This window comes from Pedobacter sp. (genome assembly GCF_039594775.1).
Lineage (GTDB): Bacteria > Bacteroidota > Bacteroidia > Sphingobacteriales > Sphingobacteriaceae > Pedobacter.
Genome location: NZ_JBCNMT010000004.1, coordinates 1 through 57,671 on the forward strand (window position 1 = coordinate 1; position 57,671 = coordinate 57,671).

Below are 57,671 nucleotides of genomic sequence, written 5' to 3' on the forward strand. Positions count from 1 at the left end.
AATGGTTCAAAAGCCAAAATATTCTCAAATGTATAAGGTGGTAAAAAAAATTAGCGTGGGTAATAAAAAACTAAAATGCTCTTAGATGTCTAAGGTGGTAAAAAAAATTAAATAACTAAGGAATTAAAGCATGTGGTTATCAAAACTATTTCTTCTGTACCTTCTTATTCTCCCTCAATACCGCCTCTTTATCTAAACGCTGCTTCTCCTTCTCTGCCTCCTTTTTCTTTTTTTCACGACGATACTTGCCCGATATTTTTTGAAGCAATTCGGTGAAGGTGTCAAACTGCTGATTATAAATCAATCCAATAGAAGTAATGTTTTGATAAGGGTTAATGCCAGGGTTTGCAAAAATACTCTGTATGGTAGGAGGTTTGTTCGCTATTTTACCCACTAAGCTGCCATCTTTCTTGATCAGTCCTAAAATCTCCACCTCACGGCCTACTTCGTTTCTAAATCCAATGGAATTATCAATAGAACTTTTACTGATATCGGTAATGCCCGCATTTACAATAATCCTGTCGTTAAAGAATTTGAAAGAAGCACTTGCTTCGTTGAACGAGCGGATGTTAATATCTACGAAGTTAAGGTTTAAACTTGATAGTACATTATTCAATTGGTTGAAAATCAAGTCTGTTGCGGTACCGGTTCCAACAGATCCAAGTTGCTGACTTAGATTTGTAGAGCCAGTTCCAGGGGCAAATCTGCGCTGTATAATTAAACTAAGCGATTGCGTATTAAGATTGTTTCCGTCATTAAAGTACGATTGTAGCTCTTCCTTGATTGCAGGATTAGCTGGGAAAAAGATATCCAGTTTGATGTCTGGTTTCATCAGCAGTCCTGTTAGGCCCATTTCTACCTCCGTTTGTGCCGTTTGCGTAGCGTTGCTACTACCATCACGGTTTGCGGCGCGATATAAGTCCCCAAGTGCAGCTCTAAGCGTATAAATGGCCTTTAGATTGATTTGAGCATTTACAGGATTTCCCGTCCATCTAATGGTTCCTCCCTGTCTAATATCAAATCGTTTATTAATTACCTCTCTAGCAGTAAAGTCAAAAACACCACTTTCGATAATATAGTCTCCCTTCATCTCAAAATCGCCTACCTTGGTAATGTTTAGCTCTAAGTCAGCATTTCCGGTACCGCTAAGTTTGCCTAATATGGTATAAATGTTAACAGTAGTACTAGGATCAACCGATAACTTAAAACTCATGCTAAGCCCTTCAAAGCCGCTAAGCTTTTTAATGACCTTGGTGGTATCTTTACTTACAAAAGTGATGAAATCCTTGTCGGTAATCGTTTCAGAGCTGTTCAGTGGAAGATTAAATACGGTTCCCTTTTCAGTTTTTGCATTAATGTCAATAAACATATCATTAGTAGGGCCCCTAAATGAGAACTTTCCGGTGCCGTAGGCCTTACCAAAATAAATGGCATTGTCTTTTGAAGTGGTATTTAGCGCCATTAAGCCATTGGCCTCTAACTCTACTTGTATGTTCGGGTTATCAATATTTTTAAGGTCAACCGTGCCGTTGGCCGTTCCCGTATGTCCTTCAAGATCTTTCAGAACGAGTTCTTTTAGGCCTATGGTACTATTCTCAACACTAACCCGGTCATCAATAATATAGGTAGTTTTAAGATAGTTTACCGTAAGTTGTGCCTTATCCAATTCAATATCTCCGTTAATTAGAGGCTGGTCAAAAGACCCTTTAACGGTTAAATCGGCAGATACTTTACCTTTTAAGTTAGATACCAGTTTGTTTACAAAAGGAGTGAGGATAGCTAGCTCACTTTCATCAAGTTTTACTTTGAGGTCAATTTGCATCTGTTCAATATCAAGCTTGCCCGTGATGTTGAAAGTTTCTCTGTCGGCAGCATTGATTTTTGTATACACGTTTACCAACTTAGAAGTACTATTGAACGAAGAAGTGTCCGTTAAACTACCGATATAAGTATTGTTGAAGCTTAAAGAATCAATATGCAAACTGTCGGTGATTTGAGGCGATTTCAGTACACTGCGTACTTTGGTTTTCCCATTGGCAATACCTGCAAAGTTAATGCCCATTCCCTTAACAAAGGGATTAATAGTTTTAAGATTAAAATTTTCCAACACTACAAAAAGTGCATCGGTTGGATCGTTTGAAATTATACCATCAATTTTTAAATCCTGCTTGCCATTGTTCAATGAGAAGTTCTCTATTTTCGTTTTTCCACCATTAAAGCCTATCTGTACCTTATCCTCTATGTTCCAATCCTCTCTATTGATTTTAAGGTTGGAAGGCAAAATACTAATGTTGGCGGTATCGGGCGAAAACTCAATTAAGCCGTTGAGGTCAAGTTGATTGGCATCGTCAGCATTAGAAAGCTTAACGTTCAGAGAAAGGCTATCATTCTTTAGGATATTCGAAATGTTAATATTTTTAATATAAAGGCTATCATTAAGGTCAATCCTGTCAGAAGAAATAATCGCTGTAAGCTGTTGGGGCGAAGTATTTTGATCAATAATAATGTTATTGGCCACAACCCCTTTGTATTTCAGCCGTCGGACAATTCCACTTAATGTGGCTTTATTGTTCTTCGAATCAAAAGAACCTACCAATAGCGATTCCTGGTCAATCTCTAAACCTGGGGAAACCAGTTCTGCAATAGGTTCAAAATCTTTGATTTTCAATCTAAAATCGAAAACTTGTGCTTTATAGTTGAAAATTTGTGTTTTAAGTGAAGGGATGTAGGTTTTTCCAATCGTTTTAAAGTAAGAAACAATAGTCGCCAAATCGTATTGGCCTTTTATTCCGGCTTCCAAAATATCAGAAGAGATGTTCAAGCTCCTGTCCATGCCAATCCCTCTGGCACTAAGAAATACCGAATCTACCTTATATATTCCTCTCAGGTTGTTAAGTGTGATTTCCTGTAATAGCAATCGGCCTTGAATATTGTCGAGGTTGGTTCCCGAAAAATTGGTGCTAAAAATGGCGTCTACTTTTAGCGAGTCCTTATAAAGTTTTAAGGTTTTTAGTTTGGCATTTCTAATATTTGCCTTAAAGTTGAAAACAGGTAATGTAGGATTTAGATTTACCCCGCCATCAAAATCTAACTGAACATTTTTATCGTTGATTTTCAGGTTGCCGTCAAAAAACTTCTTTTGGAAGGTACCATTGATATTGATGTTTCTGTACCTGTAGCCTTTAAAGTCAAGATAGCTGATCTGGCCCTTCAGTTCCTCGTTCAGTTCTTTTATCTCGGTACCACGACCTTTAATGTAAAGCTCCGACGTAATTCTACCCAAAAGTTTCTCGCCAATCAAATCTCCAATGTGAAAATCGTAGGTTTTTACATTTCCCGTATAAGAAGGAATACCCTTCTTGTCAATTTTCATGTTTACATCCGATTGTAAGCGTCCTAATTTGGTTTTAAACTCCCCATAAGCCACAAAATCATTTTGGAAACCCGTAAAGTGTCCATTAAAGTTAATGTTGCCAAACTTGTTCACGATTTCAGGGATAGATTTTACGCGTTTACCGGTAAGGTCTGTCAATATTTCATCTAGGTCCTTTTTATTGGTGCCCGCCAGTTCGATTTTCATATCCAAAAAGGTTTCATCCCAGTTTGGAAGACCTTGTAAACTGAAATCTCCCTTAACATAGGTGGCCCGTCCAGCCTTTACGGAAAGTTTTTTTGCTCGCAGATTATTTACCAGCCCGGTAATTTGACCATCTACTTCAACATCCAGTTTCATTTTCTTGAGCGCTGGAGCAAAGTAGGCAACATCGCTAGATGAAATATGGCTGTTTTTGAAGTTGGCCTTCATTCTCACCTTATTTTCATAGTCCTTAAAATCTTTAAAGCTTTTGAATTTCATCTGATAATAATCGGTAAGACGCGTTTTACTCGTTACCAACATCAGGTCCTTGAGTTCAATAGCATTGCTGTCAACCGTAGTAAAAGCACTTAAATTTTTAAGGTAGAAGCCACTTTTTTCTTTTAAGGTTAGGTTTTTAATATTTGCCTGAAGAATGTGGTCTTTGGTATTCAGCCCCTCAAAGATGCCGTTCATTTCCCTCACGTCAATATCATCGAAGTTGATGCCTTCCTCTATTTCATTGCGCTTGAGGTTTTTGTATTTGAAATGGAGGTTGTTAATGATGATACGACTAAAAAGGATTTCGAATTTCTTTTTCTTAGAAGGCTTTTTAGGAGCAGGACTATCAAAATAATCAATAATAAAATCGAGGTTAGAGCTACCATCCTTATGGTCCTTTAAAAAGAAGGTGCCATTGTTGATTTGCACGGTATTGATGTCCAAAATCCTTTGCTTGAGCGAAAATCGATCAATGTCCACCAAAAATTTGGGGAAATTGGCCAAAGTGTCTTTTTGTAGGTCTAGAACCAGTAAATCCTCCAGTACAACCGACTTAAAAGGTCTCACATAAAGACCGCCAATACTCACCGTAGTTTTTAATTCTTTAGAAAGATAATCGGCTGCTTTTTTAGCTACATAGGTTTGTACAGGCTTAAACTGTAGAGAAAAAAGAACGCCCGCAATCAAAATAATGATCGAAGCGATAATCCAAAGAAGTATTTTTAATAGTTTTTTGATAATTTTGTAGCTTAAAATATCTTATCAGTGCCTGTCATCCTAGCTATAGAGTCATCCTGCGACGAAACTTCGGTTGCCATTTGTGATAATGGCAAAATTACTGCCAATGTTATTGCAAACCAAACAATTCATGAAAATTATGGAGGTGTAATTCCTGAGTTGGCTTCCAGGGTACATCAACAAAATATTGTACCTGCCGTACAGCAGGCTTTGGCTATTGCCAAAATAGAAAAGAAACAACTTGATGGAGTAGCTTTTACACAGGGGCCAGGATTGTTGGGTTCACTGTTGGTGGGTGTTTCTTTCGCTAAATCCTTTGCTTTGGCCCTAGATCTTCCGCTAATTTCGGTAAATCATATGCAGGCCCATATTTTGGCCCATTTCATAGATGAACCGATGCCAAAATTCCCCTTTTTGTGTTTGACGGTCTCAGGCGGTCACACTCAAATCGTATTGGTAAAGGATTATTTTGACATGGAAATAGTAGGGGAGACTTTGGATGATGCGGCGGGAGAAGCCTTCGATAAAACTGCTAAGATTTTGAACCTTCCTTATCCGGGAGGACCATTAATTGATAAATATGCCAAACAAGGTAACCCTAAAGCCTATCAATTCCCCGAACCACAAATTCAGGGCTTAAACTATAGTTTCAGTGGTTTTAAAACTGCAATTCTCTATTTTATCAGAGATAACCAAAAGGTAAATCCCAATTTTGTGGAGGAGCACCTGGCCGATATATGCGCATCCGTACAACACAGTATTGTCAATATACTACTTAATAAGCTCAAAAAGGCAGCTAAACAGTATCATTGTAATCAAATTGCAATTGCAGGCGGAGTTTCGGCAAACTCTGGTTTAAGAGATACGCTAATGAGCTTACAGGGCAGTTTAGGTTGGGAGGTGTTTATCCCTAAATTTGAATATTGTACAGATAATGCTGCTATGATTGCTATTGCAGGTTATCATAAGTTTTTACAGAATGATTTTGTTGGTCAGGAAGTAGCACCAATGGCCAGAATGAATTTTTAATTTTAGAATTATGCAGACAGAAAGTTTTATCTTTTTTGGTTTATTGGCAATACCTCTTATTATCTTTTTAATTTGGACCATTAAACAAGACAAGAAGAAAAATTATTTAGGATTGGTGTTGTTGTTGGTAGGAGCAATTGTTGCTGCATATACCATTGTTAGGCTTGATTCTTCATTCGTAAAAGAAAAAGGTTTACAGGCAGCACCAAAACCTTCAAGTTTTAAATAGCTATAACGTATAGCAAATGTATAAAGGACTGTTATTTCCTTTCTTACTTTCGCTTTTTTATCACTCGGTAAATGCTCAGACCGATTGGACATTAAAAAGAGCTAAAGACGGTATCAGTATTTATACCAAAACAGTGTCCTCTTCTGGCTTAAAAGGCATAAGGGTAAAATGCAGCTTGCCAGCCAAGCTTTCGCAAATGGTTGCCTTAATTATGGATGTAGATGCGGGAGAAGAGTGGGTTTACGGTACTAAATCAAGTGTTTTGCTTAGAAAAGTTTCCCCTTCAGAGCTGTACTACTATTCAGAAGTTGATATACCTTGGCCGTTGAGCAATCGTGATTTTATTGCTCATTTAATCGTAAGCCAAGACCCTCGAACAAAAGTAGTGACCATTAATGGTCCTACCGAAGCTACTTACCTTCCCGTAAAGAAAAATATAGTGCGGGTAAATCATTCCAATGGTAAGTGGATTTTAACGCCAACAAAAAATAATTCAATACAGATAGATTATACCTTAGAAGTAGATCCTGGAGGAACTATTCCTGTTTGGTTGGTGAATCTTTTTGCCACCAGCGGCCCAACAGAAACCTTTAAGAAAATGAAAACTCAAATTCAAAAGCCTCAATATGTAAATGCTAATTTGAGCTTTATTGATAACGATTAGACGGTTGAAATAGATTGTTGTGATAGTTGGAAAACGTTCAAATATGGTTTAAGTTCTTAAGCCTACTCAAGCCCTCATCGTTTTACGAAAATCGACCGTTGTCTGTTCGGCCAATAATAATTTGCTTAGCTAATTCCTCTGATGGAACAGGGCACCAGCCTTTAATGGTACGATACTTTAGATTGCTCCGAAAAACTCGTAATAAGCGCCAGTATCTTCCAATAAAAAAGGCCACCATTATTTAAAATGATGGCCTTTTGTTTATGTTTTAACTAACTCCTAGTTGTTCTCTTCCAATTGTTCTCCGGTTACTTCTTCTCTAATACGAGCCTCTATTTCGTCAGCCAATTCAGGGTTGTCCAATAACAACTGTTTTACGGCATCTCTACCTTGCCCTAATTTGGTGTCACCATAAGAGAACCAAGAACCAGCTTTTTTCACAATACCGAAATCTACACCAAGGTCAATGATTTCACCAGTTTTAGAAATACCTTCTCCAAACATAATGTCAAATTCAGCCAAACGGAAAGGAGGAGCTACTTTATTTTTAACGATTTTTACTTTTACGCGGTTACCAGAAACCTCATCGGAATCTTTAATTTGAGAAGTTCTGCGAATATCTAAACGTACAGAAGCGTAGAATTTTAAGGCATTACCACCTGTTGTGGTCTCAGGATTGCCGAACATCACCCCAATTTTTTCACGTAACTGGTTAATGAAGATACAGCAACATCCTGTTTTTGCAATAGTTCCAGTTAATTTACGTAAAGCCTGACTCATTAAACGAGCTTGTAAGCCCATTCTGCTATCGCCCATTTCACCTTCAATCTCCGCTTTTGGAACTAAAGCAGCAACCGAGTCAATTACAATTACATCAATGGCGCCGGAACGGATCAGGTTATCTGCAATTTCCAGTGCCTGCTCACCATTGTCAGGTTGCGAAATCAATAGGTTGTCAGTATCTACTCCTAATTTTTTAGCATAAAATTTATCAAAGGCATGCTCCGCATCAATAATGGCTGCAATACCTCCTTTTTTCTGAGCTTCGGCAATAATATGTGTAGCCAAGGTAGTCTTACCAGAAGATTCAGGCCCATATATTTCAATAATACGGCCTTTAGGAACACCACCTACACCTAAGGCAATATCTAAGCTGATAGAACCAGTTGAGATAGCCTCCATACTTTCTACGGCTTGGTCACCAAGTTTCATGATAGAACCTTTACCGTATGATTTTTCAAGTTTATCTAAAGTAAGCTGTAGCGCTTTTAATTTGTCTGTGTTTGGATTCATGTCTTTAAAATTCAGGGAATAAATATAATAATACGTTTCGGCAAATATTTAATTATGTTTAACTAATAATTTTAGCAAACATATCGAAATGTTTTAATTAAATGCAAATAATTTTATAAATATTTTTTTGATTTTCAGGTTTTGCTCACTTTTTTAGCTTTCTGAAGCTTTTCGTAATATTGGCAGAAATAGGAGATTTCGCAAACATCACATTTAGGATTACGGGCTACACAAACATATCTGCCATGCAAAATTAACCAGTGGTGCGCTACTGCAATAGTATGTTCCGGTAAATTTTTAACTAAATCCCTTTCTACAGCCAAAGGAGTTTTGCCCTTCGTGAGTCCTAAACGATTGGCTACCCTAAATACATGGGTATCTACTGCCATAGCAGGAGCATCGTAAACTACAGAAGCAATTACATTGGCCGTTTTACGACCAACGCCAGGCATTTTTTGCAACTGGTTAACATCCGAAGGTACTTCATTGTTAAAATCGTTAATCAACATATTGGCCATGCCTACCAAATGTTTGGCTTTATTGTTCGGATAACTTACACTTCTAATATAGTCAAACACAATATCTGGTGTCGTTTCGGCAAGTGCTTTCGCATTGGGAAAGCGTTGGAAGAGCGCAGGAGTTACTTGATTGATCCGCTTGTCGGTACATTGTGCCGATAAAATTACAGCCACCAATAATTGGTAGGGATTGTTGTAATGAAGTTCAGTTTCGGCATGTGGTTGCTTGGTCGAAAAATGCTCCACAAAATGCTGGTAACGTTCTTTTTTTAGCATGAACAAAATTACGATTTAGGAATCAAGAATTACGATTACTCTTCGCGTTCTTTGTGTAACTCTTTACTTCTTTGCGTTAATAAACTTTAACTGCAAAGGTTTTTTAAGTATTCTCAAAGGCCACAAAATGGAGATGGTACATAAAAACCTGTAACGTATAACCTGTACAACTAATATCCGCTTAATATTTAAAATTCCTAACTTTACGGCAATGGCTCGAAAATCAACAAAGCAAAAAGGAAAGAAGCCGCTGTTTAAGCGCATTGCTATCATAGTAGGTAAGTTGCTGCTATGGTTCTTCATCTTCTCGGTAATTTGGGTTGTCGCCTACCGTTTTATCAATCCACCTATTACCTTTTTAATGGTACAGCGTAATTGGGAGCGTAAAGCAGATGAAAAGCCTGCGAAAATCAAGAAAGAATGGGTGAAATTTGAAGAGATTTCGGATAATATGAAACGTGCCGCAGTTTCTGCCGAAGACCAGCTTTTCTTAAAACACATGGGCTTTGATATCAAAGCTATTGAAAAAGCCTATGAAAGCAATCTCAAAAAAGGCAAAAAGAAAATCAAAGGGGGGAGTACCATTTCACAACAGACAGCCAAAAATGTATTTTTATGGCCCGGCAGGTCTTACGTTAGAAAAGTTTTTGAAGCCTATTTTACCCTGTTGATAGAAGTATTATGGAGCAAGGAAAGAATTTTGGAAGTGTATTTGAACGTGATTGAAATGGGTGATGGTATTTACGGGGCCGAAGCCGCTTCCCAAAAATATTATGGTCACTCTTGTAGAAAAATGAGCCGTTCAGAGGCCGCATTACTCGCCGCTTGTTTCCCTAACCCATTACGCTGGAACCCCAACAAAGCCACCCAGTACATCAGACATAGGCAATACCTCATTATGAGGAATATGCGTAGACTGGGCCCTTTGGATTTTTAATTTCTAAATCAAATAGAAAATTTTTAAATTGGTTTAGTTAAATCGCTCTCACTAAGGAGAAAGTAAGTACCCTATTATTTCGCTTGGCTACCTGTTATGAAAGGAACGACTTCGAATTATTTTCTTACCGCCCATAAATTTTGGAAAACAGTAGTAAATAAAGAAACTGCAGCCGACCCTGTTAAACTTCAGCAGCAGATAGAAATGCACCAGCGTCTCCTTAACGTGTTTCAGGCTGGGGCGTACTATTACTTGATTTTTAATATGTACACAGGTAACGCTGATTTTATTAGCAGTGGCGTTAAGCAAGTTTTGGGTTATGAACCAGAAGAGATGTCTGTAGAATTTATGATGGATAAGATACATCCTGATGATAAGTCATTTTTTCTGAATTTTGAGTATAAAGTAGTTGAATTTTTCAAGTCTCTACCTTTTGAAAAGATTCCCTTTTACAAAGTGCAATACGATTTGAGGATGAAGGCTAGCTGTGGTACTTACAGAAGGATGTTACATCAAGCTGTACAGATAGATTATGATGAGCATAATTATTATCGTACCCTATGTTTCGAGACTGATATTTCACACATAAAACTAGAGGGTGAGCCTTGCTTTTCAATCATTGGTCTCGACGGTGAACCATCTTATTACAATATCCAAAACACCCCAAGTTTTACAAAGTCTTACGATATTTTTACTAAACGCGAAAGAGATATCTTAAAAGGAATAATTGAAGGAAAATCTAGCAAAATATTAGCAGAAGAATTATTTATTAGCCTTCATACAGTTAATGCTCATCGAAAAAATATCCTTTCCAAAGCCAATGTGAAAACCCCTCTAGATCTTGTTCGTAAAGCCATTAAAGAAGGCTGGATCTAATCATAAAATAGCTATTACTAGTTATTTTTTCGCTTACATATGGTATTTAGCTTTGTAATAGCCAAGTATGGTTGTTACCATGAAATCGAAATGATTATTGATAAACAACACTATTTGGTGACACGGAATTAGTGTGATTTAATAATTGGTTTTCTATTTTCAAATAGCTGGTCATGATAAATAAAATGCTGAAAGTTAGTTTGTTTGTTTGCTGTTTGACCGCATGTCTTATTAATGTATGCAATGCCCAGAGTGTTGGGACTGAGTTGGAAAACGAGAGTATCTATAATTCAAACGGATTAAGAATATACTACAGTATTATATATATGGGATCGGGAGAATGTGGCGTAAAATATAAGGTAACCATTTTTATAGAGAATAAAGGAAGTGATAGAATAAATGTAGGAGGAAGCTTAGTTGATGTGAGTAATGGTTTTTCTCCTTGGGAAAGTAATTATAACCAATGTAGTTTTCAAGGACAGATATTGTTCGGGTCATATCCCAATTATGAAAAGTGGAAGATAATTGAGCCAGAATTTATGGATAAAAATAGCCATATGATATATATGAAAGCTAGTTCGAAAACTTTGCCTAAAGTGAGCTGGAGCATTGTGCCCAGAGTGGTGAGAGATTAAATAACGAGTGTCGCCGAAAATCGGATATTGAACAGAGTAGGTAGAAAAAAAAAATCAGATATGAAAAAGCAAGTAGTAAGTTTAATGGTTATAGTAACCATTGCTATTGGTCTTATGAGTTTTGTGGCAAACCATGCAGATAAAAAGTATGGTGGTACGGCCAGTGTAACTGTTGAAGTAGATTTTGCTGGTACTTTGGGTGCAACACACCAAGATATAGCCTATTATAGAACCCAAGGTATTAAAGATGGACAACGTAGAACTGTGGAAGTGTCTGTTCTTTGTGATTATACTACGGAAGCCGATGCACAAAGAGCTTTACAAACCGAAATTTCCTACAAAAAGAAAGTTTATGAGAAAGCAACATCGAGTATTAAATACGATGTGTCAAGTTGCAACAAATAATTTCTCAGGGGGCAATTGATTCAATTTTAAAACATTAAGCACCATGAAAAAAGTAATATTATTTTTTGCATTCGGCTTGTTTTGGTTTAGTGCAAATGCACAAATACTCACTTATTTTATTAATAAGCAGTGTAAAAATACTTGGGATAATACAATGAATGCGTGGAGCGGTTGGTCTAAATGGGAGGAAACAAAAACGGGGAGGTCAAGCTATTCTATTAAGGTTTCGGCTAATGCCGTTCAATATAATTACAGTTATTTTTCTTGGAATGAGAAACAAGATAAATACTATACAAGTGAAGAAACAACCACATACACCTTTTTAACAGATATAACGGGCACTGCATATCCGTTAAATAAAAATGTTCGCATCACACGTGTACTTAGCTATTCAGACAAAGATGATCATGATAAAATAAATACCTATAACTACACTGGTGTAGGCTCGGTTTATTCAAAGTTAACTTTGGCGCAATTATTAAGTGGCAACGCCAGTGGGGAACTCTATTTGTACAGAGACTTGGGAACCGCTGGGAAAGAGTATTATGGTACGTTGATAAATGCAAAGACGGCTACAGTTTTACAGCAAGAAAAGGAAGAAAAGGAACAGGCTGAACAAGATAGGTTAGACGAAATAGCCGAAGCTAAGGCCGAAAAGAAAAAAAAGGAGCAGGAAACCTATAAAAATTTAGGCAAAGCAATTGGAATCCTACTTAAAAAGAAAAATTAAATCGATGCTGACTTTTACTCCCTATCCTTCTTCTTATTCCACCTGATCTTAATTTCACCATTCTCGTCTACGGCTTTAAGATGTAATACAATACCCTTCATACGGGCCAGTTCACGCTCCTCCTTATCCACAATGTCGGCACTTTTCTTGGGGTCTCTCAGTGGGATGTCTAATGCAATGTTAGTCCCACTGTTAAACCCATATACCCCCTTTACATCAAAATTGAGAGCTGTTGAGTTGATTTTCATTGGGCTAATATCTACCTTGTCGCCACGTAGCGTAAGCGTACCATTTAGCTTTTCTAGTTGTACATTAGATAAATTGCGACTCCTAAAAATAAACTTGCCAACCTTTTCCAAAGGCTCAAATCCTACCAAAGCAGCCTTGTCCAAGGTAAAATTAACCTTGCCAAACATCGACTTAGGAACCATGTTTCCCTTAGAGGTTACATTGCCCGAAGCATTCACATTGGCCGAAAGAAAGCCCTTTAAATTTTTATTCGTAACCGATTGCTGCCCAAAATTATCAAACGCATAAAAGAACTCCTTCACGCTAACCTTGGCAATATTGGCATTAAACCTCATACTGTTTACCGCACCCATTTGCTCTATTTTTCCGCTCACGTTAACCTGCCCGCCCGCATGCTGTACCCCAATTTTATTAAAATAAACTCCATTCCCAATTAAAGAAATATCAGCATTTACCCTATGGGCCACAAACTTTTGGTAAACAGCACGGTCCACTTTCAATTTGAGGTGCATTTTTGACATCTCAAGCGCCGTACTTAACTGTTCCGAAGCCTCCTTAATCGCATTTTTGGTCGAAGCCTTTTTCCTTTTTGCCTTGCGGGGACCTAAAAGCGGTAAAAACTCGCTAAGGTATAGGTGTAGGCTGCTTAAATTAACGTTAACCTCTATCTTTTCAGGGTCAGTATAATAGAAATTCAGGAAATTTTCAATAGAACAGTTCATGTTCAGAATACTACGGCCCAACTGAAACCTGCTATTGGTAATGTTAAGGTCCTTTTGGTTAAAATTAAGGTCTAACGAACTATTCACAAGTTTTAAGTTACGTGGCAAATAAGAAATGTCTGCATTTTTAATCATAACCTTGCCATGAATTACCGGTTTGGTGAACAAGAAATTGTCAATATCCGCTTGGCAGAACAATCGCAGGTCAGCCGTACCTTTTTCAAACTTAAAACTTTCCTCTTCAAAAGAGTTATTGAGCTTTGCCAGTTCAAAAGAAGAAGTAACCAAACCCTGGGCCAAAGGCTTTTCCAGATTGGAAACCGTAAAGGTATCTACCCTAATAGGAGCATTGTAGTAATTGGCCTTCAAACCATAAAACCGGATGATTGAATTCGGATCGCCAATGGGTCTGCTGGCCGTGTCCCGGTTAGAGAAAAAGCCAATAAAAGAGCAATCCGTCAAATCGCCTGAAGGAATAGAAACCTTATTGTCCTTTACCGTCATTTTCGCATTGATCAACGGGTCCTTGTGCGACTTGTCGCCATCATCAATAATACTGCCCGTAACATCTATCGGTTTTTCTATCCCAAACTTTAAAAGTTTCGAAGAAATATTGGGAGCCAATAGCCCAGCAATGTTAGGATACAAAATATGATCGGCCTTAATGGCAATAGAAAATGCAGATTTATTTTCTGCAATATTAATATTGGCCCCAATATGGAAAATATCATCGCCAATTTTGAGCGGTTTCTGATCGATAATGATTACTTCGCCCTGATCATCATAATGGGCACGCATATTCCCCGAAAGACTTTTGTCTTTTAAAAAGCTTCCCTTTCTGGTATTAAAAGCAAAGCTTCTCACTTGGGTTTTTAGCTTAAAGTCGCCATCCCAGCGGTTTGCCGGATATTTGATCTTACCCTTCAGTTCATCCACAAAAAAGCTAAAAAGCTTAAAACGCTTTTGATTATCGATCACCAGGTCAACTTTATTAAGATCAATGATCCTTATTTGTAGCGCATTGGAACTTCCTTCACTTTCGGCTGCTTTTTTCTGGTCTTTGGTACGAAACATGCTCGTATTACTATAGCCGTTCGAATCAGTATAGAGATACATGCTCGCATTGTTAATGGCCACCTTTCGGATATTGATCGTACCCACAAGTAACGACAAGGCATTAAGCGTTACATCAATATCCTTTGCCTTCAAAAGATCGTGCTTGTGCACATGCCAAAGACTATCCTGCAGCGAAACATTTTTGAGTGAAACAGAAACACCCGGGAACCCTTTCAGTAAGGTAGTTTCCATATGCGAAACCCTAACCTTACCATTCACCTTGGTGTTAACTTGGTCAAGTATTTTAGCTAAAATAGCTTTGTTATTTTTATTGATATAGTAGGCAGCACCTACCCAAATCAAAACCAGCAGGAGTAACAATCCGCCTATTACTTTTAGGGATATTTTTAGCCAACGCTTCATAAATAGTATTTGTTACAAGATAACAAATATTTATGGCAGTTGTTTTTTTGACTCGGTAACCATGGACTAGAGGTTAGTGACTGATAACTAGTGGCTAACGGTTAGTGTTTAGTGAACAAGTAGCACAGGTCACTCATTCTTCGTCATTTCGAGCGCAGTAGAGAATTGGAAATCAACAAAGTAAGAATATTATAACGAGTTGAAAATAATTAGAAAAGCAATATTGGTGCAGCTAGGTAAGTGAAGTCCCGCTTTACGTTTCAATCTTTTTGCTCCTGCTTTTGTGCTATCATTCCGAGGAACAAGGAATCTATCTCTTTATGTAATATCGCTGCGCTCTGGATAATAAAAGTAAATAGCAAAAAGGATTTCTCTTCAATCGGGTTTAAAAGGCAATGCTGTAGAATTTTGGCAGTGATAGCTAATCCCTTGCCACCAACTATTAGTACCAAACTAACTACCTAACTGTTCAGCGAAAATATTTTTATGCCAACTGTTTTGCAAAGGAACTTCCCATTTCTGCTCAAAATCATCTAAAGTCTGTACCAAATTGTTAAATACAATGGTATCTAAGCCTATTTTTTTTATGCTGATCAACGTCTCGAAATCTTCCTTGGTTACCACATGAACATTGTCATCAATTTTGTAGGCCATATTAAAACGATCAAAAAGATCCAGTCCAAATTTGCTTTCAATTTCCTTGATGATTCTTACAGAAGCGTCAATTGAGCAGCCAGTGGCATTAGCAACTTCCTGATCTACCACAAGCACAATAAAATAGTTGTGATACAGTTCGGCCTTTGCTTTCAACTGATGGCCATGAGCGGTCCATTGGTCAACGAAGTTGTTCAAGATATCCTGTATTTCCGTCGCTTCCTGGTCGGTAAATCTTCGATTGCTTTGGTAGATCCAAACTTTAGATTGTGGAGAAAAAATCATAACTCAAAAATATCAAAATAATTAACTTACCTACTTTAAAACGGAACTCTCATGCAAAAGTTTACATTCGACTTAAAAAAGTTCGTTTTCTTTTTGTTTGGCCTAGCTTTTTTGTTGTTCTCTGCATTTTCCGCAGCGGAGGATAATCGTGCGTTTATCCATCAATGGTTGAATAAATACTATAACAAAGATGGGCAAACCGAAGCCCTAAAACGTTACGAATTGAACATTACTAACACTGGTTTTTGCAGATATAGGAAGGTTTATGTAAGCGGAAAGGAAGAGTTTTTTGCCTTTAACCTATCTAGGTTCAAATCTATGGACTACTATGGCAATACCAACAGCGGCGAGCTTTGGCTGCGGACCAAAAATGACGATGTGATTGTACAGACACGTAATGATAGGCAAGGGGCCATCGACTCCATGTCTACCTATCTGGTCATACCTGTAAAAAATATTGACGAAGAGCAGCTGAACGAACTGGCCAGTAAATTTAGGCAGTTATCCCAAACAGGTTTGGCAGCTAATAATTAACCTTGGATCGTTGTAGCTTGGGTCATTACCAACTTGATTGGTAATAGTAATGCTTTAATATTTTCAGGCTTACGAAGTTTCTTAAGTCTAATTTAACTTACAAGCCGTTAGCCCTAGCGGTAATCTCGGCAATATCCAATACTTTAACTTCTTGTTCTTTATCTTTCAGTTTTACACCGTCATTTAGCATGGTCATACAAAACGGACAACCAGCAGCAATAAACTGAGGTTCGGTAGCCAAAGCCTCCTCGATACGCTCAATGTTCACGTCTTTATTTCCCTTTTCAGGCTCCTTAAACATTTGCGCTCCCCCGGCACCACAACAAAGGCCATTCGCCTTGCAGCGTTTCATCTCAACCAATTGAGCATCCAAAACTTCTAACGCTTTTCGTGGGGCTTCGTAAACACCATTCCCCCGTCCCAAATAACAAGGGTCATGATAGGTGATTTTCTTTCCTTTAAAGCTTTCGCCACCTTCGGCCTTTAGTTTACCTTCGTTGATAAGGTCTTGTATCAACTGCGAGTGGTGGATTACTTCGTAAGTACCGCCCAATCCAGGATATTCGTTTTTAATTGTATTGAAACAATGAGGGCAGCCTGTTACAATTTTTTTGATGTTGTAGGCATTAAGTACCTCAATATTCGTCATGGCTTGCATTTGGAACAAAAACTCGTTCCCGGCCCTTTTGGCGGGATCACCAGTACAGCTTTCCTCAGTGCCCAAAACCGCATACTTAAGTCCAACATGATGTAGGATTTTACAGATATCGCGGGTAATTTTCTGAGCCCTTTCGTCGTAACTTCCGGCACAACCTACCCAAAACAATATTTCTGGCTCTTCACCTGCGGCCATTAATTCGGCCATGGTTGGTACTTTGAATTCCATTTTTTTAGTATTTCGTAGTTAGTAATTAGTATTTAAACAACCGTCGACTTTACCGTTTACTATACTTAGTCTTTGTCTTTAATCTTGTCTTTTATCCTTACTCCTTAATTTCCTTCGGTCCAATTAAATCTATCGGCAGGCGAGTATTTCCACGGAGCACCATTGTTTTCCACGTTGCCCAACATTGCATTAATACTAGCTGGAGCTACCGACTCTTCCATTACCGCATATCTTCTCAGTTCCACAATAATGCCTAATGGGTCAATATTTACAGGGCAGGCCTCCGTACAAGCATTACAGCTAGTGCAGGCCCAAATTTCTTCCCTTGTAATGTAGTCATCCAACAATGATTTGCCATCCTGATGATCTGCGCCATGTTTGTCAATATTTTTACCCACTTCTTCCATGCGGTCGCGAGTATCCATCATGATTTTACGTGGCGAAAGCAGTTTACCAGTAATATTTGCAGGACATACCGAGGTACATCTGCCGCACTCCGTACAAGTATAAGCATTCAATAAATTCACCCAAGTAAGGTCCTGAATGTCTTTGGCGCCAAATTTCCCTGGAGCAGTTTCGGCAGGTACAAACGAAGGATCAAGCATGGCCTTAACCTCGTTGGTTACACTGTCCATATTGGTAAATTCCCCTTTTGGATTCAAATTTGAAAAATAGGTGTTAGGGAAGGCCAACATAATATGAAAGTGCTTTGAATAAGGTAGGTAGTTTAAAAAACCGAAAATACCTACAATATGAAACCACCAACAAAAACGCTCAATAAAAATTAAAGTGTTAATGTTATCCGGAAGTATACCTTGCAATAACGTACTCACAGGAAAAGTACCCGCCTGTTGGTAATGAGCTGCACCCAAAGCCTGTAATTTGGCATCGGCAGCATTCATCAGTAAAAAGGCGGACATCAATAAAATCTCGGTAATTAAAATATAATTGGCATCCGATTTTGGCCAGCTTTTCATTTCCACTCCCGAAAAGCGTTTTAGCTTTACCACATTTCTTCTAATGAGAAAAATAGCACAGGCTAACCAAACTCCAGCAGCCAAAAGCTCAAAACTTCCAATGAGAAAATTATAAAGGCCACCTATACCAGCAAATACGCGATGGGTGCCAAATACGCCATCAGTCACAATCTCTAAAACTTCAATGTTGATGATCACAAAGCCTAAGTAAACCACCAAATGTAAAAGAAAGGGTATGGGTCTTACGGCCATTTTGGTTTGGCCAAAAGCTACTTTCAGCATGGTCATTAAGCGTTCCTGAGGTTTGTCGCTGCGGTTGGCAGCTCTACCCAGTTTAATGTTCCTGATAACCTTGCGAGCGTTGTACGCAAAAAGAGCAGAGCCCGCAACAACCAATAAGACGAATATTATTTGTGCAACCATAGTTTAGTAGGGTAATGGTACAACGAAGTTAAAATATTTCGATTTAAAACATATTATTATGCATGCATAATTTTTAAAATTTAGAATGGTTATGAATTAAGTAGAACTTTAATTGTAAATTAATTGGTTGGTTTTTAAGAAGAAAGGCTGTTTAGGTAAAATTAATTGATATTTTTTTGCAAAATAATTTTGCCTTTCAAAAAAAGAAACTACATTTGCATTCCCAAACGGAGGTGCCTTAGCTCAGTTGGTAGAGCAAAGGACTGAAAATCCTTGTGTCGCTGGTTCGATCCCAGCAGGCACCACTTCCTAAAGCCCCGCAGCAATGCGGGGCTTTTTTGTTTTTAAGCTTTTTATCGGAACGATGTCGGTAAAATTTAATTTTCATTTTGCTTTTCAAAAAAGAAGTTACATTTGCAATCCCAAAACGAGAGGTGCCTTAGCTCAGTTGGTAGAGCAAAGGACTGAAAATCCTTGTGTCGCTGGTTCGATCCCAGCAGGCACCACAAACGTCCTTCATCATATCATGGAGGGCATTTTTTATTTTTAGTCTGTTTTTAGTCTTCGTTTAAAGCAAATGGAGGCCTGCTTTGGTTCGAGCCTTGTTGGGGTAACTATACTGGGTAGCTGAAATTCAGTTTGATTTATCTCTATTTTTTTGATTTATATTTCTGTTTGTCAGTTAGATATGTTTATTTGTTTCACGCGATTTGGCGGTTCGATGTTTTAAGCTTTCAAAAGTGAATTATCTTACCTGTTTGTCAACTCCTGCAAATATCCTACTGTGATTCTCACAGGCCCTTGTAGTCCAGACTCTAACAGCGGGGAATGCTCATCATAATGTTTCCATGTGCTGAAAGTGATTCTGCCTCCACTAGGTTTAGTTTGTCCTTTGGTATACCATTCCGGGAGTTTTTTTATCCCACCGGCCCCTCCGATGGCCAGCTTGCTGTCATTTGCCGGCACTGCATATTCATTCTCTTCTGGTAGTTGTTCATCTCCGATCAGTCGGTTGGGCCATAGGTTGGTAACCTTTACGCTCAGCCGATTGATACCATTCTTGATTGCTTTGGTGATATCAAGGCAATACGGTTGCGTCCAGACCACAGGAAACGATATTCCGTTCAAGTTAGCCTCAGCTAAAACTTCAACTCGTCCCAGATCTAAAATAATCAAGTGTGGATAATCAGGTGCAGTAAAGGAGAATTCATGGAGGTATTCGGCTGTGCCGGAAAAGTAGCGCACGCCAGGATCTTCATGTTGCTGTAAGGGCAGGAGGTATGGCATTTTAATATGGTCTGGCGCACCAGAATTTGTAGGAAACTTTACCAGCCAGTTCGCTTTTAGTTCCAAGGGCTTTTCAGGTAGCTGTGACACTTGAAATTTTTGTTTCTGGCCCAGTTGGTTTGTTAAACTATAGATGCCATTCTTCCACAGCCATAGCATATTGCCATCGCTGTTATGCATGAAGTTTTGATCAATTTCAATAGTGGGAAGCGTTAATTTCAACTGGCTGATGGCATCGAGCCTGATGGCGTAGTCTGTCAGTTTGATATCGCAGATTTCACCATTGTAATAACTGGCAAGATCATCCTGATAGGCCTCACAAATGGACGGATGGACGATTTTTTCCGAGCGGTTTCCGGTTTTAATCGCTTTGTTGTTCAAGTATACCGTAGGAGTATTATGCTCGTAAACAATCGTTAATCTTGACCACCCAGCTATAGGGATTCCCACGAAAAGCACAGCTTCGATAAAACTGCCTGAACGCTCGAATAGGGCAATGCCATTCCTTCCAACGGTAAATCCGCTACAGGCGTGCCCCTGTCCATAGTAAAGCTCTCCAGCGGCGGGATATACCGCGTAGTTGGCCGTTCTGCGGTCCCCATAGAAACCGTCTTCCCTAAGGGAAATGTCGGTCTCGGGTTTGACAAGACAGGTGACCGTAAAATTACTATGGGTTGTTGGGTATAAACCGCGTGACTTGGGCCAGCTTTTGCTGACATCCAAGATTCGTTTCCCATTGAAATCTAAAGATAGATAGCCCGTTGCAGATGGCTTTTTGGTGAATATGATAAATACCGAACCAGAAGGTTGAAGTTTTAACGGTAACCGTACGGTGCCATCTTTTCGTTCAAAAAAGGTTAAGCTGATCGTTTTTCCCGTTAAGGGATCCCAAAGTTCGGGAGACTGTAGGGACGTCCTGAAATGGCAGACAATATCTTCGGTCCGACGCCTTCTGTTGGCGACAAAGTAGATATCCCGATCCTTCTCGCTTCGGTGGATAAAGTTGATAGCGGCATCGGCATGATCCGAAGTATATTCGAAGTCAGGAGCCAAGCCAAGTTTGGACAGAATGCTGTTCATCTCTGGTTCTTGGAAGACCTTTCCATTAAGCTGTTTTTCGCTTTTTCCACAGAGCTTATCCGCCAATCGTTCAAACTTCCCTTCGGCAGAGCGATCTTTGATGCCGAAACTTTGCTGGGGTTTTTCGCCAATGAGTATAAGTCCTTGGTCCACAAATGATGCTAGTCTCTCCAGTACGGCGAGTGATAAAATTTCAGTACTGGGAAGGACAAGTACGCGGTAGCTGATGCCGTGGCCATTGTGGAGCCTGCCATTTTCCATGCGGCATTCTTTGAGGATACACTCCGTGTTGATCAGGTCATAGTCGTATCCCGCAGGCGGCGCCCACTTGGTCTGTTCGGGATTAATGGTGCGACCTGGAACTTCCTGGCCCACGTAGTAGGCGATATCGGCTACAAAATGACCAGTTCTGAGCAGGTATTGGCATCTGGTAAGGTAGCGTATCCACTCCCCGGATTTTGCAAACCAGGTGTTGGTCCTGTCAAAGTGGATTCCCCATGGCCCCATCGTCATTCCAGGCAGGGCGTTAGGATGTGGTTGGTGGGCATAGCGATGGAAAATGATACGGGTTAGTCCCTTGGTAAACATGAAATCGCCCAAACTCTTCATCGAAAAAGGGTACTGCTGCCACTTGCCAGAGCCTGGTTCTGCTGTAAAAGCCTCGGCGCCCACGATAGATTGTCCCTTGGAGTGGGCAATCGAGGCGGCCACCTTCATCGTCCTGTCTAAAACACTGTTGTTGTATAACATGGTATGTCCCGCCCAAAACTCACCCATGCTGATGTCAACTGCCCGGCCAATTTTCATTTCTTCGAAGTTGCCGCCTTCGTAAGGTTCTGTGTAGGAGACGATGTTGTTGGCATGGCAAAGTTCCGTAAAACGGCCGTAATAGTTGTCTGCCATTACATCGCCCTGTGCCTGTCGGAAATCCCTTAAGAAGCGTTCGGTAGTTGCCGCATCATCTATGATCCTCCCAGTCAGTGCCGGTAGGAAAGGTAATAGGCTATATGTTTTACGTTGTTCAAATTCCTGCGGAAAGCTGGCCGACCAGTTCTGCAGTCCGAGTTCATAGCTATCTATCAACAGACCTATCTTTCCGTCCTCCAGTGAGCGCATTAAAGGCAGTATCGACTTGAACATTCGGTCCCAATGATAATCAAAAGCCGATTTTGTAAATTTGTCGCAATCCAATCCGGTTCCTGTAGTGGGAGCTGATTTGTTAATCCGTCCAACCGGTGTATGTCCGACTCTTAAAATGGTCCAATCCCCAGAGGGAACAACCCAGTCGAGCTTCCCATCTTCCTTTAGCAGGACGCTCAAATCGATAATCGAGGAGGCGACAATAGCGTCTTCATCTGAAAAGCCCGTCGTGGCAGATGTTGGTATGGCTTTACTTCCTGGAAAGTTAGCTTTTGTCAACCAGTTATCAAGTCTGGCAGTTCCGGAAAGTAAAAGTGATGATATCTTTAGAACTCCCTGGAAGGTTAATCTGTATCGAGAAGCATGTTGCTTGGTAAAACTGGCCGTCAGGTAACTGGGGTAGGAATTGGGATTTCCCGGATTCGCGTCGGTAAGTACTCGTACGGTTTCATATGTATCTCCATCTTTGCTTTGTTGCAGAACGACTTTGCCATTTCCTGAGGAAAGCATCGTTAACGATGCCAATGGGTAAGGATCCTGGAAAATGAAATCGATTACCCCTTGCGAATCTGTTTTCCCAAATGATTGCGGCCGATTGAAATAACCATTGGCACTAATCTGTGCCGTATCGATAATTTCTCCGTTTACCCTAAGCTCTTTTAACTGTACCGTCCATGGTGTCTTTTCACTTTTAGGCGATGGGAAGGCAATAATGGCCGAGTCCTTATAAAAATCCAGTATTTTGGGAGGTTCCGCCAGTACATCGTTGAATCTTTTTCCTCCTTTGACCGTAGTTTCGCTCCAGGTCAACTGTTGCATGGAGAGATCTGGCGTAATCCAGGGACCTCCGCTCGAAGACCAGCCCGGGCAATTATGCATGGCGAATTCTAGTCCTAGACGTTTGCATTCTTTGATGGTATGCTTCATCAGATCCAGCCATTCGTCGCTCAGATAGGAAATCGGCCCCTTTGGAATCCCCGTACCAACTTCAAACATCTGAAAGCCACCGAGTCCAATATTGCTCATCGCTTCCAAATCTAGGGTAATACCTTCTTTGGAGATATTGCCGTTCATCCAGTGCCACCAGGTGTGGGGAGCATAGTCGGTTCCCGGATTAGCAAAAGAAGGCTTTGCTATCGTCGAATTGACATGTAATTGGGACAGCACGGCAGAAGGGGTAATCCATGTCACCAGCCCTGCAACCGCTGTTTTCTTCAGAAAAGATCGACGCTTCATATATATCGTACTTTATAAAATGGTTTCGGTTAGTCTACTACTCAATCGACATTGTCACGAATCTCAAATATAACTTAGCATGCTCGTATTGATTAATAATATTTTATCACTTTATAGTACGGTTCCAACGAATCGGCGCTGTAAACTTCATTATTTGTTTGGCATTTGGCAGAATCCTTTCAGCGCCATTATGCTGAAGCCAAGTGTCGTATTCGTATTATATTTCGCTAGTAACGTATTAGTTGTCAACTATTTTTCGGGTTTAAATTTGGTTAATTAATTGAATTTGGTCGAAATGATCTTCTCGCCAGCTCACTATAGAGGCCTATGTACTGGGTCGGTAAAGAAGCACTATTAGGCCTAACCTTAACCAAATATGTATGAAACGAAATTTACAAAAAATGCTTCTTGCATTGGCAATGACCGTTGGCATTGCTTTCACTGCAGGAGCGCAAACCTTGCTGTCGCTGAATAAGCCGGCGTCGGCATCCTCAACAGAAGGGTCTTATTCTGCCGCAAACGCGGTTGATAACAGTACAACTACCTTCTGGTCTTCGACCTCAAGTGGTTACATTCAAACACTTACGGTAGATCTTGGAAGCGTGCGGGACATTGACCACGTGGTTATTCAATTTGCCGATGGAAGGTATGCCGTTACTTTTGACATTCAGGGTTCCACAAATGGTACCACCTGGACGACGATAAAGACGATTCCCCCTACGAACACACTTTCTTTGCTCACGATAAACGAAACCTACGGTTGGTACAGATATATTAGGTTTAATGGACGTGGCAGAGCAAATACGGCGGGTTATCGGATTTCCGATTTCAAGGTATATGGTGACGGCGATCCGACCAGTACCCAACAGTCGGACATGAATACTGTTTTCGGTCGGCTATACAATCAATATGCACAACAGGAAACGCAGGATCTTAGCTTTTTCCTCACCACTATGACCGCAAATGGGCAGTGGCCTGGCGTAAATTATACTGGGGACAACTGGACCAGACATACGCTATGGCTAAACAGGTTGGCACAAGCCTACCGTAACCCCTCTAATGTTTTGTATAACCATCCTGATGTACCGGCGAAGTTTATGCTGGCGATGAGGCATTTCATCAACGCGAAATACGTATCATCTAACTGGCACGATAACGAAGTTCGATCGCCGAATAATGTGGTTGCGGCCTTATTGTTGATGAAAGGAGCCATACCTGCCGATTCTTTGATGACTTATGCGGCAACTGTAGTCGATCAAACAGATAATCCTGATCATCGAGGGGCTAACCGATCGTGGGTCTCTACTACAATGGTTCGAAAAGGATTGGTGATGAACAGCTACAAAACGGTTGTGAAAGGATACCAGAGTACGGTGGCTGGGTTAAATATTGCCAATATGAGCCTAGCAGAGGGCATCCGGATTGATAGCAGTTTTCACCAGCATCGAACACAAATCCAAACAGGCAGCTATGGAATGATATTCGTTGACGATGAGATTAAGTATCTCAATATTGCCGCAGGCACCAGTTTCAATTCAGTTTATACCACAACGCATAAAAATAACCTAAGGGGAGTGATGTTGGGAGGGCTTCGCAACCTCAGCTACCGCAATACGATGGACTTTGATATCGTCGGCAGATCGGTAAGCGGTCCCAATAGTCTTTTAAATAAAATCTCCCCAGGATTATTGGATACACAGGCGGTAAATGATCCGGCAAATAATGCATCTTATCAGGCCTGGAAGGCCCATTTGGCCGGAGCAGCTTTCCCATTTTCAAGAGCAAAACATTTCTGGTTATCCAACATGGTAGTCAGTCGCGGGGCTAATTTCTATATGTCGGCAAAGATTGCTTCCTCACGTAATACAGGTGCAGAAGCGATCAAGGATTCGAATCTAAAAGGCTGGAATTTGCCTTTCGGTGCGACCAATATCATGGTTACTGGCAACGAATATCATAATATCTTTCCGAGCTGGAATTGGTCGCGTGTTCCTGGAACCACTTCTGAAATGAGCGAGGCAGCGGCTTCCACAACTTTTGGAACGGTAGATGGATATGTCACTGCCTCCAATACCTATGGCGGAGGCCTTTCAGTCAACGAGGTAGGGATTACTGCATTCAAGCAGGATAACAAACGGGGAGTTACGGCAAATAAGGCATATTTCTTTATGGAAAACATGATGGTGTGTGTGGGTAACAGTATTACGGCATCAAAATCGAACGAAATTGTCACTACAATCAACCAGACCAAGCTGGACGGCGGAATTACCATTAGGGACGATGGCAGTACATATACCTTTTCCGGAGATTCGCTTACGACCAATAAGCTGAACTGGGTAAACCATGGACAGGTGGGATATATGTTCCCTAACGGAGGATATTTTTCGCTTACTAATAAAGCCCAAACGGGTACATGGGCAAGCATTAGCGACGGCGGTAGTACTGCCAATGTAACTACCCAAATGTTTAACCTCTACGTGAGACACAGTCCTACGCCGACCAATCGTACGTATTATTATATTGTGGCACCTAACAAGTCTGCTGGCGATATGACAACGTTATACGCTAATCATGGCTTCGAATTGGCAAGCAACACTGCAACCGTACAAGCTATTTATCACAACGGGACCAATAAACAATATGCGGCGGTTTTTTACGGTGCCGGACAGGTGACTATGCCGGATGGATTAGTGGTAAAGTCGGATAGAAAGGCCATTGTGCAGATCAAGAAATACTCTGCAAATTACCGTATCTCAGTTTCTGATCCAGAATACACCGGCTCCGATATTAAAATTACGCTGAACCTTAATTTAAGCGGAACAGGTACGGTTTACTCGGGAGGTGAAACCACCATTACTTTTTCAACTTTTTCTGGTGATGAAAAAGGAAGGACAAGTACAGGCTTTTTTCCGATCGTGAGCGGAGGCGGGGGAATGGCAAGTATAGACGTGATCGGCAACAATTTAGTGCAGGGCGGCAATACGGAAACTTTTTCCAACGATGGAGCGCTGGTGGTTTATCCAAACCCTGCAACTTCTTCGGTCACTGTCGACGGAATTTCAAAAGATGCAAAAATTGACGTGTACAACGTTTCTGGACAGAAACAAAAATCAGTGACTGGCAATGTCGTGAAAATTGATGAACTGCCCGCTGGCGTATATTTCCTTCGTATCAATGATGGTGGGAAAACAGGGCAACAAAAATTTGTGAAACACTAGTTCAGGTAATATCTTGCAAAGGGGACCTTTCAAAAATTGAAGGTCCCCTTTTCTTATGCCTTTGATGCTAGGGTTAATACAGCTACAGGGAATTTCTCAATTTGACATAGAAAGGAACATAAAGCTGTTTTTTTTGCTGATCCAAAACTGCTTTAGCGGCCTGGATTCCCAATTGTTCAAAATCGGTAGAGATAGTGGTGATCCCATTCAGGATTAATTTTTTTAAGGGGGTTTCGTTGTAGGAAATGATGCCTATCTGTTTGCCTATTGCCAGATCTGCTTTGATTGCTTTTTCTGCCAAAATTACCAGATCATCTTCGGTGAGCGTAACAAATGCACTGCCCTCCATAATGTGCTTGTCCTCTAGCTGATGAATCACTTCGTAATTAAATGCATATTGATTGCAGAACATTCGGAAACCTTCCACAATTTCCCTGGGAAAATAACTCTGTTGAGGGAATACCAGCTTGAGCGTATTATACTTGGATAGGCATTCTAACATTTCACAGAGCGCATCATAAAGATCGTTCCTGAAATTTTGATAAACACCTGAATATTCACCAGTTAAGTTGGTTATGCATTTATCGAGCATCACCAGCTTGTTTTTATCTATCTGATTGATTATTTCTTCGGGAGATTCGCTGGAATCGGTAAAATGTGGGATGATTACGTAGTGTGTATAGCTTTCCTTTTTATCTAAGAGCAGTTTTTTGAACAAAGGAAAACTGTTGTTGTAGATGTAAAGATCTATCACAGCCTCTTCATGAAGGTTCTGTACAAAGGAATCGTAGATAATCTTTTTGTGGGCACTCAATTTATTGAACAATAAACATATCTTTAGTTTGCTGCCGAGCGAAGTATTGTTGATGAAATAACCTTTTCCCGGCACCGACTCGATTATACCGAGCTTACGTAGCTGACGATAGCCTTTTTCGGCAGTGTCCCGAGAAAGCTCTAGCTTAAAACTTAACTCATTGATCGAAGGAAGAGGGTCGTTTTTTGCGAGTATTCCCTTCTCGATGGCTAAATAAATAGAGTTGATCAGCTGCTTATATTTTGGGGTAGACGAATACTCATCGATGACAATATAGGAGTTGAGGTCTAAAGTTTTCATTATCCAAATATAAAAAAGCTACAACTATATCAGCACATAACAGTACATAACAGCTGTGCAACATGCTGTTATTAATTTTAGAAAACCAAAATATAAATTACGTATGCACGCATTTTTAGGAGTTGTTTTTCACTTTATCGGAGGGTTTGCTTCCGGTAGTTTTTACATTCCATTTAAAAAGGTCAAAGGTTGGGCATGGGAAAGCTACTGGATTGTTGGAGGCATTTTTTCGTGGTTAATCGTCCCACCTTTAGCAGCTTTTCTGACCATTCCAAATTTCTGGGAAATCATTGTGGAAGCTAGCGGAAGCACTTTAAGATTGACCTATTTTTTTGGAGTACTATGGGGCATTGGAGGACTTACCTATGGCCTCGGTGTAAGGTATTTGGGCGTCTCGCTTGGAAGTAGTATTATTTTGGGGCTTTGCATGGTGTTAGGTTCTATTTTACCATCCATCTACTTTAGTTTTTTCCCCGAAGCTGGCAAAGATACTTTCGAAATGTTCATACATACCCAGTGGGGCAGAACAGTGATGCTTGGACTTTTGGTTTGCGTGCTGGGAATAGTGATTTGTGGTAGGGCGGGGATGATGAAGGAGCGGGAAATTGACGCAGTAGCTACGGATCCCCATGGGGCAAAGGTTAAAACAGAGTATAGGTTCGGTTTAGGACTTGCCGTTGGCATTATCTCTGGAATATTGAGCGCCTGTTTTAATTTTGGTATAGAAGCTGGCAAGCCTTTGGCCGAAGTGGCCAATAGCTGGTGGAAAGCAGCAAACCCAACGGAAACTGGGAATTTTCTATTCCAGAATAATATCACCTATGTGGTGGTGCTTTGGGGAGGACTGACGACCAATTTGATTTGGTGTACGATTTTAAATGCCCGCAATCGCACCTTTGGCGACTATATCAATGTAAAAACACCATTGGTTAGCAACTATTTCTTTTCGGCATTAGCCGGAACGACTTGGTTCCTCCAGTTCTTTTTTTACGGTATGGGAGAGAGTAAAATGGGCAATGGCGCCAGTTCCTGGATATTGCATATGGCTTTTATCATACTCATTGCAAATGTATGGGGCTTACTGCTCAAGGAATGGAAGGGCGTTTCCACAAAAACGTTAACTACAGTAATCGTAGGGATACTGACCATCATCGTTTCTGTACTTATTGTGGGGTACGGCAATTCAATTAGATAATTCAATTACCATCATAATTTTTAGATAAATGTCTGTTAAAGAAAAAAGTTACAAATACGTAAGCTACCTATGGGATGAGGAAATTGCAGCCAAATTGGCTGGTGATGAGGTGGCGTTACTGATCTATCGTTCTAATCTACTGGGCGCCGATTTGCGCCTTACCAATTATGGAGGCGGAAATACGTCCTGCAAGTTGATGCAAAAAGATCCGCTTACCAATTCAGAAACTGAAGTGATGTGGGTAAAAGGTTCTGGAGGGGATCTGGGGACTTTAAAGAAAAGCGGTTTGGCGGCACTCTATGTAGATAGATTGCGTAGCCTGAAAAATATCTACAGAGGGGTGGAACATGAAGATGAAATGGTTGCACTGTTCAACCACTGCATTTTTGATCTGGATTCGAAAGCACCATCTATCGATACACCACTTCACGGGTTTCTACCGTTCAAACATATCGACCACCTGCACCCAGATGCTGCTATCGCTATTGCGGCAGCAAAGGACGGTAAAAAAATTACGCAGGAGCTTTTTGGCGGAAGCATTGGCTGGGTAGAGTGGAAAAAGCCAGGGTTTGAATTAGGTCTGCAGTTGAAAAAATGTTTAGATGAAAATCCGGGAATACGTGGCATCATGTTAGGTTCCCATGGTCTTTTCACTTGGGGAGATACCGCCTATGAAAGCTACGTAAATACGCTGGAGGTCATTGAAAAATGCTCGGAGTATTTAAACGAAAATTATGGGAAGAAGAGACCAGTTTTTGGTGGGCAATGGATTGAAAGTCTTCCTTCGAAGGAGCGTAGCGGCCAAGCCGCGGCAATTGCACCTATACTTAGGGGACTATGCTCGTCAAGTCAATCTATGATCGGTCATTTTACAGACGACAGTAGAGTTTTGGAGTTCATCAATTCCAAAGATCTGTCGCGTTTGGCACCTATGGGGACAAGCTGCCCAGATCATTTTTTGAGAACCAAGATCAGCCCGTTGGTGCTGGAACTAAACCCAAGCGCCGATCTGTCTAATGCTCAGGAAATCAGGGCTAAGCTTGAGCCTGCCTTTGAGGCTTATAGACAGATGTATACCAACTATTACGAGAAATGTAAACATCCCAATAGTCCCGCCATACGCGATACCAATCCGGTGGTGATCCTATACCCAGGTGTCGGGATGTTTACTTTTTCGAAGGACAAACAAACGGCTAGGGTAGCAGCAGAGTTTTATATCAATGCAATAAACGTAATGAAAGGCGCAGAGGCCGTTTCCGAATATACCTCTTTACCACATCAGGAAGCTTTCAACATCGAATATTGGTTATTGGAGGAAGCAAAACTACAACGTATGCCTAAACCAAAGCCATTAACGGGAAAAATTGCACTGGTGACTGGCAGTGCAGGTGGTATTGGAAAGGCTATTGCCAAGAAATTTGTTTCTGAAGGTGCAGTCGTGATCTTGAATGATATGAATGCCGAACGTTTAGCGCAAGCTGGAGAAGAATTTGAAAAACAGTTTGGTAGGGATGCCTATGCTGCTGCTCAACTAGATGTAACGAGCGCAACAGATATTAAAATGGCGTTTGAAAAAGCTGCTCTGGCTTTTGGCGGCGTCGATATTGTGGTGAATAATGCAGGCCTTTCCATTTCCAAGCCTATTGAAGGTCACACCGAAAAAGACTGGGATCTACTGTATGATGTTTTGGTGAAAGGTCAATTTTTGGTCACCCAGGCTGCCGCTGCAGTGATGAAAAAGCAGGGAACAGGGGGGGACATCGTCAATATTGTGAGCAAAAATGCATTGGTAAGTGGACCAAACAATGCTGGTTATGGTAGTGCAAAAGCCGCACAACTTCATCTGAGCAGATTAAATGCGGCCGAACTCGGTGCCGATGGTATTAGGGTTAATGTTGTCAATCCCGATGCGGTAATCAGTGATAGTAATATCTGGGCAGGCGGCTGGGCCGAAGGTAGGGCGAAAGCTTACGGTATTACTGTAGAGGAACTGCCAGCCTACTACGCAAAACGCACACTTTTAAATCAAATGATATTGCCTGAAGATATCGCGAATGCCTGCTTTACATTTGTAGGTGGGCTGATGCATAAATCTACGGGTAATGTACTGAACGTGGATGGTGGAGTAGCGATGGCCTTCGTAAGATAAGTTTAGAAATTTTTAGTTTGGCGCTACATAAAGGGGATAGGTTTGCAGTAGTACCGTCCCCTTGGTAGCCTATTTTATACCAAATATAATTCCGATGAAGATTGAACACAAAGATATTGCCGTACACAACGAGACATTATGGACAGTACACCAACGTAAATTAGCACTACTAAAGGAAGATTGGGGAGGGATCTTCATAGAAAAAGCGATAGCCAAGCTGATGGCATTTCAAATCGCAATTCCAAGTTGGGCATTGGGTACAGGCGGTACCCGTTTTGGAAGGTTTGCCATATCCGGTGGGGAACCTAGAACATTGGAAGAAAAAATAGAAGATGTAGGTCTGCTACATCGACTGAATGGTGCAAGTGGAGCCATCTCCCTGCATATTCCCTGGGATATTCCAACGGATGTTGAACAGATAAAGAAGTTAGCTGACCAAAATGGGCTGCTTTTCGATGCCGTAAATTCAAATACCTTCCAAGATCAGCCAAACGCCCCGTTGAGCTATAAATTTGGTTCTTTACAACATGTAGATAAAGCAGTAAGGCAGCAGGCCATTGCACATAATATAGAGGTGATTAAACAGGGTGAAGGTTTGGGCTCCAAGGCGCTAACGGTTTGGTTGGCCGATGGATCTTGTTTCCCTGGCCAGCTTAACTTTAGGACTGCTTTTGAGAATACTCTCGACAGTTTACAGCAGATTTATAGCGCATTACCTTCAGATTGGACACTATTGGTGGAATATAAGGCTTTTGAACCTAATTTCTATTCAACTACTATCGGCGATTGGGGCCAATCTATGCTGTTGGCCAATAAACTGGGGCCTAAGGCGAAAACATTGGTGGATCTAGGGCATCATCTCCCTAATGCCAACATTGAACAAATTGTTGCGCTGCTGCTCATGGAAAACAAATTGGGCGGTTTCCATTTTAATGATTCTAAATATGGAGATGACGATCTGACGGCGGGCAGTATCAAGCCCTACCAACTATTCCTGATCTTCAATGAGCTGGTAGAAGGCATGGACGCAAAGGGAATGAACCACGCAAAAGATCTGGCTTGGATGATCGACGCTTCCCATAATGTGAAAGATCCTTTGGAAGATTTGCTGCAATCGGTAGAGGCCATAATGTTGGCTTATGCCCAAGCCCTGATGGTGGATAGGGCAGCCTTGCTGCATGCACAACAGTGTAACGATGTAGTACAGGCGCAGGAAATACTCCAACATACTTTCAGAACGGATTTCAGAACGCTGGTTGCCGAGGCTAGGATACAGGCCGGCGCCGCTTTAAACCCATTACAGCTTTACAGATCCTTAGGCTGCCGCGAGCAATTGATAGGTCAAAGAGGAAAAAACATAACTGCCACCGGGCTATAGAACCATGCGTAGAGAAGAAAAGATACCAGTAGTAGCGGTTTTTGATGTGGGAAAGACCAACAAAAAGCTTTTCCTTTTTGATGAGCAATACCGTGTCGTTTTTGAACGTTCGGCACGTTTCATCGAAACGGTAGATGAAGATGGCGATCCTTGCGAAAACCTCGATAGTCTTAGGCTTTCCATCTTCGACTCGCTGAGAGAGGTTTTTGCTAATGAAAAATTCGAGCTAAGGGCCATCAACTTTGCTTCTTACGGTGCAAGTTTAGTCTACATCGATGACAACGGAACGCCGCTTACCTCGCTTCAAAACTACTTGAAAAGTTATCCGCAAGAACTAAAAAGAGAATTCTATCAAAAATATGGCGGCGAGAAAGCTTTCGCCGCTAGGACTGCCTCGCCGGTTTTAGACAGTTTGAATTCCGGTATGCAGCTGTATAGGTTAAAGAAGGAAAAGCCGCAAATTTTTGAGCGTGTAAAATATGCCTTGCACTTGCCCCAATATCTTAGCTTTCTGCTAAGCGGAAAGGCATATGCAGATAAAACCAGTTTGGGCTGTCATACCAATTTCTGGGACTTTGGGAATGATGATTATCACCAGTGGGTGAGCAAAGAAGCCATATTAGAAAAAATGGCACCTATAATGCCATCAAAACATGTCTCACCTGCAACCTTTCCCGGCAGCAGTTACAACGTGGGAGTGGGACTGCACGACAGTTCTGCCGCACTTATCCCATATCTCAAAAGCTTTAAAGAACCTTTTGTGTTATTATCAACAGGTACTTGGTGCATTTCACTTAATCCGTTCAACCAGCGGGCGTTAACTTCAGAAGAACTCAGTCAGGACGTACTTTGTTACATGCAATATGAAGGTAAGGCGGTAAAGGCGTCGCGGTTGTTTTCTGGATTTGCTTACGAACAACAAATAAAGCGTATAGCCAATCATTTTGGTTGTGACGTGTTGCGCTTTCGGAATGCTGATTACGATCAGGACCGAGTAAAGCCTCTAGGCACGGTAAACGTCAAGACAGAAAATTGGAGATCGCTGCCCTTTGCTGAAAGAGACCTTCGCGAGTTTAAGGATGAAATGGCTGCGTACGACCAGCTGATGTTAGACCTGGTGATACAGCAGTACCATTCCACTAAACTGGTACTTGATGGTAGTTCCGCTAAAAGAATTTTCGTTGACGGAGGATTTAGTAAAAATGCAGTTTTTATGAACTTGCTGGCTGCCATATTCCCTAATTACGAGGTTTATGCCGCGCATATGCCGCAGGCAACGGCTATTGGCGCAGCCTTGGTTATTCATGAGGTATGGAACACTAAGCCCTTGCCCAATGACATCATCGAACTTAAACTCTACACACCACATCCAACAAGAATTGAAAATGAACCTACAATATAACCAAGCTTATCCTGGTATCGACGATTTGCGCAGGAGGGCCATGAGCAAAATTCCACGTTTCGCGTTCGAATACCTCGATGGGGGGTGTAATGAAGATATCAACCTTTATCGTAATACGTCAGAACTTCGCGACGTGAAATTAAATCCTTACTATTTGGATAATTATGGAGGAACGGATATGACGGTGGAGCTTTTTGGTAAGATTTATCAGGCACCTTTTGGGGTAGCTCCTGTAGGTTTACAGGGACTGATCTGGCCTAATTCCCCTAAAATTTTAGCGCAGGCAGCCTACCTGCACAAGGTTCCTTTTATCTTGAGTACGGTATCTACAAGTTCAATAGAAGAAATAGCCAAGATTACCGATGGTGAATTTTGGTTCCAACTCTACCATCCGGCCGAAGAACAGTTAAGAAATGATATCATCAAAAGATTGCAAGAGGTGGAGTGTGACGTGCTGGTGATACTATCAGATGTTCCAACCTTTGGTTTCAGACCGCGTGATATTCGAAATGGCTTGGCCATGCCACCACGCATGACATTAAAAAATATCCTACAGATTGTCGGCCGACCCCATTGGGCCTTGGAAACCCTCGTGCATGGTACGCCTAACTTTGCTACCATAGCGCCATATATGCCAAAAGGCTTGGATATGAAACAACTGGGTGCCTTCATGGATCGGACGTTTTCAGGAAGATTGAACAGAGAGCGGATTTCGGCAATAAGGGATCAATGGAAAGGAAAGTTGGTAATTAAAGGGGTGACAACCCCTGAAGATGCACAACTGGCTGTAGAATTGGGAGCCGATGGCATTATTGTGTCAAACCACGGAGGAAGACAATTGGATTCGGCCGAATCCGCTATAGCTTCTCTCAAGAGCCTTACCCCATTTAAGACTCAGCTAAAGGTAATGATGGATAGTGGTATCAGATCGGGTGCAGATGTAGCGAGAGCTTTGGCCATTGGTGCTGATTTTACTTTTTTGGGCCGCACATTTATGTACAGCACAGCGGCGCTAGGTAAAGAAGGTGGGCAACACGCTATGGCTATTCTAAAACGTCAATTGAAGCAGGTGATGGAACAAGTTTGCTGCGGGCGGATTGATGATTTTCCGAAGCATTTAGTTCAATAGGCTGTACCTTGAATAGTAGACGAACATGAAAAATTTTATAGGTTTCATGTATTGCCAGCTTTGTTGTGTTATCCTACACTTATGCTAAACGACCATCGCTTTTCTTGTTTTTAACAGTCAATTCTTTGTTTTTTAGGTGTTTGTGTCGTGTTGGTATTATGAATTGAAATAATAGTATTAAAATGCTATTGGTGGTAGAATTAAATTTGATTACATGTTCCAGAAGGAAATAAATAACCAAATTTTAAACCTTAAATTTTAAGATCATGAGATTGTTTTTAACCGCCGCACTATTGTTTGTAACAAGTTTTTGTTTTGCACAGTCGTTTGCTGTTTATCGAATATCTAATGGAGAGGGTACTGTAGCTCACTGCGATGGATTTGATGTATATGGAGGAACAGAGGGAAAAACCGTTGAGTTAAACGCTGAAGCGCGAGTATCATCTGAAGAATGCTGGGCACTGTCATATTTTTATTCAGGTTCAGCATTATGGGCAGAGGCACCCTATATGGGTTTTTTCCACGAAGATTTTGACACTGTTTTTGTCCAGGCGAATGCTACTGTTTCTTTTGGAGGGTGTGTTCAACTCGATGCTCCTCCTGGAGAGTACGCATCTGCGCTATTTGCTGCGAACTGGTAATAGTTCAATTAAAAGTCGTTCTGGAATAATGATTACTCAGACAGTGTAAGCTGTCTGATTTTTTTTGGAGTTAGTTATGAGAGTTATGGTGTTTTTGATTTTTAGTCTGTACATCAGTGTGTTTTCTGCATACGGTCAGGTTAGTAAAGTCGCATTGCAAATAAATGATATCGCGGTTTCACAAAGCGAATTTAACTTTCTACTCGACGAATATGTTGCAGCATACAAGAAAGTAAATGGGGCTCAGCCTCCGCATGACACTCTTCATCTTTGGAAGAGCAACTATATAGATCGTATGTTATTAATTGCCGATGCCCACGATAGACTTCTGGTGAATAAAAATGTAGATGTTGCAGTACAGGTGATGTCAAAATATATGATCGCACTGCCGACTTCATCTTTTTATTTATCGAAGTTCGGGAAAGCAGTCTCTGAACAGGAATTGCTGTCAGCTTATGAAAAACGGAAAATCAAATATGAGATTGAATATTTCCAGTTCGACAATACCGACAATTTAGCGGAATTTTTTTTGGTAAATGGTAAAGATCCTTTTACCAATCCAAGCTTGAAATCGAGCCTCAAGCAAATCACACTGATATGGCCGGTATCAAAATTTGCCTTTGAACGAATTTGGAATTTGAAGGAGGGAGAGGTTTCCCATCCGATAAACTCCAGATTGGGCCATTATCTTTTAAGGGTCAAAGCAATAAAAAAAAATGAACAGCGAGCTTTTGATCTGGAAAAAGATAAGATATCAACTACGCTTAAAATGCATCATCAGATTCTTGCCAATCATCGTTATGTAGAAGAGTTAAAGCGGGGTATCGAATTCGATACGTCAAGTATTAAACAATTATGGGCTGATTATAGTACTGGGCTTTTAAAAAAGCAGAGCCTTTTGTTGGGACAGGAGGATAAATTGTTGACGTATTGGATAGGTAAGGAAAAGTTCAGTGTACGCTTAAAAGATTTTTTGGACTACTACAATTACCTGCCGATTAGACAAAAATTGAATACATTGCAGCATTTATATGATTTTTTAATCTCAATTGTCGTAACCGAAGAACTTTATAAGGAAGCTGTTACGTCAGGGTTTACTAAGGAAAGCGATTTCCTTTTTAGACAGAACCGGTTTAGAAATAAAGTTATTCTCGATCAATATTATAGAAGCATGGCCGAAACAATGCTTAAGAGTAATGATACGATCAAAGGGATAAATCCTCACTTTCAAAAGGAGCTAATTTTAAAGGCCAAGAAAAAATTTAAGCCAATTATAAATTTTGAATTTTAACCTGAATAACGTCGTTCCGTTTGTTTAAGTACTTAATTTATTTATTTATCTCTTAGATCGTAGTAGCCCAAAAGCTTGCGCTTATTGATAATGGGTTAGTCAACTTCATTTCTACTTTTTTATCGTTTGCAAAAGGGCTGTTGTTTTATTGTCGGATACAACGGTTCATCAAATACGTCATAGGCATTATCTCCCTCTTTACCTTTTTATTTTGATTTTAAGCTGCGGCGTACTGGTTTGCATAACAGTACATGATAGTTGGGCGATCATGTGTTCGTAAATTCGGTAACCAAGTTGTAACCAAGTTTACCAAGATTGTATGAGAGTTTTATTTCAATTCGTCGGATTCGCCGATATGTTTTTTTTCAGTATTCGGATCAAAAGAAGAAAAAAGGAAGTACTGTGCCAGTGTGTCCTTTAAATGGTATCGTGGATAGTAAGTGTTAACTGGATTTGTTGTAACCTTGAATAGTAGACGAACATGAAAAATTTTATAGGTTTCATTATTGCCAGCTTTGTTGTGTTGTCCTACACTTACGCTCAACAACCATCGGTATTTACCGAAAATTTAAAAAAAGGTAGGGAAAAAGATCCAAGGGTAAGAGTTTATATGTCCCCCGTTCGCATTGTGCATCAATCAGACTCAACGGGCAAATGGATTGAAAATGCCAATGGGCTTTTGAAGGAGGGTAATGGACAGGCCGAGCTGATCAATAGGAAATCCACAAAAATGAGAAGCGATAAGAATCGTAATCCCTATATAATTTTGGATTTTGGTACGGAGATTCATGGCGGTTTACAACTGGTTACGGGCTATATGAAAGACAAGAGCCCTGTGAAAGTTCGGATAAGATTTGGAGAGTCCGTAAGCGAAACACTAGCCGATATCGACACGGCGAGTGGCGCAATGAATGATCATGGTATGCGGGATTTTAAGCTCGAACTACCGTGGTTGGGTGGCATTGAGGTGGGGAATTCGGGATATCGTTTTGTGAGGATAGACCTGTTAGACCCTAACGTTGAATTGGTGTTAAAGGAGATTAGGGCAATATTTATCTATCGTGATATTCCTTATTTGGGAAGTTTTAAAAGTAGCGACGAACGACTGAATAAGATTTGGGAAACAGGGGCATATACCGTACATCTAAATATGCAGCAATTTCTTTGGGATGGCATTAAAAGAGACCGCTTGGTCTGGGTAGGGGATATGCATCCGGAAGTAATGACCATCAACAGTGTGTTCGGATATAATGAGGTGGTGCCGAAAAGCTTGGATCTGATACGTGACGCCACCCCATTGCCAGCTTGGATGAACGGCATTAGTTCCTACTCGATGTGGTGGATCATGCTCCATCGCGATTGGTATAGGTATCAAGGAGATAAAAAATACCTAAAAGCGCAACAAACTTATCTAGTGGGGCTGCTCAATCAGTTGATGGTTAAAACCTCGGATGGCTGGGAGCAGCTTGACGGAACGCGTTTTTTAGATTGGCCATCGAGCAGAAATAAAGAGGCTATACATGCTGGTTTACAAGCGTTGATGGTGATGAGCTTAACTGCGGGCGCCGAGCTTTGTGAGGTGTTGGGGGATAACGAAATGGCCAAAAAATGCAGGGCCACGGTGAGTACACTAGCAAGGCACGTTCCCGAAATTGCCGACTCTAAGCAGGCGGCAGCTTTGCTTGGATTAGCTGGGTTGATATCCGCCAATGTTGCAGATGAGGCCATTTCAAAAGGTGGTGTAAATGATTTTTCAACATTTTACGGATATTATATGTTGCAGGCCAAGGCCAAGGCCGGAAAGTATCAGGAGGCCATCGATAATATCAAGGAATATTGGGGCGGTATGTTGGATTTGGGAGCAACCACTTTTTGGGAAGATTTCAATATTGAGTGGTTAAAAAACGGAGGTAGAATTGATGAGATGCCGGACAAAACGAAAGTTGACGTGCATTTGTGCTACGGAGATTATTGCTATAAAAGATTAAGGCATAGTTTGTCGCATGGCTGGGCTTCTGGTCCGACGGCATGGTTGACCGAACATGTCTTGGGGGTAAGCATCGTTGAACCTGGCGCAAAGGCAATCAGGATAAGGCCAAATCTTGGAAATCTTACCTTTGTAGAAGGTACATTTCCGACACCGCAGGGAGTGGTGAAAATCAAGCATATCAAAGAAGCCAACGGGAAAATCGGAACAACCATTGATGCGCCCAAAGGCATAAAAATTCTAAGATAGAAGATTGACGAGAAGATACCTACAAGGATGTTATTACCCGGTAGGTATCATTTTGATTTGAAAAACTGGATGATGAATGTCGCTCAGTTTTTCTTGTTTTTATGGTAAATTTGTTGTTTTTTAGGTGTTTGTGTCGTGTTGGTATTGTGAATTGAAATTTATTTATCTCTTAGATTATAGTAGTCCAAAAGCTTGCGCTTAATGATCATGGGTTAGTCAACTTCATTTCTACTTTTTGATTGTTTGCAAAAGGGCTGTTGTTTTTATTGTAGGATACAACAGTTCATCAAATACGTCATAGGCATTATTTCCCCCTTAACCTTTTTATTTTGATTTTAAGCTGCGGTTTACTGGTTTGCATAACAGTACATGACAGTTGGGCAATCATGTGTTCGTAAATTCGGTAACCAAGTTATAACCAAGTTTACCAAGATTGTATGAGAGTTTTATTTCAATCCGTCGGATTCGCCGATATGTTTTTTCAGTACTCGGATCAAAAGAAGAAAAAAGGAAGTACTGTGCCAGTGTGCCCTTTAAATGGTATTGTGGATAGTAAGTGTTAACTGGATTTGGTGGCTAAATGGCTACTACTTGTCGATATGGTATTAAATAATGCTCTGACGAAAATTATAAGAAATGAGGAAATAAATCATAAAAGCTTTAATCAAAAATTTAATGCTTGAGAAAGTTATCTGCTGTTCTATTATCAATAAGCAGCTCATTTGGTTGAAAGCGGGAGGGTCGAGACTCTCCGCTTTTTTACTTCCTTAATGATTACCAGAGATAATTAGATTGATTTTAGGTGATAAAATATGATCAGTTTATGAATACGCAAAGAGAAATTACGCCGCTAACCCAGTATGATTGCTTTACCCTATTCTCTAGGACAAAAAAACAGTTCGATTTTCCGCTGCATTACCACGATGAGTACGAGTTAAACCTGATCCTAAATGCAAAAAATGCCAAAAGGATTGTGGGCAACCATATCCATGTAATCGATGACCTGGAGTTGGTTTTCTTGGGACCCAATCTGAGTCATGCCTGGTTTACCCATGAGTGTAAGTCAGCTGAGATCAAGGAAGTCACCATTCAGTTTCATAAGGATCTTTTGGATGACACGATGTTAGGTAGGAACCAGCTGAGTTTTATGCGTAATTTTTTTGAAAGATCAAAAAAAGGGATTGCTTTTTCTGAGGATACCATCAAGGCCATAAAGCCACGGATACTTGGACTGTCCCAAAAGAGTGGTTTCGATTCGATTCTAGAACTCTTGTCGATCCTTCATGACCTCTCTATTTCCAGAAATATGCTGACCCTCTCAGATGCTGCCTTTAATAACGAAAATTCTAATTATAACAGTAGAAGAATCGAGAAGGTATTCGATTACCTTAACCTCAATTATAGTCAGGAAGTAAAACTGTCGGACGTTGCTAAGCTTACCAATATGCCGGAAGTTTCCTTTAGTCGTTTTATTAAAAAGCGTACTGGAAAGACATTTATAGATAGTTTGAACGAGATAAGGGTAGCGCATGCCAGCAGGCTGCTTATTGATACGACCAATACCATATCAGAGATTGCTTATAGCTGTGGCTTTAATAATATCTCCAACTTTAACCGTGTTTTTAAACGAAAAAAAAACACGACTCCTAAGGAATTCAGGGATAATTATTCGGGTACGCGGGTATTTATTTGATGTTTTGAAGAGAATAATCAGTAGTGTTTTTGTATTATACTTTGATAAAAATCTACTGGCTGAATCTTTACCATCGAACTACTTTTGAATTCCATTAGCCGTTGTGGTCGGCAAGTGCCTTCGGCAAATTTTAACCACCATTAGATCAATGACCAGACTAACTGCATGAACGAAAAAATAACACTTAAAGAAAAGATTGGATATGGGTTTGGCGATTTTGCCTCGTCCATGTTCTGGAAGATATTTTCGGTGTACCTGCTCTATTATTACACTGATGTTTTTGGCGTTTCGGCGGCTATTGTGGGCACTATGTTCTTAGTTACCCGTATTTGGGATACGGCACTTGATCCTATTATTGGCATACTTGCAGATATGACCAATACCAAATGGGGAAAATTTAGACCCTATTTATTATGGGTGGCTTTGCCGTTTGGCATTGTAGGTGTGCTGACTTTTGTAAGTCCAGAGTTGAGTGCAAGCGGGAAGATTGCCTACGCATATATCACTTATACATTAATGATGATGGTGTATTCGGCGATCAATGTTCCATATGCATCTCTCATGGGGGTGATGACAGCCAATATCAAGGAGCGTACGGCACTATCTACTTTCAGATTCGTTTTTGCTTTTGCCGGAAGTATTTTGGTTTTGGCGACTGCCGAACCGCTGGTTGACTGGTTCGGAAATACAGCAGGAGCAGATACGCAAACTGGATGGACATCCACAATGGTTGTCTATGCAATAATAGCTGCTGGATTATTCTATTTGACTTTTGCTTGGACACGTGAACGGGTAAGGCCACCGAAGGAGCAGAAAACTTCTTTAAGGACGGACCTGAAAAATTTGGCTACTAACAAGCCTTGGTTTATTCTTTTGGGGGCAGGTGTTTCTACCTTGATTTTCAACTCGCTGAGAGACGGCTCGGCCATCTATTATTTTAAATATTATTTTGCCGACCAGCAGGCTTTTCAGCTACCCGCCTTTAATATCATTGTAAACTATAGTACACTTTATCTGGTATTAGGACAAGGCGCTAATATCGTCGGAGTAATATTGGCCAAACCAATCTCTGATAGGATAGGCAAGAAGAAGACATTTCTTTATGCGATGCTGATAGCAACGCTGCTAAGCTGTGTGTTCTATATATTTAACGAGACTGATTTATTGCTGATTTTTCTTTTTCAGTTTTTGATAAGCATCTGTGCTGGAAGTATCTTTCCCTTATTATGGTCTATGTACGCTGATATTGCAGATTACTCTGAATGGAAATCAGGTCGTAGGGCTACGGGATTGATTTTTTCTTCGTCTTCTATGTCGCAGAAGCTAGGATGGACACTGGGGGGAGCACTCACAGGGTGGTTGTTGGCAATTTACGGATTTGAAGCTAACGTGGCCCAATCCGCTGAAACGAAGACTGGAATTAGAATGATGTTGAGTTTTATACCTGCAGCGGGCGCATTGCTATCTGCTGGATTTATAACATTTTATAAACTAAGTGATTCTTTCATGTTTTCCATCACGGAGGAATTACAATTAAGAAGAAAAAGTAAGGAGACGTAAACCTCCTCAATGAAATTTATTTGGAATATATAATAACGATTTTATACAATAAAGCATGACATCCATTTTTAGAAATCGCATGGAACAGCTTCAGGAAGCGCAGGAAGCGTTGTTGAGCAGGGAAAATCAAATTGAAGCCGAGGGGAACGGTATATTCAGCAGATATAAACATCCAGTGTTAACGGCAGGCCACGTCCCCTTAAATTGGAAATACGACTTCGATTCAGAGTCCAATCCATATTTCATGGAACGTATAGGAGTTAATGCGGTATTCAATGCGGGGGCGATCAAGTTCGGTGGCAAGTATATGTTGGTGGCTCGAGTTGAAGGAGCAGACAGAAAATCTTTTTTTGCAGTAGCCGAAAGTGATAATGGAATCGATGGGTTTAGGTTTTGGGACCAGCCAGTTGTTTTTGACACTTGCCAGGAAGCGGATACCAATCTATATGATATGCGTTTAGTACAACACCAAGACGGTTGGATTTACGGCTTGTTCTGTACCGAGAAAAGAGATCCAGATGCGCCAGTCGGAGATCAAACGGCTGCGGTGGCGCAATGTGGCATTATCAGGACCAAAGATCTTAAGAAATGGGATCGTTTGCCTGACTTGAAAACCACGTCATTGCAGCAGCGTAATGTAGTATTACATCCAGAGTTTGTAAACGGAAAGTATGCCTTTTACACTCGTCCGCAGGATAGTTTTATCGAAGCCGGATCTGGTGGCGGAATAGGATTTGGATTAGCAGAAAGCATGGAATATCCGGTGATCGAGCATGAAGATATTCTTTATAGAAAGGAATACCACACTGTTTATGAAGCAAAGAATGGGCAGGGGCCAGCACCAATAAAAACAGAAAGAGGATGGCTTCACCTGGCACACGGTGTAAGGAATACAGCCGCTGGCCTACGTTATGTTCTTTATGCATTTATGACCGACCTGAAGGATTTGACCAAGGTAATCTATAAACCAGGTGGTTATTTTCTGGCGCCAGAAGGAGAGGAAAGAGTGGGTGACGTTTCTAATGTCGTTTTCTGCAATGGTTGGATTGTCGACAGTGACGGTAAAGTATTTATTTACTACGCTTCCTCTGACACTCGCATGCATGTAGCTATTTCCACTGTTGACCAATTGGTTGATTATGTTGTCAACACACCTGAAGATGGACTAAGTTCCGCAAAATCGGTCGAAAAAATTATTGCATTGATCGATAAGAACAAAGAGTCAGTCTCAAATTGGGGGACTAAAGCTATATCAGTCAACAGTTAAGATCGGAAGTAATGAATGTTGATCTTTTGAACGAATTCGAGCAGGAGCTATCCAATATTTTGGGCTATTGGTCCACTGTGCCAATAGACATTGGAAATGGAGGATTTTATGGTCAGGTGGAAAATGATAACCGCGTGGTAGAGGGTGCTGACAAAGGTTCTGTGTTGAATGCCCGCATCTTATGGTTTTTCTCAGCTGCCTACAACTATAGTCGTTTACCAGAAGACCTGGAGTTGGCAAAGCGGGCTTACGGCTATTTCTCCCATTACTTTATCGATAGAGAACATGGCGGTGTTTATTGGTCCATCGATGCAAAGGGTAATCCTAAGGATTCTAAAAAACAAGTGTATGCCATTGCCTTTGCTATCTACGGATTAGCTGAATATTATAAGGCAAGCCACGACAAAAATGCATTGAGTTTAGCTATAAATTTATATGCTGATTTGGAAAAACACAGTTACGATTCAATCAAGCAGGGCTATTTTGAAGCGTTTTCTCAAGACTGGTCTCCGCTGGAAGACCAACGGTTGAGCGATAAGGATGCCAACGAAAAGAAGACGATGAATACTCATCTGCATTTGCTTGAGGCCTTTACTAATCTCTACGGTGTGTGGCCTGATGATGGTCTGCGCAGACAACTCGAAAAGCTGCTCGCCATATTTGGTCATAGAATCATCGACCAAAGCACCCATCATCTAAAGCTCTTTTTTGATGAAAATTGGCGGTCCAAATCCGAGGTGATTTCTTTTGGCCACGATATCGAAGCATCTTGGCTTTTGTTGGAAGCGGCCGAAATAATAGGAGATGAATTGCTGGTGGATCAGTTTGCGAAGATCGCCGTACAGATGGTAGATGCGGCAATTAAGGGATTTGATGGGAATGGTGGAATGAATTATGAAATGGAAAACGGACATCTGAATGGGGAGAAACATTGGTGGGTTCAGGCAGAGGCGCTGGTTGGGCTGTACAATGCCTATCAGCTTACTGGTAAAAAGGGCTACATGGAACGGTTTGACCATTGCTGGGCATTTGTCAAAAAGAGTTTGATCGACCATCAGCATGGCGAATGGTTTTGGGGGGTTGATAGAAACAATGCGCCGATGCCGGGACAATATAAGGTCGGTTTGTGGAAATGTCCATACCATAACGGGAGGGCCTGCCTAGAGTTAATCAGGAGAATGTCGATACAGACTGATGTTTTCGTACTTCAAAACGCTAAAAACGTATTATAAAACAGATGAATGCTTAAATAAATTTGAAACTATCTAATAAATCACCTGAGAAAAGAAATAGTAGACTTTACGAAAGCGTCATTGTTTTTCTCCAGTGATAACCTAAATAACCAAGTATAAACATTATGAAAAAAAGAATTACACAATTTGTTGTGGACGGGTGTAAGCAGGCTCTGTTCCTGTTTCTCATGCTTTGCTACACCTTGGGCCATGCCCAGAACGTTAAGGTGACCGGAAAGGTTATCGATGCCAATGGCGGGTCCTTAGTTGGGGTCAGCGTAAAGGTCAAAGGATCTCAAGTAGGTACATTAAGTAATCTCGAGGGTAATTTCTCCATCAATGTCCCGAATCAATCAGCTGTGTTGGTTTTCAGTTTTTTAGGAATGAAACCTAAAGAAGTCGTGGTCGATGGACGCAATATCATCAATGTCACCCTTGACGAAGATGCCAGCAGCCTAGATGCAGTAATGGTTGTAGGTTATGGTACCCAATTGAAGAGAGATGTTACGGGCTCAATTTCTTCCATTAAGGAGAAAACATTAAGAGAAGTTCCCGTAACCAATATTTCTCAGATGATAGAAGGTAGGATTCCCGGTGCATATGTTACTACCGGTGCCAATAAGCCTGGAACGACACCGAGCATAAGAATACGAGGAAATAGATCATTCTCCGCTGGAAACGATCCGTTATATGTAGTTGATGGTATACCTGTTAACGATGCGATTACAGATTTTAATCCAAGTGATGTAGTATCCATTGAGGTGTTGAAAGATGCTTCTGCCACAGCTATTTATGGATCCAGAGGAGCAAATGGTGTAATTTTAGTTACTACTGCTAGAGGTAGGACTGGCCAAACAGATGTAAGATATAATGCTTATTATGGTATCACGGACGTGGTTCGTCGTGCTGAAATTTTTAACGGAGAGGAATTTGTAAAATTTGTACGTGACTCTTATGCGGCACTAGCGCCGCCGGTGACGGACGAACTTGTGCTGTTTAAAGATCCTATAGAAAGGGAATCGGTGGCCTTGGGTCGTTATACCGATTGGCAAGACCTTATTATAAAGAAAGGTCACACACAAAACCATGAATTAGGAATTTCTAGCGGAACAGATAAAACGAAGATAAATCTTTCATTGGGCTATTTTGATGATGAAGGGTACTTGATAGGACAGAATTACAGACGTTATACTGCCCGCATCAACGTTGACCAAAATTTAGGTAAACGAATAAAACTGGGAATGTCCCTGTTGGGCTCTTATTCAGAAATAGATGGCGCTAACTATAACCCTTATGCGGGTGCCTTGATCAGTTCGCCATTGGGACAGCCATATGATAGTGACGGAAAGTTTATGGTCTATCCAATTAATGATCCCGCTATGCCAAATCCATTGCTCGCAACCCAAAAAGATAAATTCATAAATCTCGAAAAACGGACAAGGGTATTAGGAAGCCTTTTTGCAGAGGCTGAAATCTTAACTGGGCTTAAGTACAGGATTAATTTCGGTCCAGATATACGTAGTACTCGTGGAGGTAGTTTTAACTCCACTTCTGTCAGTGTGGGAGTTACTCCTACCGCAAGTACTGCTGAAGCCTATTGGTTTTCCTATGCGCTTGATAACCAGTTAACCTACGATAAGGTTTTCAAGAATAAGCACAAATTAAATGTAACTGCCCTATATGGCATTCAACAAAGAATTAATGAAAGCTCAAACATATCCGTAAGAGACCTACCTGTAGAGACAACGACCTATCACAATTTAGGGTCTGCTGGAACTATAGTTGGAGTAGGTAGCGGATACACAAGATGGAATATCCTTTCTTACATGGGAAGGGTCAATTATGCCTTCGATGGCCGTTATTCTATTACCTTGACGGGTAGAGCTGACGGTTCTTCTAGGTTCGCTCCAGGCAATAAATGGAGTTTTTTCCCATCCGCGGGTTTTGCTTATAATATTTCCGAAGAAAAGTTCTTAAAAGGCGTATCTTATTTAAGCAACCTGAAATTGAGATTGGGTTACGGGTCGGTTGGCCAAGAGGCCGTTACTCCTTATCAAACCTTGGCACAATTAGTTCGCACGGCATACGACTTTGATGGAGTTTCAGCTTTTGGCTTTGCACCGAGTAATGTGCCTAATAAAGACTTAAAATGGGAAACGTCGACAACTGCAAATGTTGCGGTAGACTTTGGATTTTTTAATCAACGAATCAGCGGGTCGATAGATGTTTACCAAACTAAAACTACAGACTTGTTGTTGCCTGCTCCCTTGCCTACTTCAACAGGTTTCGGAAGTGTTACTACAAACATAGGTTCAACCCGCAATAGGGGGATAGATATTTCCTTGTCTACACAAAATATAGTTTCTAAAAGTGGTTTCCAATGGAGTACCGATATCACGGCGGGAATCAATAAGGGCGAAATTTTAGAGTTGGCTTTAGGTAAAGTTGATGATGTGGGGGCAGGACGCTTTATCGGAAAACCATTGAATGTATATTTTGATTACGAGAAGATAGGCATATGGCAAACTGGAGAACAAGCGCAAGCTACGCTATTCGGTTCAAAGGTTGGACAAATTAGAGTGAAAGATCAAGATGGTGATGGTAAGGTCACCACGGCTGATAGGACGATAATAGGTTCTCCAGATCCTAGATTGACTTTTGGTTTCAACAATAACTTTTCATTCAAAGGTTTTGATTTAGCTGTCTTTGTGGTAGGGGTACAAAATAAGACTATTAGCAGTCCGCTCTATGATGGACAAAATACGGTGGCTTTTGGTGGCCGATATAATCACCTCAAACTTGATTATTGGACGCCAACCAATCCTACTAATGCTTATCCACAGCCCATTGCAGGTCAAGGTCCAGCTTCAGTTCTATATAGAGGCACGATGAAATATTTTGATGGCTCATTTGTCCGTATTAGGAATATCAATTTAGGTTATACACTACCGAAAATGGCAGTTTCCAAAATCGGAGCAAAATCTTTAAGGGTATATTTTAATGTAACCAATCCCTTTGTATTTTCTTCCTATGTAAGAAACCATAATGGTATCGATCCGGAGATTTTAGATAATCCTGCTACCATTAATTACCAATTGGGACTTAACGTTAATTTTTAATTTGAAAGTTATGAATATGAAAAAGATATATATAGCCATTGCCGTTAGTATGTTGCTTTTTACGTCTTGTGAGAAATTATTGGAAGAAGACGTTAGAAGTCCCATATCAAACCTGTATTACGATACACCTGCCGGAGTGGAGGACGGCGTAAAAGCTGCTTATTCACAACTGAGGAAATGGTACGGCACCTCACAGGATTGCGCTTGGATTACCAATTACGGTGATGAGTACACCTTTGGCGCTGGTACTTCTTACGTTAATGATTATGATGTGGGTTTAAACCCAGCCAGTACTGCATCCAGAGGTCCTTGGTCCGCCATGTATTCTGCAATCAACACCTGTAACTCTGTGTTGAAAGCTGCTGAAACGGTTGATATGCCTACCCAGTTGAAAAATACAAGGATAGCTGAGCTACGTTTTTTGAGAGCGCATTATTTTTTCTTGCTAGTACAAACTTACGGGCCAATATCGCTTCCGTTAACACCAACCGAAAGTGCCTCCAACGAAGCAAAAAGAGAGCCTATCGCCAACGTTTATAAAGTAATTATAGCCGATTTGGATTTTGCGGTGGCGAATTTGCCGCAGACTACCCCTGACTATGGCAGAGCTACGACCTGGGCAGCTAGGCATTCGCTTGCAAAAGTATATTTGGCAAAGGCTGGTTCGACGGCTAAAGAAGCTACAGACTATGCCAGAGCAGCGACTTTGGCAAAAGAGGTAATCGCCTCTAACAAGTTTACCCTATTATCAGATTTCGCCTCGATTTTCCTTCCTGGTAAAAATAATGAGGTGATATTTTCTTGTCAGTATGATGCCAACCCGCTTGCGGGTGGATCTGTAAGCAACCTTGGAAACTATTCGCACCTATGGTTTGGAACGGCATATGACAACCTGCCTGGTATGCAACGTGACCTTGCCAATGGCAGGCCATACAACCACTATAGGTCAACCCCATATATGCAGGGTCTGTACAACAAGAGCATCGATTCCCGTTGGGAAAAATCTTTTAAAACCAGATGGTATTGTAACAAGCCGGGAACCTACACGATTAGTGGTAAATCTGTGACCATGGCATTGGGCGATTTGGCTATACTCATGACGGATTATGAGCCCACACAGGCAGAAAGAAATGCAGCCAAATACACAATCATCTCTCCAAGTCAACAGAGTGGCACTTCATTCCCAATGTCTTCTAAACATATTGACCCTACGCGATTAGATGCCAACAACGTGAATGGTTTTAAAGACCTGATCATATTCAGGTTGGGAGAAACTTATCTGATCGCAGCTGAGGCGCTGATGATGGATAATAAACCTACAGAAGCTGTCTTTTATGTGAATGAACTAAGAAAACGTGCGGCGATTGTCTCTACTGACCCCGCGGTGACGGCAGCAAATAAATTGGCTATGGAGGTTACTTCTGCCCAATTGAACATCGATTTTATTTTGGATGAAAGGGCAAGGGAATTGAATGCCGAATATATGAGATGGTTTGATTTAGTAAGAACTGGTAAGTTGTTGGAGAGAATTAAATTATACAACACACGTGCAGCGTCTAACATTAAGCCTTATCACGTGTTGCGCCCAATTCCTCAGGAACAGATCGATCGAGTAATTGGTGGGGCAAAGAATTATCCTCAAAACGAGGGATACTATTAACAGGAATTTGGTTAGCTGATGCGTACCCAAATAGGGACGCATCAGTTTCATTTTCTCGAACCACTAGGGCTTTTTGCCCCTAGAGAACTAATAACTGAATTTTATGAAAAAATGTATCATCGCAGCGCTTGTACTGATGTTTTTGGGCAGTATGGCATCGGTCGAGAGTTTTTCGCAAACTAACGTTGCACTCTATAAAACCGTTGTTGCCCAAAGCGTAGAGGACGCCACACCGCAATATGCTGCCACCAATGTTAATGACGGTAACGTGGCTACCAAATGGTCTTCACATGGCTCCGACTTCAAACAGTGGATTTATATCGACTTGGGTAGGGGGTATAAAATCAACAAGGTGGTACTAAAGTATGCAGATAACTATGCGCCAAATGCCTATCAGGTACAGGTGTCTAATAATGCCACTACTTGGTCGTCCATTTACACTTGGGGAGGAGGAACGACATTTAGGACTACCGATGAGATTACGCCTTCGGGTACGGTAACAGCACGTTACGTTCGCTTTAGTGGTAACGGACGTGGTACCATCCCTCAGGGTATGACTTCAAGATACCGTATTGCCGAATTTGAAGTCTTCGGGCAGGATCCCGAACCGCTTACGCCTCAACAGCAGGCAAGTATCAATACCATTACCGAACGCCTTGAACAAAGAGAACTCGCTGTTGCATTTGATATCACCAGCGTAACCAGTGCTTATAATTCGATGCTGGCTGACGGTACCTGGAGTGATGTAGACTACACGACTGTAGACCAATATTTTCGTCCAGGCGTACATTTGAATAGGCTAAAGGATATGGTAAGGGCATATCGAATGCCTGGTAATCCATTTTATGACTCTGCGGATATGTTGTCCAAGATCAAGTTGGGCTATGATGGATTCCTGACCAAGAACCCCAAATCAAGTAACTGGTGGTACAATGATATCGGTGGGCCACAGAACTATATGGTTCCCTTGCTTTTGCTGAAAGGAAAAATGCCGCAAACCGAACTGGTCAATTATTCGGAGCGAAACCTTCGAGATCAGGTCAACTCCTTTTTGGGAGATGCCAAAAATCTTGCTTGGGTGGCCAATATCAGTATCTATAAGGGATGTATAGAGGATAACTACAACTTTATAGATCAGGCTTTCAAAGCCATCTATTCGGTGCTGGTTATCGTACCAGTACAAGGAGATGAAGGGGTAAAAAGAGACTACAGTTTCCACCAACACCACGCCCAAATACAATCTGGAAGCTATGGAATGTCCATTTTAACAGATTTTGCTAATGCTATAGAACTATCTGAAGGCACGGTTTTCATCAATTCCATTACTTCGCAAAATAGACAGGTATTGTCTGATTTGCTGCTGCAGGGACATCAGTTGCTGGGCTATCGACACACGATGGATTTTGGGGTGTCTGGACGGGGAGTTACCTTTGAAGGGCCAACAAACTATTGGACTGTTCCGGTAAACGTATTGGAAAGGATGAAAGCTATTGATCCTACCAAGGCTGCAGACTACGATGCTTGGATCGCACACACTTCTGGTGCACCATATCCTACGGCCTATCGCGGCAATAAATATTTCTGGAATTCAGATATCATGACCCAACGTGGAGCCAACTATTATCTTTCGGCAAAAATCATTTCCAAACGCACTTATGGTACCGAATCAATCAATGGCGAGAATGTGAAAGGCTATAACCTACCATTGGGCGCAACCAATATCCTAAGCGATGGATTTGAGTATGACCGCATTTACGCCGTATGGGACTGGACTAGGGTACCCGGAACCACCGCTGAAAGAAACCAATCTGCTACGGCACTGAACGATTACCTCATTGGAACTAACCAGTTCGGGGGTGCGGTAAGCAGCGGGCAATCAGGTGCAATTGCTTTTGAAAGCGATTACAGGAACTTACAGGCCAAGAAAGCGTATTTTATGATGGGCGATGCGATGCTTTGTCTCGGCACTGGCATTAACGGTAATTTTTCCAATCCAATCAATACTTCTGTAAACCAGGCTTTGCTTTCCGGAAATATTACCCTAAACGATGGCAGTACTCAGGTATTCAGCGGAAATAGCGCTACCGCAAATAACATACAGTGGGTGCATCACCGAAATGTTGGCTATATTTTTCCATCAGGGGGAAACGTGACGGTACAGAGCCAACAGCAGAGCGGCAGATGGAGAGACATCCATTCATTGGGTTCAACAGCTACCGTACAAAAGGATGTGTTTAGCCTGTGGCTAGATCATGGCAACAATCCTATTAATGCAAGTTATAGCTATATCGTAGTTCCAGATAAAAACCTGGTTGATTTTGAAGCTTCGGTAAATAACCATGGTTTCGTTATCGTACAAAATAACAGTAACCTACAGGCCGTGAGGAATGACAGGGTGAATAAATATGCGGTGATTTTCTACACTCCAGGAACGGCGGATATGGGAGATGGTACCATTATTTCCTCGGACAAAAAAGCCATCGTGCTACTGGAAAAAGAAGCAACTGGTTATAAAGTAGCTGTAGCTGATCCTGCCCATCTGGAAACAACAATAAAGGTGACTATCAATAAAAACCTGTCTGGACCAAACGCCAACTACGCTGCGGGAAATACAGATATTCTTGTTACGTTGCCACTGGCAGAGTATAGGGGGAGTAGCATTATCAATACCTACGCGGACGCAACACTTCCTGTGACGCTTGTAAACTATACCGCTGTTCGCCAAGGAAATTCTGCAAAGCTTGCTTGGACAACGATGTCGGAAAGTGATAACGATAAGTTTGATATTTATAAATCGGTAAATGGTGGAGAATATGTTAAAATTGGTGAGAAGAAAGGAGCGGGTAACAGTTCTACCCAAAACGACTACACATTTTATGATAGGAAGCCTGCAAATGGCGTAAACTATTATAAGTTGCAACAGATCGACAGGGATGGGAAGATTAATGATGCAGGTTTAAGGTCCGTTTCTTTTACGCTTGATGAAATGGATGTAAAGATATTTCCGAATCCTACATCACAGGTAGTAAATGTAACCTTTGGCATCGGGATTTACCGTACGATAGAATTGGTTGATCTGCAGGGTAAGGTTTTGGAAGCTAAAAAAATAGCGAGAGAAGCTCAGACCTCTTTTTCGGTAGCAAACTATCCTGCGGGAGTCTATTTCATCAAGTTGAAAGGTGATTCGGAAACCAAAGCTAGAAAATTACTCAAGCTTTAAACTATACAGAGATACGTTGTTGATGTAAGTTTTTTATTCATAAGGTGTTGAATATTAATAAATAAGGAATGGTCAGAAGGCTTTTTATCATTATCTCAATTTGGCATCTAATTACTGTAAGCGGTAATACGGTTTTTGGGCAACAGAAAAATGGCCAGGCCGTGCAACATGATGTAGAGATGATAGCCCAACGTTTGAGAGAGGATCATTTGAAAGAGAAGGTTGACGAAGTAAAAGTCAGGGAGATCATAGAAAGCTTAAAAGCGGATGGAAGCTGGGAAGGAATTGATTATACTTCGGTATCGAACGATTTTCCAGCGGGCGAACACCTGAAAAGGCTGAGGTTACTGGCCATTGCCCATGCCAAAAGCGGTAGTGTGTTTTATAGGAGCGCTCGTCTGAAGCAAAAGATTTTGTTGGCGTATGACTACTATCTCAGTAAGAAGCCCAAATCTCGAAATTGGTGGTTCAACGAAATTGGAGCGCCACAGGATTATCTAGTCGGTTTATTGCTAATGAAAGCGGAGATCCCCGAAAGGGATCTCCGCCATTATTCTTCCTATGTTCATGATCTGACCGATAATCCGGCCCATCGTGGAATGAATAGGGTTTGGGTATCTGCCATTACCATAGCCAAAGGATGTGTCGAGAATGATGCGAAACTAGTAGATAAAGGTTTCCGGAGTGTAGCCTCCACCCTGATTATTGCAGAGGAACAGGGCATAGAGGGCATTAAAATTGACAATAGTTTTCATCAGCATCGTCCCCAGCTATACTCCGGAGGGTACGGGATGGGTTTTGCTGAAAGCGTAGCGTCAATCATGGCTCTTTCCGCTAATACCCCATTCAGTAATACTTTTTCTGATGAAAAAAAGAAAATCTTCTCTGAGCTGCTGCTTTACGGCCATCAGCTGTTATCTTACAAAGATGCTGTCGATTTTGGTACCATAGGTCGTAACGTCTCTCGTCCAGGGGCTATCCGTTCTATTGATCCAATCGTTCTGGAAAAGATGGCAATCAATGATAGGAGTCAGTCCAAGTCCTTTACAGACTGGAAGGCCCACTTGAACGGAGCCGATTTTCCGCTGTCTTTTCAGGGCAACAAGTATTTCTGGAAATCGGATATCATGACCTATCATGGACCGGATTATTATCTATCCGCCAAAGTAATCTCAACGCGTACCAACGGTACCGAAATGCTTAATGGGGAAAACTTGAAAGGATATAATCTTCCATTGGGGGCCACCAACATCCTTAGAACGGGCGAAGAGTACAAAGATATCTTTCCGATATGGGATTGGACACGGGTGCCTGGTACTACGGCGGTGATGAACCAATCGGCGGCCGTTTTGCCATGGTATCTTTTCGGAAGTAATGAATTTGCCGGCGGAATAAGCGATGGTAAGGTCGGTGCAATCGCCTACCAACATTCCTATAACGGTGTGCAAGCAAAAAAGGCCTATTTTTTTGCCGATGGAGCAATGTTGTGCCTAGGTGCAGGGGTTAATGCCATCAGAACGCAGCAAGTGGCCACTTCGGTCAACCAATGTTACTTGATAGGAGAGACAAGATATGGCAATGAGACAGATTTAACTGGAATAAAACTTACCGATAGTTTGAAGACAATTACGAGCAACAACTTGCAATGGGTTTATCATGATGGCGTAGGCTATAGCTTTCCTAACGGCGGAAGCCTCACAGTCAAAAATGCGGTACAGACAGGCACTTGGAACTCAATTAATGCCTCAGGCAGCAAAGAAGTGATTAGCAAGCCCATTTTTAGCTTGTGGTTAAACCACGGCACATCGCCGAAGGATGATAGCTATTATTATATAGTTAGTCCGGAGCATAGCTTAGAGGGTTTTAGGAAAAAGGCAGTACACAATAAATTCCTCGTTGTCCGTAACGATAAAAATGTACAGGTGGTAAAATGTGATGAGAAATATTTTGTGGTAATGTATAAACAAGGCTTAGTTGATTTGGGCAAAGGGCTTAGCTTGTCCTCTGATGGCCCGGTAATCATGATGCTGCAGGAGAAGGATAATGGCTATCAATTTTTACTGTCAGATCCGATTCAACAGCAAGAAGGTTTAAACATCACTATTAATAAGCTGCTCAACGGTCCAGATGCTATCCAGGAAAATGGGAGCACAAAAATAGCCTTCAAGTTTCCAAAAGGAGATGATTTAGGTAATAGTGTGGGCAATTACTATAAAAGTAAATAAGCCATTAAATAAACATAAAGTAAAAAAATATTAAATAAGCATATGATCAAAAAAGTTTTAGGAGCGATATTGATCTGTTTTCTGTTTGCAAACACCGTAGCCTACGGTGATGGAAATCGTAATCCAGATTCTGTATTGAAGGTGATGAATAGGGTAGCGCATTGGCAGATGAATGAATGGAAGGAAGGGCGTATCATTAAACTTCCTAAAACAGAATGGGAAAACGGTGCAATGTATACTGGATTTATCGCTTTAAAACAGATTGATAACCACACAGCTTATGATAAGTTCTTATACAATATTGGAGAAGAACTGAACTGGAACACTGGTCCGAGCAGATTATTTGCAGATGATTATGTCATTGCGCAGATGTATGTGGCCATGTATATGGAACACAGGGAGCGAAAGATGATTGCTAAATGGCAACTACTGGCCGATACCATTGTAAAAAAGCAGTTCAACGAGTCACTCAAAGTAGTGCCAAAAATCAACCATAGGGAATGGGCATGGTGCGACGCCCTTTTTATGGGGCCGCCGTCCATGGCAATGCTCTCAAAAGCGACAGGAGATTTGAAATACCTGAAAAAGGCGGATACCTTGTGGTGGAAAACCTCTGCCTATCTATATGATCAAAACGAAAGTCTCTACTATCGAGATTCGAGATTCTTTGATCGTAAGGAAGCCAATGGCAAAAAGGTTTTTTGGTCTAGGGGCAACGGCTGGGTGTTAGCTGGTTTGGCCAGGATGATGGACAATATGCCTAAAGACTTCCAAAGTAGGCGGAGCTATCAAGAACAATTCAAGCAAATGGCCAAAAAGATAGCCTCACTGCAGCAGCCAGATGGCAGCTGGCATGCCTCTTTGTATGATCCGATAACCTTTAATCTCAAAGAATCCAGTGGTACCGCTTTTTTCTGTTATGGGTTGGCATGGGGCATCAATAACGGCCTTTTGTCAAAAAGAAAATATCAGCCTGTGGTAGAAAAGGCTTGGGCTGCACTTTTATCCTCCATCCATCCTAACGGTAAGCTGGGCTATGTACAGCCTATCGGCGACAAGCCCGTAAAGGCTGGATATGACAGTACAGATGTGTACGGTGTGGGCGCTTTCCTACTTGCCGGATCTGAACTTTATAAACTTTACAAGTAAGCAATGAACATTGGCAAATAGGCCAGTAAAAATGATACCAATGCGATTAATTAGCCGAATCCTTTCATTGAGCGTAATGCTTAACCTTCTTTTCGAGCCACTGTTTGGTCAGCAATTAATGACTATGGATATGGTGCACCATAATCCTGGAGAGCCCCAAACGAAGTCAAAATTTTTAGACCCTTCCTTTTTAAAGGCCTCAGGCTATGATGCCAAGGTGTTTTTCCTTTTTGAAGCTGCACAGTTCGGCCTCGATTGGCAAAATTTTGATAAAAATATTTTTCCTGAAAATACAGAGCGGCGCAAATGGGTAGAGGATAAGAATACAGTGCTTCAGCAGAAATATACCGAAGCAAAACAGGCCGGATTAAATGTTTATTGCATGTTGGATATGCTGGTATTTCCCGAAGAACTTATCCAAAAATATAAAGCGGAAATGTGCAACAGTAGCGGACGGGTTGATATCGGTAAAACTTTTACGCAAAAGGCAATCCGTTCGTTGATCAATCAGATATTTGACAGATATACGCAAATGGACGGTCTGATTGTCCGGACCGGTGAAACCTATCTACATGACGCCCCCTATCACAAAGGAGGCAGCCCCTTGGTAAACGGTTATAGTGACCACGTTATACTGATCAATATCTTAAGGGAAGAGGTATGTGAGAAAAGAAATAAAAAGTTGTTTTACCGTACTTGGGATTTCGGTAGATTCCATTCGTTGCCAAAATACTATCTGGAAGTGACTGAGCAGGTTAAACCCCATAAAAATCTATATTTTTCAATCAAGCATACCATCGTTGATTTTTGGCGTTCCGCTGTTACCCAGGGCGATCCAGATTATTCAAAGTTCAATGTTTATTGGCAAGATGAAGCAGCCAAATATGGGATTCCATTTAATCCTTGTATAGGCATCGGTAAACATCAGCAGATTGTGGAAGTCCAGGCACAACGTGAGTATGAAGGTAAGGGTGCACATCCAAATTATATTGGAAAAGGAGTGATAGATGGCTTTGAGGAGCTGAAGGCTTCCGGAACAAAAATGCCTTACTCACTAAATCAGGTAAAGAATAATCCGCTGGTCAAGGGCGTATGGACTTGGTCTAGAGGCGGGGGATGGTATGGTCCCTATATCACTAATGAATTTTGGAACGAACTGAATGCCATCGTCATGGCTCAATGGGCAAAGAATCCTAATAAAACCGAAGAGGAAATTTTTAATGACTTTGCCAGAAATAAGGGACTGGATGAAAAAGATATTCCTAAATTCAGGGAAATATGTCTGCTTTCGGCTGATGGCGTGATGAAAGGACAGTATAGCATGATGGGAGGGGTATACATGAACTGGACCAGGGACAATACCATTTCCGGGCTATACTTCCTTAGACCATATTTTGATAAAATCATTGCCGATAACCGCATTAGGGCTTACCTCGATGAAAAAACAGAAGCGTTGTTCATATGGAAAAGAATTGAAAAACTTTCCAAGGAGCTGCACTTTAAAGATAAAGAAACACAAAGATTTGTTTACATTTCATCGGTTTACGGAAGGCTAAAATTTCAATTGTTCGATGCGGCCTGGAAAGTAATGCTGAATGCCTATGCAGAAGAAAAGCAGGGAAAGGTAGACTTGGTCAAGTTAAGAGCGCATCTGA

General features: G+C 41.2%; 37 protein-coding genes and 2 tRNA genes (1 of these 39 running past the window's edge). 30 read left to right on the forward strand and 9 right to left on the reverse strand.

Going from position 1 to position 57,671, the window contains the following annotated elements; genetic code table 11:
* Positions 1 to 145 precede the first annotated feature (145 nt).
* Positions 146 to 4,543, reverse strand: coding sequence for a translocation/assembly module TamB domain-containing protein (locus tag ABDV71_RS11620; RefSeq protein WP_343532709.1), 4,398 nt, complete (start codon positions 4,541 to 4,543; stop codon positions 146 to 148).
* A gap of 78 nt (positions 4,544 to 4,621) precedes the next feature.
* On the opposite strand from ABDV71_RS11620, the gene tsaD reads away from it, so the two are divergent.
* The 3 genes from tsaD to ABDV71_RS11635 are packed head-to-tail and all read left to right on the forward strand — an operon-like array spanning position 4,622 to position 6,516.
* Positions 4,622 to 5,623: a tRNA (adenosine(37)-N6)-threonylcarbamoyltransferase complex transferase subunit TsaD gene (gene tsaD / locus ABDV71_RS11625; protein WP_343532711.1), complete on the forward strand. Its 1,002-nt coding sequence runs from the start codon at positions 4,622 to 4,624 to the stop codon at positions 5,621 to 5,623.
* Between the two features lie 10 nt (positions 5,624 to 5,633).
* Positions 5,634 to 5,852, forward strand: coding sequence for a hypothetical protein (locus ABDV71_RS11630; RefSeq protein WP_343532713.1), 219 nt, complete (start codon positions 5,634 to 5,636; stop codon positions 5,850 to 5,852).
* Between the two features lie 16 nt (positions 5,853 to 5,868).
* Positions 5,869 to 6,516, forward strand: coding sequence for an START domain-containing protein (locus ABDV71_RS11635; protein ID WP_343532715.1), 648 nt, complete (start codon positions 5,869 to 5,871; stop codon positions 6,514 to 6,516).
* A 279-nt stretch (positions 6,517 to 6,795) separates the two neighbouring features.
* Here ABDV71_RS11635 and recA read toward each other — a convergent pair whose 3' ends face one another.
* Both recA and nth read right to left on the reverse strand, forming a co-directional pair.
* On the reverse strand, positions 6,796 to 7,809 hold the full coding sequence (gene recA / locus ABDV71_RS11640) for a recombinase RecA (protein ID WP_343532716.1): 1,014 nt from the start codon (positions 7,807 to 7,809) through the stop codon (positions 6,796 to 6,798).
* Positions 7,810 to 7,943: 134 nt separating this feature from the next.
* Positions 7,944 to 8,603, reverse strand: coding sequence for an endonuclease III (gene nth / locus ABDV71_RS11645; RefSeq protein WP_343532718.1), 660 nt, complete (start codon positions 8,601 to 8,603; stop codon positions 7,944 to 7,946).
* A gap of 211 nt (positions 8,604 to 8,814) precedes the next feature.
* Here nth and mtgA point away from each other — a divergent pair, with 211 nt between their 5' ends.
* The 5 genes from mtgA (at position 8,815) to ABDV71_RS11670 (ending at position 12,186) form a co-directional block, all read left to right on the forward strand.
* The gene (gene mtgA / locus ABDV71_RS11650) at positions 8,815 to 9,540 is read left to right on the forward strand and encodes a monofunctional biosynthetic peptidoglycan transglycosylase (protein WP_343532720.1); all 726 of its coding nucleotides are present in this window, start codon (positions 8,815 to 8,817) and stop codon (positions 9,538 to 9,540) included.
* Positions 9,541 to 9,636: 96 nt separating this feature from the next.
* Complete coding sequence (locus ABDV71_RS11655; protein ID WP_343532722.1) at positions 9,637 to 10,416, forward strand: LuxR C-terminal-related transcriptional regulator; 780 nt, start codon at positions 9,637 to 9,639, stop codon at positions 10,414 to 10,416.
* Between the two features lie 326 nt (positions 10,417 to 10,742).
* Positions 10,743 to 11,051, forward strand: a complete 309-nt coding sequence (locus ABDV71_RS11660; protein WP_343532724.1) for a hypothetical protein — start codon at positions 10,743 to 10,745, stop codon at positions 11,049 to 11,051.
* Between the two features lie 60 nt (positions 11,052 to 11,111).
* Positions 11,112 to 11,456 carry a hypothetical protein gene (locus ABDV71_RS11665; protein ID WP_343532725.1) on the forward strand — a complete coding sequence of 115 codons (345 nt, stop codon included), beginning with the start codon at positions 11,112 to 11,114 and terminating at the stop codon, positions 11,454 to 11,456.
* Positions 11,457 to 11,499: 43 nt separating this feature from the next.
* Entirely contained in the window at positions 11,500 to 12,186 is a 687-nt protein-coding gene (locus ABDV71_RS11670) for a hypothetical protein (protein ID WP_343532727.1), read from the forward strand.
* 14 nt (positions 12,187 to 12,200) lie between these two features.
* Here ABDV71_RS11670 and ABDV71_RS11675 read toward each other — a convergent pair whose 3' ends face one another.
* Positions 12,201 to 14,636 (reverse strand): AsmA family protein, encoded by a 2,436-nt coding sequence (locus tag ABDV71_RS11675; protein WP_343532729.1) that lies wholly within the window; start codon positions 14,634 to 14,636, stop codon positions 12,201 to 12,203.
* Between the two features lie 453 nt (positions 14,637 to 15,089).
* Positions 15,090 to 15,575: an ABC transporter ATPase gene (locus tag ABDV71_RS11680; protein WP_343532731.1), complete on the reverse strand. Its 486-nt coding sequence runs from the start codon at positions 15,573 to 15,575 to the stop codon at positions 15,090 to 15,092.
* Between the two features lie 51 nt (positions 15,576 to 15,626).
* Between ABDV71_RS11680 and ABDV71_RS11685 the strand changes: the two genes are divergently transcribed.
* Entirely contained in the window at positions 15,627 to 16,109 is a 483-nt protein-coding gene (locus ABDV71_RS11685) for a hypothetical protein (protein WP_343532733.1), read from the forward strand.
* 97 nt (positions 16,110 to 16,206) lie between these two features.
* On the opposite strand, the gene ABDV71_RS11690 is transcribed toward ABDV71_RS11685, so the two are convergent.
* Together ABDV71_RS11690 and ABDV71_RS11695 are read right to left on the reverse strand one after the other, a co-directional pair.
* Positions 16,207 to 16,995, reverse strand: a complete 789-nt coding sequence (locus ABDV71_RS11690) for a (Fe-S)-binding protein (RefSeq protein ID WP_113648870.1) — start codon at positions 16,993 to 16,995, stop codon at positions 16,207 to 16,209.
* 104 nt (positions 16,996 to 17,099) lie between these two features.
* On the reverse strand, positions 17,100 to 18,395 hold the full coding sequence (locus tag ABDV71_RS11695) for a (Fe-S)-binding protein (RefSeq protein WP_343532736.1): 1,296 nt from the start codon (positions 18,393 to 18,395) through the stop codon (positions 17,100 to 17,102).
* Between the two features lie 232 nt (positions 18,396 to 18,627).
* On the opposite strand from ABDV71_RS11695, the gene ABDV71_RS11700 reads away from it, so the two are divergent.
* Together ABDV71_RS11700 and ABDV71_RS11705 are read left to right on the forward strand one after the other, a co-directional pair.
* Positions 18,628 to 18,700: transfer RNA gene (locus tag ABDV71_RS11700), tRNA-Phe, on the forward strand.
* A 128-nt stretch (positions 18,701 to 18,828) separates the two neighbouring features.
* Positions 18,829 to 18,901 (forward strand) — tRNA-Phe (locus ABDV71_RS11705).
* Positions 18,902 to 19,145: 244 nt separating this feature from the next.
* Here ABDV71_RS11705 and ABDV71_RS11710 read toward each other — a convergent pair.
* A complete protein-coding gene (locus tag ABDV71_RS11710; protein ID WP_343532737.1) occupies positions 19,146 to 23,138 on the reverse strand; it encodes a glycosyl hydrolase in 3,993 nt (1,330 codons plus the stop codon).
* Between the two features lie 380 nt (positions 23,139 to 23,518).
* Here ABDV71_RS11710 and ABDV71_RS11715 point away from each other — a divergent pair, with 380 nt between their 5' ends.
* Positions 23,519 to 26,356, forward strand: coding sequence for a polysaccharide lyase family 8 super-sandwich domain-containing protein (locus ABDV71_RS11715; protein ID WP_343532738.1), 2,838 nt, complete (start codon positions 23,519 to 23,521; stop codon positions 26,354 to 26,356).
* A gap of 82 nt (positions 26,357 to 26,438) precedes the next feature.
* Here the strand turns inward: ABDV71_RS11715 and ABDV71_RS11720 are convergent, their stop codons facing one another.
* Positions 26,439 to 27,470, reverse strand: a complete 1,032-nt coding sequence (locus tag ABDV71_RS11720) for a GntR family transcriptional regulator (RefSeq protein WP_343532740.1) — start codon at positions 27,468 to 27,470, stop codon at positions 26,439 to 26,441.
* A 103-nt stretch (positions 27,471 to 27,573) separates the two neighbouring features.
* Here ABDV71_RS11720 and rhaT point away from each other — a divergent pair, with 103 nt between their 5' ends.
* The 18 genes from rhaT to ABDV71_RS11810 all read left to right on the forward strand — a co-directional run.
* Positions 27,574 to 28,665 (forward strand): L-rhamnose/proton symporter RhaT, encoded by a 1,092-nt coding sequence (rhaT, locus tag ABDV71_RS11725; RefSeq protein ID WP_343532742.1) that lies wholly within the window; start codon positions 27,574 to 27,576, stop codon positions 28,663 to 28,665.
* 28 nt (positions 28,666 to 28,693) lie between these two features.
* Positions 28,694 to 30,814 (forward strand): bifunctional aldolase/short-chain dehydrogenase, encoded by a 2,121-nt coding sequence (locus ABDV71_RS11730; protein ID WP_343532744.1) that lies wholly within the window; start codon positions 28,694 to 28,696, stop codon positions 30,812 to 30,814.
* A gap of 94 nt (positions 30,815 to 30,908) precedes the next feature.
* The gene (locus ABDV71_RS11735; RefSeq protein WP_343532746.1) at positions 30,909 to 32,192 is read left to right on the forward strand and encodes a TIM barrel protein; all 1,284 of its coding nucleotides are present in this window, start codon (positions 30,909 to 30,911) and stop codon (positions 32,190 to 32,192) included.
* 4 nt (positions 32,193 to 32,196) lie between these two features.
* Positions 32,197 to 33,594 carry an FGGY family carbohydrate kinase gene (locus ABDV71_RS11740; protein ID WP_343532748.1) on the forward strand — a complete coding sequence of 466 codons (1,398 nt, stop codon included), beginning with the start codon at positions 32,197 to 32,199 and terminating at the stop codon, positions 33,592 to 33,594.
* Entirely contained in the window at positions 33,578 to 34,723 is a 1,146-nt protein-coding gene (locus ABDV71_RS11745) for an alpha-hydroxy acid oxidase (RefSeq protein WP_343532750.1), read from the forward strand. Before ABDV71_RS11740 ends, ABDV71_RS11745 begins: the two co-directional genes overlap by 17 nt.
* Positions 34,724 to 34,989: 266 nt before the next feature.
* On the forward strand, positions 34,990 to 35,364 hold the full coding sequence (locus tag ABDV71_RS11750; RefSeq protein WP_343532752.1) for a hypothetical protein: 375 nt from the start codon (positions 34,990 to 34,992) through the stop codon (positions 35,362 to 35,364).
* A 76-nt stretch (positions 35,365 to 35,440) separates the two neighbouring features.
* Positions 35,441 to 36,655 (forward strand): peptidylprolyl isomerase, encoded by a 1,215-nt coding sequence (locus tag ABDV71_RS11755; RefSeq protein ID WP_343532754.1) that lies wholly within the window; start codon positions 35,441 to 35,443, stop codon positions 36,653 to 36,655.
* Between the two features lie 481 nt (positions 36,656 to 37,136).
* On the forward strand, positions 37,137 to 38,891 hold the full coding sequence (locus ABDV71_RS11760) for an alpha-L-rhamnosidase C-terminal domain-containing protein (protein WP_343532756.1): 1,755 nt from the start codon (positions 37,137 to 37,139) through the stop codon (positions 38,889 to 38,891).
* An 823-nt stretch (positions 38,892 to 39,714) separates the two neighbouring features.
* Complete coding sequence (locus tag ABDV71_RS11765; protein WP_343532758.1) at positions 39,715 to 40,584, forward strand: AraC family transcriptional regulator; 870 nt, start codon at positions 39,715 to 39,717, stop codon at positions 40,582 to 40,584.
* Between the two features lie 165 nt (positions 40,585 to 40,749).
* A complete protein-coding gene (locus tag ABDV71_RS11770) occupies positions 40,750 to 42,144 on the forward strand; it encodes an MFS transporter (protein WP_343532760.1) in 1,395 nt (464 codons plus the stop codon).
* A 55-nt stretch (positions 42,145 to 42,199) separates the two neighbouring features.
* On the forward strand, positions 42,200 to 43,411 hold the full coding sequence (locus tag ABDV71_RS11775; RefSeq protein WP_343532762.1) for a glycosidase: 1,212 nt from the start codon (positions 42,200 to 42,202) through the stop codon (positions 43,409 to 43,411).
* Positions 43,412 to 43,422: 11 nt separating this feature from the next.
* Positions 43,423 to 44,643: an AGE family epimerase/isomerase gene (locus ABDV71_RS11780; protein ID WP_343532764.1), complete on the forward strand. Its 1,221-nt coding sequence runs from the start codon at positions 43,423 to 43,425 to the stop codon at positions 44,641 to 44,643.
* A 125-nt stretch (positions 44,644 to 44,768) separates the two neighbouring features.
* On the forward strand, positions 44,769 to 47,762 hold the full coding sequence (locus ABDV71_RS11785; protein ID WP_343532766.1) for a TonB-dependent receptor: 2,994 nt from the start codon (positions 44,769 to 44,771) through the stop codon (positions 47,760 to 47,762).
* A 16-nt stretch (positions 47,763 to 47,778) separates the two neighbouring features.
* On the forward strand, positions 47,779 to 49,422 hold the full coding sequence (locus ABDV71_RS11790; RefSeq protein WP_343532768.1) for a RagB/SusD family nutrient uptake outer membrane protein: 1,644 nt from the start codon (positions 47,779 to 47,781) through the stop codon (positions 49,420 to 49,422).
* Between the two features lie 103 nt (positions 49,423 to 49,525).
* The gene (locus ABDV71_RS11795; RefSeq protein WP_343532770.1) at positions 49,526 to 52,642 is read left to right on the forward strand and encodes a polysaccharide lyase family 8 super-sandwich domain-containing protein; all 3,117 of its coding nucleotides are present in this window, start codon (positions 49,526 to 49,528) and stop codon (positions 52,640 to 52,642) included.
* A gap of 68 nt (positions 52,643 to 52,710) precedes the next feature.
* A complete protein-coding gene (locus ABDV71_RS11800; RefSeq protein ID WP_343532772.1) occupies positions 52,711 to 54,867 on the forward strand; it encodes a polysaccharide lyase family 8 super-sandwich domain-containing protein in 2,157 nt (718 codons plus the stop codon).
* A 42-nt stretch (positions 54,868 to 54,909) separates the two neighbouring features.
* Positions 54,910 to 56,016, forward strand: coding sequence for a glycoside hydrolase family 88 protein (locus ABDV71_RS11805; protein ID WP_343532774.1), 1,107 nt, complete (start codon positions 54,910 to 54,912; stop codon positions 56,014 to 56,016).
* A gap of 40 nt (positions 56,017 to 56,056) precedes the next feature.
* A protein-coding gene (locus ABDV71_RS11810; protein WP_343532776.1) for a hypothetical protein crosses the window boundary here: on the forward strand, positions 56,057 to 57,671 show its 5' portion. It continues 167 nt past the right edge of the window; only the first 1,615 of its 1,782 coding nucleotides appear in the window; its start codon is at positions 56,057 to 56,059; its stop codon lies off the right edge, out of view.

Excerpts from the sequence above, each read along its gene's own strand:
- ABDV71_RS11630 (WP_343532713.1), top strand. The coding sequence starts at position 5,634 with ATGCAGACAGAAAGTTTTATCTTTTTTGGTTTATTGGCAATACCTCTT.
- ABDV71_RS11635 (WP_343532715.1), top strand. The coding sequence starts at position 5,869 with ATGTATAAAGGACTGTTATTTCCTTTCTTACTTTCGCTTTTTTATCAC.
- recA (WP_343532716.1), bottom strand. The coding sequence starts at position 7,809 with ATGAATCCAAACACAGACAAATTAAAAGCGCTACAGCTTACTTTAGAT.
- nth (WP_343532718.1), bottom strand. The coding sequence starts at position 8,603 with ATGCTAAAAAAAGAACGTTACCAGCATTTTGTGGAGCATTTTTCGACC.
- mtgA (WP_343532720.1), top strand. The coding sequence starts at position 8,815 with ATGGCTCGAAAATCAACAAAGCAAAAAGGAAAGAAGCCGCTGTTTAAG.
- ABDV71_RS11655 (WP_343532722.1), top strand. The coding sequence starts at position 9,637 with ATGAAAGGAACGACTTCGAATTATTTTCTTACCGCCCATAAATTTTGG.
- ABDV71_RS11660 (WP_343532724.1), top strand. The coding sequence starts at position 10,743 with ATGGGATCGGGAGAATGTGGCGTAAAATATAAGGTAACCATTTTTATA.
- ABDV71_RS11665 (WP_343532725.1), top strand. The coding sequence starts at position 11,112 with ATGAAAAAGCAAGTAGTAAGTTTAATGGTTATAGTAACCATTGCTATT.
- ABDV71_RS11670 (WP_343532727.1), top strand. The coding sequence starts at position 11,500 with ATGAAAAAAGTAATATTATTTTTTGCATTCGGCTTGTTTTGGTTTAGT.
- ABDV71_RS11675 (WP_343532729.1), bottom strand. The coding sequence starts at position 14,636 with ATGAAGCGTTGGCTAAAAATATCCCTAAAAGTAATAGGCGGATTGTTA.
- ABDV71_RS11680 (WP_343532731.1), bottom strand. The coding sequence starts at position 15,575 with ATGATTTTTTCTCCACAATCTAAAGTTTGGATCTACCAAAGCAATCGA.
- ABDV71_RS11685 (WP_343532733.1), top strand. The coding sequence starts at position 15,627 with ATGCAAAAGTTTACATTCGACTTAAAAAAGTTCGTTTTCTTTTTGTTT.
- ABDV71_RS11690 (WP_113648870.1), bottom strand. The coding sequence starts at position 16,995 with ATGGAATTCAAAGTACCAACCATGGCCGAATTAATGGCCGCAGGTGAA.
- ABDV71_RS11695 (WP_343532736.1), bottom strand. The coding sequence starts at position 18,395 with ATGGTTGCACAAATAATATTCGTCTTATTGGTTGTTGCGGGCTCTGCT.
- ABDV71_RS11710 (WP_343532737.1), bottom strand. The coding sequence starts at position 23,138 with ATGAAGCGTCGATCTTTTCTGAAGAAAACAGCGGTTGCAGGGCTGGTG.
- ABDV71_RS11715 (WP_343532738.1), top strand. The coding sequence starts at position 23,519 with ATGAAACGAAATTTACAAAAAATGCTTCTTGCATTGGCAATGACCGTT.
- ABDV71_RS11720 (WP_343532740.1), bottom strand. The coding sequence starts at position 27,470 with ATGAAAACTTTAGACCTCAACTCCTATATTGTCATCGATGAGTATTCG.
- rhaT (WP_343532742.1), top strand. The coding sequence starts at position 27,574 with ATGCACGCATTTTTAGGAGTTGTTTTTCACTTTATCGGAGGGTTTGCT.
- ABDV71_RS11730 (WP_343532744.1), top strand. The coding sequence starts at position 28,694 with ATGTCTGTTAAAGAAAAAAGTTACAAATACGTAAGCTACCTATGGGAT.
- ABDV71_RS11735 (WP_343532746.1), top strand. The coding sequence starts at position 30,909 with ATGAAGATTGAACACAAAGATATTGCCGTACACAACGAGACATTATGG.
- ABDV71_RS11740 (WP_343532748.1), top strand. The coding sequence starts at position 32,197 with ATGCGTAGAGAAGAAAAGATACCAGTAGTAGCGGTTTTTGATGTGGGA.
- ABDV71_RS11745 (WP_343532750.1), top strand. The coding sequence starts at position 33,578 with ATGAACCTACAATATAACCAAGCTTATCCTGGTATCGACGATTTGCGC.
- ABDV71_RS11750 (WP_343532752.1), top strand. The coding sequence starts at position 34,990 with ATGAGATTGTTTTTAACCGCCGCACTATTGTTTGTAACAAGTTTTTGT.
- ABDV71_RS11755 (WP_343532754.1), top strand. The coding sequence starts at position 35,441 with ATGAGAGTTATGGTGTTTTTGATTTTTAGTCTGTACATCAGTGTGTTT.
- ABDV71_RS11760 (WP_343532756.1), top strand. The coding sequence starts at position 37,137 with ATGAAAAATTTTATAGGTTTCATTATTGCCAGCTTTGTTGTGTTGTCC.
- ABDV71_RS11765 (WP_343532758.1), top strand. The coding sequence starts at position 39,715 with ATGAATACGCAAAGAGAAATTACGCCGCTAACCCAGTATGATTGCTTT.
- ABDV71_RS11770 (WP_343532760.1), top strand. The coding sequence starts at position 40,750 with ATGAACGAAAAAATAACACTTAAAGAAAAGATTGGATATGGGTTTGGC.
- ABDV71_RS11775 (WP_343532762.1), top strand. The coding sequence starts at position 42,200 with ATGACATCCATTTTTAGAAATCGCATGGAACAGCTTCAGGAAGCGCAG.
- ABDV71_RS11780 (WP_343532764.1), top strand. The coding sequence starts at position 43,423 with ATGAATGTTGATCTTTTGAACGAATTCGAGCAGGAGCTATCCAATATT.
- ABDV71_RS11785 (WP_343532766.1), top strand. The coding sequence starts at position 44,769 with ATGAAAAAAAGAATTACACAATTTGTTGTGGACGGGTGTAAGCAGGCT.
- ABDV71_RS11790 (WP_343532768.1), top strand. The coding sequence starts at position 47,779 with ATGAAAAAGATATATATAGCCATTGCCGTTAGTATGTTGCTTTTTACG.
- ABDV71_RS11795 (WP_343532770.1), top strand. The coding sequence starts at position 49,526 with ATGAAAAAATGTATCATCGCAGCGCTTGTACTGATGTTTTTGGGCAGT.
- ABDV71_RS11800 (WP_343532772.1), top strand. The coding sequence starts at position 52,711 with ATGGTCAGAAGGCTTTTTATCATTATCTCAATTTGGCATCTAATTACT.
- ABDV71_RS11805 (WP_343532774.1), top strand. The coding sequence starts at position 54,910 with ATGATCAAAAAAGTTTTAGGAGCGATATTGATCTGTTTTCTGTTTGCA.